Consider the following 56448-nt stretch of genomic DNA (forward strand, 5'->3'; position numbering starts at 1 on the left):
GGGGTCGCCGTCCCGGGAACCCCCAGCCCTTCTGCGGGGGTCGCCGTCCCGGGAACCCCCAGCCCTTCTGCGGGGGTCGCCGTCCCGGGAACCCCCAGCCCTTCTGCGGGGGTCGCCGTCCCGGGAACCCCAGCCCCTCGACGCCGGTCACCGTTCTCCGAGAACCTCCAGCCCTTCGATGCCGGGAGTCTTGGAGGCCGTCACCAGCGCAGCAGCACGGTCCCTGCGCTGACCCCGCTGGCCACCCCCACCAGCGCGACCAGATCGCCCCGCTGCACCCGGCCCGACTCGACCGCCTGGTGCAACTGCACGGGGATCGTGGAGGCGACGAGATTGCCGTGCTCGGCGATGGTCACCACCACCTTCCCCAGCGGGATCCCGGCCGCCTCGCAGAAGGTGTGCAAGGACGACAGGGACGCCTGATGCACGCAGATCGCCGCCATGTCGTCCCAGTCGAGCCCGCGCTCGGCCAGCGGCGCCCGCAGCACGGACCGGTCGAGCTTGTGCACCCCGACGGCCAGCCCCACGGGATCCACGGTGAACACGCCCACCTGATAACCGGCCGAGATGGAACGCGTGACCGGCAGGACGGCGGCGTCCCAGTGCGCCGAACTGGCGCAGAACCGGTGCCCCAGCACTCCGGGCACCGCACTGGCCTCCAGCAGCATGGCCGTCCCCGAGTCGGAGACGGTGTAGGAGGGCCCGGCGGCGACGAAGTCCGCGTCCGACTCGACCTGCCAGCGGATGGCCGGAGTGGCGACCTCCCCGCACACGATGAGGACCGTACGGTAGCGGCCGGCCGTGATGAGCGTGTCGGCCAACTCGACCGCGTTCAGAACGCTGTTGCATGCATTGCGTACATCGAATACCGGGCAGGTCGCCCCCAGCTCGGCGGCCACCATGTGCGCGGTGGCGGGCTCGACGGCGTCGACGGTCACGCCCGCATAGATGATCAGGTCTATGACGGGCGGGACATGCCCGGTCTGCTCGAGCAGGGTACGGGCGGCGGCCGCGGCCATCCCGGCGGCCGTCTGACCGGGAGCGGCCACGTGCCGCCGCTCCACGCCACTGGCTTGCTCGATGACGCCGCGAGGGATGCGCGTACCCGGATTACGGGCGGCCAGTAGCTTTTCCAGCTCCGGCGTGGTCAGGCTCTCCTCAGGCAGGTGCACCGCCACCCCGGCCACGTGGGCGTACCGCCTCGGGTACGGCTCGGACTGCGCGGCCACGCCCATCCCCCCTCAAGATCAGGTGCTGCTCAGGATAGGTACGCAGTCCCGCGGGCGCCCGTCACGACCCTCGAAACTTGATCAACTCCTTAACGGCGGGTTCCGCGTCACGAGTGCCCATTTTTGGGGCGACCGGCCACGCTAAGTGACAAGACCGCTACGAGGAAGGGGCCCGGTGTGAGCGACGAGGAGATCTTGACCGTGGTGCGCGACCGCTGCGTCAGCATCCTGAAGGTCCACCCGAGCCGGGTCACGCCGGACGCGCGACTCCGCGAGGACCTGGAGGCCGACAGCCTGGACCTCGCCGAACTCCACGTCGCCATGGAGGACACGTGGGGTCCGATGCCCCGCGAAACCCTCGTCGGCGTACGCACGATCGCCGACGTACTCACCCGAGCCCGCCTCTTGGCCGTGGCACGTACGTGAAGCACGCTCCCACTCCCTCGCCTGCCGACCATGACACGTGTGTGAGGGGCGCTCTCGCTGCCTCGCCTGCGGACCGCGACACGTGCGTGAGAGGCGCTCTCGCTGCCTCGCCTCCGGGCTGGGCTCGTGTGAAGGGTGCTCACGCAAGCCCGCCTCTTGGCCGTGGCGCGTGCGTGAAGGATACTCCCGCCGCCTCGCCCTCCTGGGTGGGCGTGTGTGAAAGGCGTTCGCGCGGCCTCGCCCTCTGGCTGGGTGGGTGCTCGCACTTGCCCGCCGTCCGCCTGGGGCGTGCGGGCTCGCGCTGGGGGTGCCCTTTCGTTGAGGCGCGGGCGCGGGCGTGATGAGCGTCGGTGCCTCAGAGGCGACAACGCGACTTTGATCTTCTCGTCGGCTACGAAGGAAGCAACATGTACAAGCACGCTCTGACCGCGACCGCCATCGGCGCCGCCCTGCTCTCAGGCCCGGCCGCCACCGCCGACACCCTGCCGAAAGCCTGCGTGAAAATCCCGGTAACGGCCATCGCCCAGTCCTTCATGGATTTCGTCACTACGGGCGAACTGGCCATTCCCATGGAAAAGATTGCGAAGGGAGACCAGATTTCCCCTTCTGACTTCTTCCGCGGCAAGCTGCTGAAAGACGTGACCGTCCTCGAAAGAACGTCGTGTTAATCCGCCCGCCGCCCGCCGCCCGCCGCCCGCCGCTGTACCGGCTGAAGCGTCCTTGCGCCGGTCGCCCTCTGTGCCAAGCGCGGGCGCTCAGGGCTGCACGCGAGGAGAGCGGTTCGCGTCGCCATAGGGTCGCGGCCCTCGCCCTGCAGCCACGACGGGCCAGAGTTGCCCCTCGCATCGGCCTTACGTGAGCGGGTGAGCGGTTGCTTGCCGCAGGTCAGGCGACGGCACCGGCAACCCGAATCGGGCAGCCCCATCCGGGCTGAGTCCAGCATCTCAGGCGCCGGCGTCGAGTTCGTGCGGATGGCGCATGGCGTGACCGCGTTCAGCCGCTGCATAGGCGACCGTGGCGGAGCGGCCGCGGATCGCGTTGAATTACTCAGGGTTATCGCGTGCTTGTTGGATCAAAAGGTGCTGCCAGCGTTCGGCTGTCTGGAGTATGTCCTCGCCGGTACGTCGAAGAAATTCGCCCACGAATTCACAGCGCGCTCCGGCGGGTGTCGTGGCGCCCAGGATGCGTGCCCCGTCGCGGGCGGTCTCGGCCAGCAAGAAGTTTCGCTGGGCGCTCGCCAGAAACGACCGGTACCAAAGAGCGTTGTCGACGCTGTACAACTCGCGACGGCTCCGCGGGTCGCGGTCGCGCCTGATCAGCTCCTGTTCCTCCAGGTAGGCGACGGCGGTGGAGATCGAGGCCGGGCTGACCTGGAGGCGCTGGGCGAGATCCTTGGCCGTGAGTGCGCCGGTGTCGGTGATGTAGAGGCAGGCCAGGACCCTCGATGCCATCCGCTGCACACCCGTCTGCACCAGTGTCTCGATGAGGCGCTCCGCGAAGTCGCGCATCTCTTCGGGGTTGCGGCCGTACGCCGTGTTGGCGGCCAGGGGCGCTGATCGCGGGGTCTGCCGGCGGCGGCGGGCACGTCGTTCGGTCGCCTGGTGCGCCTGCTCGGCCCGGTACGCTCCGGGGCCGCCGTTGCGGCTGACCTCCCGGCTGACGGTGGAGGTCGGCCTGGACAGGCGCCGGGCGATCTCGGCGTAGCCGAGCCCGTTCGCCAGGCCTGCGGCGATGTCCCGGCGGTCCTGTTGGGTCAACCTGCCTCCCGGCATCGGCGCTCGCCTCCTGGCGCTCCTGTCCCTGTGATCTGGCGCTCCAGTATTGCCTTCGATCGCACTCCATTGCAATAGAGGCCAGCTTGAGAGTTGCATTCAGCTTCAGGTCCATTGCAATCATTGACGCCGTCTAGCTGTAGAAACTGCCGATCCTCGGTACGTAGATGATTGACAAGAATTTAAACGCAACGTAGCCTTTGGCTTCGAGTGAACGCGTACTATCGCGAATGGCGGGATGATGAAAGCCCATCTTCATGCGGGTGCTGGGCCGGGGAAGCCTTTGCCGACGTCGCGACAGGTCGCGAGCGGGGGGCCGCTGACGCCGCTGACGGTCGAGCACGGCAGCCGGTCGAACACCCCAGCGCCGTTGCTCACAGCAGATCTCCGTCGAAGCGGCTCCCGGCGAGCCGTGGCCCCACAGGACGTAGCAGCACCGTCAGGCCGCAGCAGCGGCCCGGCACGCGGAACTGGAAGGAAACCGACATGACGCTCACGGCGCCCACCGGCGTCACAGCGAGAGCGCTGGCGCCGGATCTGGCACGCGGCTTCATGCTGCTGCTGATCGCCCTGTCACACGCGCCGGCATTCGTCGGCGACTGGGACGCGGGGCCCGCCGCGTTAAATACCGCGGCGAAGTTCGTCAAGTCGCTGCTCGCCGACAACCAGGCCCGCGACATGTTCGTGTTCCTGTTCGGCTACGGGCTCGGGCAGTTAGCCCACAGCCGGCAGGCCAGGGGCGGCGACTGGGCCTCGATCCGGAGCCTGCTGCGACGCCGGGCCCTCTGGCTGATCGTCATCGGCTTCCTGAACACGGTGGTGCTCGTGCCCATCGACATCATCGCGGTGTACGGGCTGACCCTGCTGGTGCTCGCTCCCCTTGTGCGAGCGCGGGATTCGGTGCTGTGGTGGACGGGCCTGCTGACGCTCGTCCCCGCGACCCTCCTGCTGGCCTGGCAGAGCGTGGCGGCCCAGGCGAGGCCGGTGAACATGGCGGAGTTCATGGAGCCCACGTTCGCCGCGCACCTCGTCGCGGCCATTCCGTCCTGGCCGGTGGAGACCGCGATCTCCACCATCATGGTGGTGCCGGGCATGATGCTGGGCATCTGGGCCGCCAGGCGCCGGTTCCTCGACGAGCCCGAGCGGCACCTGCCGCTGCTGCGCCGCGTCACCGTGGTCCTCATCGGCGTGGCAGTGGCAGGCAGGCTGCCCGCGGCGCTGCTCGCGGCCGGCGTGTGGACGCCCACCTCGACCCCCGTCAGCTGGGCGGTCGCCGTCGCGCACGACCTGACCGGGTACGCGGGCGGCATCGGCATGGCCGCCGCCGTCGGACTCGTCGCGGTCAAGGTCCGGCGTGGCCGGATCGCCACGGCCCTGGCGGCGCTGGGGCAGCGGTCGTTGACGTTCTACCTGTTCCAAGCCGTGGTCTGGGTGGTGCTCTTCTACCCGTTCACGCTGGGCCTGCGCGACGGCGTGAGCTTCGCCGCCACCTTCGGGATCGCCGTCGGGGTCTGGCTGCTGTCGATCGTGCTGGCCGAGTGGTTGCGCGCCGTCGGCCACCGGGGCCCGGCGGAGGTGTTCCTCCGGCGGATGTCGTACGGCCGCCCCAAGCGGTGAGGCGGCCAGGCTGTGCGTGAAGGTGACCAAGGCGAGGTCCGACCAGGGCCCTGCGACCCTGGAACAGCGGGTACTCCCAGCTGGAGCAGCAGAGTGTCCACGGAGAGGAAAGCATGAAATGTCGAATAAGGCCCTGACGCTTGCGGACGACCTCACCCTCAACCGCATGGGCTACGGCGCCATGCAGCTGGCCGGCCCCGGCGTCTTCGGTCCGCCCCAAGACCGCGACCAGGCCATCGCCGTGCTTCGCGAAGCCCTCGAACTGGGGATCAACCACATCGACACCAGCGACTTCTACGGCCCCGCGGTCGTCAACGAGCTCATCAAGGAGGCCCTGCACCCGTACCCGGCGGACCTGCGCATCGTCACCAAGGTCGGCGCGCGCCGCGGCCCCAACGGGGAGTGGATGCCCGCTCAGGACCCCGCGGACCTCAAGGTCGCGGTGCACGAGAACCTCCGGCACCTCGGCCTGGACGTCCTCGACGTCGTCAACCTGCGCGTGGTCACGCACGAAGGCGCCACCGACGAGTCGCTCGCGGAGCAGTTCGGGGCCCTGGCGGAGCTGCGCGAGGAGGGGCTGATCCGCCACCTCGGCCTCAGCGCCGTCTCCACGGCCCAGCTCACCGAGGCGCAGTCCATCGCGCCCGTCGTCACCGTGCAGAACCTCTACAACGTGGCCAACCGGCAGGACGACGCCCTCGTCGAGCGGTGCGCCGCCGAGAACATCGCCTACGCGCCGTTCTTCCCCCTGGGCGGCTTCACCCCGCTCCAGTCGCAGACGCTCCGGAACGTGGCCGCCCGCCTGGGCCTCTCACCCCAGCAGGTCGCCCTGGCCTGGCTGCTGCAGCGCTCGGCCACCATCGTCCTCATCCCGGGGACCTCGTCCCCGGCCCATCTCCGCGAGAACGTCGCCGCCGCCGACCTGGCCCTGCCCGCGGAGGCGGTCGCGGAGCTGGACGCCATCGGCGCGGGGCTAAAGGACGAGTTTCAGTGAGGGCCGCTGGTCGGGCAGGCCGATCAGCTCGCGTACGCGGGTGATGGGCCAGGCCAGCTCCCGGGCGAGGGTGGCGGCGGTCAGGCCGCTCTCGCGGGTCGCCAGGTCGAAGGCGTGGGCGAGCAGGACCGGCTGCTCCCCGGGGTAGCCGGAGACGGGCTCGTTGGTGAAGCCCGGCTGGTCGCGCAGGGCGGCCAGGCGCTGGTAGGCGCGGCCGGCGGCGGAGTCGGAGATCAGCCCGGTCTCGCGGCACCGGTAGAGCAGCGAGTCGACCGACACCCCCCACGTCCGCCGCAGCTCGGCGAGCTTGCGTAGGTCGGCCCGCTGCGGCAGCTGCGGCAGGATGCTGTCGCGCGGCGTGAGGAACTCGGCCGCGAACGCGTCAGCCTCGCGCTCCTGATGGCTGTCACCGGCCGCCGTGTCGCCGTGCAGGACGAGGTGGCCCAGCTCGTGGGCGGCGGTGAAGCGGTGGCGGTAGATGTCGTCGAACCGGTTGGGGGTCAGCACCACGATCGGCCGTGGCAGGCTGGAGGTGGAGAACGCGTCGACGGTGACCGCGTCGGGGTCGTGGCCGGGGAAGGCGACGACGATGCCGTGGGACTCCATGTGGCGTACGAGGTGGCTGACCGGGCCGGTGCCCAGCCCCCAGTGGGCCCGCAGCGCGCGGGCCGCGCCCGCCGGGTCGCGCGGCAGCGCCGAGTGCATCTCCCCGCCCGCGAACCCGGGCAGGTCGACGGCCGGCAGCTGGATCCGCTTCTCCAGCGCGTACGTCAGCTCCCACACCTGCTCGACGAAGGCCACGGCCTTGGCCCGCTGGTAGGCGCGGGTGGAGCGCAGGCTGCGGAAGTGGGCCATGGAGCCGTCGAGCTTGCCGTGCGGCCGCCCGGGCAGGAAGAACGCCATCGGCACGGCCAGCGCCTCGGCCAGCAACGGGACCAGATCGGGGCGCGGGCGGGTGACCCCCGCCTCGTACTGCCCGACCGCGGCGGGGGAGACGCCGAGGAGCTCGGCCACCTCCTTCTTGGTGAGCGCGGCCAGGTGGCGGGCCTGGGTGAGGCGGGTGGCGTCGAACGCGTCGGCGACGGCTTGGGGGGTCGGCGGGCCGGTCTTGACCTCACTCACCGCCGGCGGCTTCTGCCCTGGTGATCGGCACGACTTCGCTGACGGGCGCCGTGAGCCGCCCGGCCCCGGTGCGGGGGTTGAGCGCCGGGGTGGGCAGGGCGCCCTGGTCGAACGCGGCCGGCTGCGCCCCGGACTGCCCGGCCGTCGTCGCGTCCTGGGCCAGGGGGATCGGCTCGCACACGTGCCAGCGCAGGTTGCCGGTGCGGTCGAGCAGCTCGGCCTCACCCCACCAGGCGTCGAGCAGCCCCGCGTGCGCGTTGCACGCGTACGCGATGAGCACCAGGCTCGTGTCGTCGGGCAGGTCGGACAGCGCCTCGGCCACCGGCACCGCCTGGGGCGCGAGGTCGTGCAGCGAGAGCTGCCGCATCCGCGGCTCGGGCCCGAACCGGTTGAACAGCGCCTGCACCAGCGCCGACGGGCGGCCCTCGCCGATGCGCGCGCTCATCACGCCGATCGAGCGGTCCTTGGCATAGCGGAACGGGAACAGCAGCTTGCCGTCGAGCACCACCAGCTCGTGGGGGGACCCGGCGGGCTTGATGATCCGCACGTCGCCCATGTCCTCGAACGCCTTGGCCAGCGCCTCGAACTTGCGCGACATGAGCGTGAACCCGAACGGGTGCGTGTGCTCGGTCTGCGCGGCCGTCTGGGCGTCGCGGGCGTTGTCGAGCGCGACCGACAGCGCCTCGGCGATCGCCTGTCTGATCGCCGGCACCCGCTGCCCGAACGTGTCACGGGCCCACTGCGACTCCAGCATGCGCCGACCTCCGAACGCTTCGCCCGGCGGCGACCGGGGACCGGAGCCGCTTCAGTTTCCAACATCATAGACCCGCCACGACTTCACGAAGCCACTCCGCCGACACGCGCGTGTCGCGGGTCTCGCCTAGGCAAGCCGGGCGCGGTAGACGGCCCTGGCGCGCTCGTACAGCTCCAGGTGGTCGTCCAGCTGGGCGGGGGTCTCGAACGTGCCGTACCGCCGCAGCAGGACCTCCAGCCGGTCCAGCCACGCCAGGCACCAGCGAACGTCCGCCTCCCTGGCCACGTGCCCGCCCGCGACGTCCACGTACACCGGGCTGGTGTGCGCGTACGCCCCCGACCGGTGCACGGTGCGCGGGTGGGGCCCGCCCGAGGCGACCGCGACCACGTACGTCGGCTCGCCCGCCGTCATCGACGCGACCAGCCGCCCCGGCGGCCCCTGCGCCAGGACGCCGTCGGCGGTGCGGATCTCCAGCGACTCGACCTCGGGCCCGATCGAGGAGACCACGATCTCCACCCGCTGCCCGGGTGCCAGCTCCAGCGTGTCGCCCGGCCCGTGCCCGTTCACGGTCAGCTCCAGCCACGGCCCGGTGGTGGCGAACGTGCGGCCGAGCAGGATCGCCTCGGCGTAGGACTCGGCGGTGAGCGGGCCCGCGACGTTCGCGTACACCCGCTCCCACCCCGGCGGGCTGGACGCGGTGCTGCGGCGGCAGAAGGACAGCACGGCGTCGGTGCCCGCGGTGACCGTGAGCCTGTTGCCCGCGCCGATCAGGCGGCGGTAGACGGTGGCGGTGGCGGCGAGCGAGGAGTGGTTGAGCACGTCGAGGGTGTCGATCAGGCCGAGCGCGGCGTCCGCGACGATCTCCCTGGCCGCGCAGTTGCGGCCGGTGTTGAGGATCACATCCGGCGGGTCGTCGTCGGAGAACGCCGTGTGGAACGGGTGCCCGTACCCCGTCACCCCGCCGAGCGCCCGCAACTCCTCCAGCGCGACCGAGTTCGGCGGCCAGTCGACCGTGCCCTCGAACCCCGTGTGGTAGCGCCCCGGCGGCTCCCGCAGGCCGAACGCGGTCAGGTGGCCGACGACGTCGTTGCGGTACTCGACGCCGAGCCTGGCCAGGTGCCTGTCGTCGGACCAGGGCAGGTCCTTGCCCACCCAGTGCTCCAGCGCCTCGACGTCGTAGACGCGCCCGCTCGCGACGTTGCCCGCCACGAGGTTGAGCACGTGCAGGTCCTCGCCGTGCTGCGCCGCCGCGGCCAGCTCGGGCGCGGCGGGCTCCTCGCCCATCCAGTTGAGGTGTACGTGCAGGTCGCCGCCGTACCAGCCGCGGGCCGCCGCGTCGTACAGGCGTTCGGGGGCCAGCTCGACCAGCGTCTCCGCACCCGCCTCGGGGGTGATCACGACCTCGGACGTGGTGTACTCCATGCCCCTGGCCACCGCCACCGTGACCGGCTCGGCGGGCACGGCGATCACGAGGTCGTCGCCGTGGAAGAACGGCCTGCGGTGGACGTCCACCTTGGGCGGGGCGCCCTCGGGGTACCAGCCCTGCCCGTCGGCGCCCGTCACGCTCCACCGGCACGGGAACCCCGCCCGCACCCTGATCGTGGCCGCCTCCGCCCGCCTGCGCAGCGGCGACAGGTCCACGGGCTCACCGCCCACGCTGACGTCCCGCTCCAGGCCGGCCACCCGGGCGCCATGAGGAGGCACCTCGTACGGCATGCCGTCCACGACGACCGTGACCGGCTCGTCCACGCTGGAGTCGAGGAGCAGCGACGTACGGAAGGGCCGGTCGTCCAGCACCACCCGGGTGACGGCCTCAAGCGCGAACCCCTCGGGGGTCAGGCGCAGCGCGGCCAGGTTGTCCAGCACGTCGCCCGCCAGCGCGTCCCGCACCGCCCGCTCCGGATCCACCTCGTCGAGATGGTCCTCGGCCTCCTCCGGGGGATGGCGCCCGGCGAGCTGGCGCAGCCCGGCGCCCCAGTAGTTGTAGCGGCGGTCGAGGAAGACGGTGGCCCAGGCCTGGACGACGTACGGGATGGGCGGCTCGCCCCAGCAGGGGCCGTGCGCGTCCCGCAGCTCACGGTAGTCGGCGAGCGCGCGGGCCACGGAGGCGGGCAGCAGCGGATCGTCACACATCGGGCACTCCCTGAAGCAGGACGCCTCGTCATCGTGACACGAATCGCCGTCTGAGGGCAGGGGGACGCCATGACGAACATCATCGATCGCGAAGCCGTGCGGGACCTGGTCGCCAACCGGCGGGCCCAGCTCGTGGAGGTGCTGCCGGAGAAGGAGTACGCGTGGGCGCACCTGCCCGGGGCCGTGCACGTGCCGCTCGCCGCCATGCGCACGTCCGCCGGCGAGCTGGATCCGGGGCGGCCGGTCGTCGTCTACTGCCACGACTGGCTCTGTGACCTGAGCCCGCGGGCCGCCCACCGGCTCGAACACCTCGGGTTCGAGCATGTGTACGACTACCGGCAGGGCAAGATGGACTGGCTCTCCGCGGACCTGCCCTACGAGGGCACGGCCACGCTGGTGTCGCGGTACCTTCGCCGCGACCCCGTGAGGGCCGCCCTCGGCGACCCTCTGGACGAGATCACCGAGCGCATCATCGCCGATCCGGCCGGGCTGGCGGTCGTGGTGGACGACGACGACGTGGTCCAGGGCGTCATCGGCTCGCGCGAGCTCAAGGGCGCCGATCTGAACGGCGTCGCCGAGCGGGCCATGCGGGTCGGCGTGACCGCCGTACGGCCGAGCGAGGAGCTCGAACCGCTGGTCCGGCGCATGGACCGGGCCAAGGTGGACCACGTCGTCGTCACCCGGGTGGACGGGACGCTGGTGGGCCTGTTCGGGCTGGGCGACGTGCGCCCGCCCGAGACCGGACCCGATCTCGGCTGAGCCCTGTCAGGCCCGCCGACCCAGCCGGAACATCGGCTGCCCCGGCGCGCCCGGCTGCGCGTCGAGCGCCTTGTCGTCGAGGATCTCGACCACGTCCTCGGCGACGAAGACGCGGACGTTCTCCTTCTCGACGACCTGGTCACTCGCTTCCGGTGTGCTCGTCAGCGAGAGCTCCAGCGTTCCCGCCTCGTCGGGCTTCGGGGAGATGCGCAGGCCCGCGTCGGCGGGCACGTCCTCTCCGACCATCAGATCGCGGATCGCCTCGACGGCGTTGTCAGTCAAGGTCAGCACGGCTAGCTCCTTCGCAGTCGCCAACCCTCCGCCTCCCCAGCGACCTCCACCCCAAACCCGGCATGTCACGACACGCCCCGGGTAGCGGGCTGGCATGGGCAAGACCGAGAAAGCCGTCGTGGACGTGCTGCTCGACCGATACGGCCGGACGTTCGCCCGCGAGGCCGGCATCAAACTCGCCGACCAGCCCAAGCCCCTCTACCAGCTGCTCGTCCTGGCCACGCTGCTCAGCGCGCGCATCTCGGCCGAGGTCGCCGTCGCGGGCGCCAGAGAGCTGTTCGAGGCCGGGTACGGCACGCCGAAGGCCATGCGGGAGGCGAGCTGGCAGGACCGGGTGGACGCGCTGGACCGCGGCCACTACGTCCGCTACGACGAACGCACCTCGACGATGCTGGGCAAGGGCGCCGAACTTCTCCTCGACCGCTGGAAGGGCGATCTGCGCCGCCTGCGCGCGGAGGCCGGCGGCGACGACCGCAGGATCGCGGCGCTGCTGACGGAGTTCCCGGGCATCGGCCCGACGGGGGCCGACATCTTCCTGCGCGAGGTCCAGGCCGTGTGGCCCCAGGTCGCGCCGCACCTGGACCAGCGGGTGCTGGAGGGTGCGGGCAAGCTCGGGCTGCCCCGCCAGGCGCGCCCGCTGGCCGCGCTGGCCCACTCCGGCGACGAGCTGGCCCGCCTGTCGGCGGCGCTCGTCCGCGCCTCCCGCAGCAGGAAGACGGTGGACGAGGTGATCTCCGCCGCGCGCTGACCGTGGCTGCCATGGACGAACGCGATCACTCTGTTAGGTTCGGCTCATGGGTGAGTTTGTGAGCGTCGAGGTGGCCGACCAGATCGCCACGATCCGTCTTGACCGTCCGAAGATGAACGCCCTCAACATGCAGGTCCAGCGGGAGATCGTCGAGGCGGCCCGCGAGGTGGACGCCGACCCGCAGGTACAGGCCGTGATCGTCTACGGCGGCGAGAAGGTCTTCGCCGCGGGCGTGGACATCAAGGAAATGGCCGACATGTCCTACGCCGACATGGCCGCCCACTCCCGTACGCTCCAGGCCTGCTTCACCGAGGTCGCGCGGATCGGCAAGCCGGTCATCGCCGCCGTCACCGGCTACGCGCTGGGCGGCGGCTGCGAGCTCGCCCTCTGCGCCGACTTCAGGGTCGCGGGGGAGTCGGCCAAGCTGGGCCAGCCGGAGATCCTGCTCGGCCTCATCCCCGGCGCGGGGGGCACCCAGCGCCTGCCCCGCCTGATCGGCCCGGCGCGGGCGAAGGACCTGATCTTCACGGGCCGCCACGTGCCCGCCGCCGAGGCCCTCGACCTGGGCCTGGTGGACCGGGTGGTGCCCGACGAGCAGGTCTACACGGCCGCCCTGGAGTGGGCCGCCACGTTCGTCGGCGGCCCCTCGGTCGCGCTCCGCGCCGCCAAGCAAGCGGTCGATCAGGGCCTGGAGGCCGACCTCGACACGGGGCTCGAGATCGAGCGCCTGCAGTTCTCCGGACTGTTCGCCACGGACGACGCCAAGATCGGCATGCGGGCCTTCTCGGAGAAGGCCAAGCCCAAGTTCACCGGCCGCTGAAAAGGGAAAGTCGACCCATTCGAACGGCTCGTCCTATCGGGCGCGGGTTTGCCAGTATGGTGGCGTTTCATGATGCGCGTCCTGGTCCCTGCGCGGCTCCGGAAGGCCGTGCGTACGTGGTTCGACTCCCGCTACATCTCCATTTCCGACCACCGTCAGGACATCAGGGACGCGCTCTGGGAGGTCCAGACGGTCCGGCGGGAGATGGCCACCCTCCAGAGCGAGGTGGAGCGGCTCAGGAACGCCCGCCCGACCGGCGGCTCCGGGATCAGCAGGGCCGACAAGGCGAAGCTCGACGACACCCACCGGCTCGCCCAGGAGACGGCGAAGGCGCTGGACGGCGTGCTCCAGAACGAGGTCCTGGTCTGGCAGGCCATCGACGACCTCCGCTCCGGACGCGCTTCCGGGCAACAGGGGGAGCAGCCGTGCGCGTGACCTGGACCGGCACGAGCCTGACCTTCCGCCTCGACGCGGAGGACGAGATCACGGGCAAGGCCTCCGACGAGCACCCCATCAAGCTGGCCATCAACTCCTGCTCCATCGGCGGCGTCCCCGGCGACGCCCACCCGGACCTCTTCGCCGTCGCCGCCTGGACGGTCGTGGCGCCGTGGACGAGGAAGCGCATCTCCTTCGACCGCGCCATCTCGGCCGACCTCGCCGACGCCCTGCACGCCGGGTGGGGCGTCGAGGCCGGTCCGGTGGGGGCCGAGCCCCGCCGTCCGGGGACCCGGCTCGCGATCTCGTACAGCGGCGGCGCGGACTCCGTGGCGGCGGCCACCGTCTACCCGCAGGCGCCGTTCGTGCATTTCCGCCGGGTGCCGCACCCGCGCGTCCCCAACCGCTGGTCCCACTACCGGTCGGACGTCCTGGCCAAGCTCGCCGCCAAGACCGGCCGCGAGCTGAGCACGGTCACCTCCGACCTGGAGTTCACCCTGGCCGAGCCGCGTCCCGGCTACCCGGAGCACCACGCGGTCGCGGCCGGCGCGCTGCTGCTCGCCGACCAGCTGGACCTCGGCGGGCTGGGCTTCGGCTACGAGCTCGGCTCGCGCTGGCTCGGCGGGGGCCGTTACCTGTGGCGTTACACGCCCGACAACCCCATGTGGTCGCCGCACGGCAGGTGGGGCCGGCTGTTCGCGGCCGCCGGCGTGCACATCGTGCTCCCCGTCGGCGGGGTGAGCGAGGCGACCACGATGCGCCTGGCGCTGGGGTCCGACCTCAAGGACTGCGTGCGCTGGTGCCTGCGCGGCACCGACGGCCCGTGCCGTACCTGCGGGAAGTGCCTCTACAAGGAGCTCATCCAGGCGGCCGTCGAGCGCCGCCCCCTCGACACCCCCATCACCGCCGACCGCCCCGTCGCGCAGAAGTACCTCAAGAAGCCGCCGTACGGGGGGCAGGAGATGATCGAGTACGGGTTCGCCCGCGTCCCCGGAATCGAGAACACGCTCTTCGCCAAGGCGCTCGACTACTTCGACGTCTCGGAGGAGTCGACGGCCTGGCTGGACCGCTGCTACCCGCGGGCCCTGGCCGAGATCCCGGACCGGTGGCGCGAGGAGGCCACGGCCTTCGTCGAGAAGCACGTGGGGCTCATGACGGAGGACGAGGTCCGGCGGGTGGAGACATGGGGCGCCTGATGAGGAGTGGGAACGCGTGAAGGTTTATCTGTCCGTCGACATGGAGGGCATCACGGGGCTGACCGACCCCGAGGAGATGCACGCCGGCAAACGTGGGTACGAGCGCGGCTGCGAGCTGATGACGGCCGACGCGAACGCCGCCATCGAGGGGGCCTTCGACGCCGGGGCGGCCGGCGTCCTGGTCAACGACGCCCACGGCTCCACCAAGAACCTCCGGATCGACCTGCTCGACCCGCGCGCCAGCCTCATCCGCGGCCCGGGCAAGGCGCAGCGGATGGCCCAGGGGCTCGACGGCTCGTTCCAGGCGGCGTGCTTCGTCGGCTACCACGCCCGCGCGGGCGTGCCGCACGGCGTGCTCAACCACACCTGGATGGGCAAGGAGATCCAGAACGTCTACCTGAACGGCGAGCTGTGCGGCGAGACCAGGCTCGTGGCCGCGTGCGCCGGGTTCCACGGGGTGCCGGTCGTGCTGGTGGCCGGGGACGAGGCCGTCGGGGAAGAGGCGCGCGAGCTGCTCGGCGACGTCGAGACGGTCGCGGTGAAGAAGGGGATCGACAAGTTCTCCGCCGAGTTGCTGCCGCCGAGCGTCGCCCAGGCCAGGATCCGTGAGGCGACGGCTCGTGCGCTCAACCGGTTGAGCGACTTCACGCCTTATACGGTGGCTGCGCCGTACACGCTCGGGGTGGAGTGGAACTCCACCGCCATCGCGGCGGCCGTGGCGCTGATCCCGGGTGTGAAGTCGGTGGGGCCGCGGCACATCGAGTTCACGACGGACGACTTCGCCCAGGTCATGGCCCTGTTCGGCATCTTCGCCACCATCGGCGGCCAGATCGCCTGCGGCAGCGGCCCGTACGGCTGACCCCGGGCGTATGGTGCGGAGCGGTTCTGTGGAGTGCGGAGGGGAGACGGCGGCGTGGAGGGTGCGGCGCTGACCCGGCGGGGGTTGCTCGTCGGGATCGGGGCGGTGGGCGGCGCGGGCGCCATGTACGCCGCCATGGGCGCCCTCGGACTGGCGCCGTCCGAGCAGGACAAACAGTTCGCGGCTCCCAGGCCGGGCGACTTCAGCCTGAGCGGCAAGGGGGCGGCGAAGGTCGTGATCCTCGGCGCCGGGGTGGCGGGGCTGACGGCCGCGTACGAGCTGGGCAAGGCCGGGTACGACTGCACGCTCCTCGAGGCCAGGGAGAAGCCGGGCGGGCGGAACCTCACGTTGCGCGGCGGCGACCGGCTGGCCGAGCTGAACGGGCCCGCCCAGGACGTGAAGTTCGGCGAGGGCGTCTACTTCAACGCGGGCCCCGGCCGGATCGCCCCCTGGATGGTGACCCTCGACTACTGCCGTGAGCTGGGCATCCCCATCGAGACCTTCGTCAACAACAATGCCGCCGCCTACGTGCACACCAACAGCCGGACGATGCGGGCGCGCACGGCCCGAGCCGACATGTACGGCTATATCGCGGAATTGCTGGCTAAAGCGACAAATGTCGGCGCGCTGGACAAAACCGTCAGCAAGGTCGATCAGGAGACGCTGCTCGACTTTCTCCGGAGATTCGGCGACCTGGGCCCGAAGCACGAATACGAAGGGTCCATGCGCCGCGGTTTCACGAAATATCCGGCAATAGACGTCGGCACTCCTCTCGACGCCCCGGGCACCCTCCACCAGGTCCTCGCCGCCGGCACCGGCCGGGCCATCACCAACGACTTCGGCTACGAACAGGCCACCCCCATGTTCCAGCCCGTCGGCGGCATGGACGCCATCGTCACCAAGCTGACGGAGGCGGTCGGCCGCGACCGGATCAGGACCGGCGCGAAGGTCACCAAGATCACCAGCCTGGCGGACGGCGTCGAGGTCGCCTGGGAGGGCGGCGGCATCAAGGCCGACTACTGCATCGCCGCCCTGCCGCCCCACATCCTCGCCAGGATCCCGCACAACCTCGGCGCCCAGGTCACCACCGCGCTCAGCGCCCCGGTCCCGGTCGCCGCCGGCAAGATCGGCTTAGAGTACGGCCGGCGCTGGTGGGAGCTGGAGGACCGCATCTACGGCGGCGTGACCGAGACCGACCTGGACATCACCCACATCTGGTACCCGTCCCACGGCTACCACTCCGAGCGCGGCCTCCTCGTCGGCTACTACAACACCGAGCGGAACGCCGAGCTGTACGCGGCCCTCACCCCGGAGGACAGAAGGCGCAGAGCGCTCACCCAGGGCAAGAAGATCCACGGCGACAAATACCGCCAGAACCTCCTGTCCGGCGTCTCCATCGCCTGGGACCGCCAGCCGCACATCCAGGGAGGCTGGGTGCGCTGGCCCGACTTTGATTCGTCCTTCACTTTTCTGCAACGCCCCGCCGGAAGGGTTTACTTCGCGGGCGACTGGCTCACCCATCTGATCGCATGGCAGGCGGGGGCCATGGAGTCCGCCCGCAGCGTCGTCACCCAGCTGCACCAGCGAGTGCTGCAGTCCGCCTGACGCCGCACGCCACCCCCGCGGCCACCGTAGGCTCCTGGGAGAAGCGATCTGCGGAGATAAAATCGAGGAGATGGGGATGGCGTTGCACTGGGTGCCCGCCAACGACCGGACCGACCTGCTGGCCGACCCGGTCGCGCTCGCCGTGCCGGAGTTGGAGGGCGTCGAAGTGGCCGAGATCGATCCTGAGCTGGCCGACACGGCGGCGTTCTGCGAGCGGTATGGCGTGACGCTCGACGAGTCGGCCAACTGCGTGGTCGTCGCGGCCAAGCGCGGCGGCGAGACGCGCTACGTGGCCTGCATGGTGCTCGCGACGATGCGCGTGGACGTCAACGGAGTCGTCCGCCGCCACCTCGACGCCCGGAAGGCGAGCTTCGCGCCGATGGCCGACGCGGTCGAGCTGACCGGGATGGAGTACGGCGGCATCACCCCGCTGGGCCTGCCCGCCGACTGGCCCATCCTGGTGGACACGCACGTCGCCGAGCATCCCAGAGTGGTGATCGGGAGCGGCGTGCGCAGGTCGAAACTGGCCGTGTCCGGTGCCGCGCTGGCCGGGCTGAAGAGCGCCGAGGTTCTGCCGCTGGCCGGTTGAGGGGAAACTGAAGCCGATTCGAGACCGTTGGATGGGAAACCGATGGCCCCTTTCTGGACGTTGTACGAGTGGGAATGTGGCCTCATGGTTCATCTCGTGGGCGGGGATTAAGCCGGTATGGTGCTTCATGCCATGAACGATGACCGACTAGGCCCTTACCGGCTGCTCAGGCGGCTCGGTGAAGGCGGGATGGGCGTTGTCCACCTCGCTGTCGACCCCCAGGGGCGGCAGGTGGCGGTCAAGGTCCTGCGCGGAGAGGTCGCCGGCGACGAGGTCGCCAGGCGGCGGCTTTCGCGCGAGGTCGAGACGATGCGGCGCGTGCGGAGCAAATACATCGCCGAGGTGCTCGACGCCGATGTCACCGGTCATCGCCCGTACATCGTCACCCAGTACGTCCCGGGCCGTCCCCTCGACGAGATCGTCAAGGACGACGGGCCCCTCGACCTGCCCTCGCTGGTCAAGCTCGCGCACGGGGTGGCCGCCGCGCTGGCCTCCGTGCACTCGGTGGGCGTGATCCACCGCGACCTCAAGCCCGGAAACGTGCTGATCCTCGACGGCGAGCCCGTCCTGATCGACTTCGGCATCGCCCAGGCGGTCGACGCGACCCGGCTGACGCAGACCGGCATGTTCATCGGCACGCCCGGCTACCTCGCGCCCGAGATCATCGAGGGCCAGGAGGCGGGGCCGGAGGTCGACGTGCACGCGTGGGCGGGCACGCTGCTGTTCGCCTCCACCGGCCTGCCGCCCTTCGGCAAGGGCACGCTGGAGATGATCTTCTACAACATCACCGCGGGCAAGGCCGACGTGAGCGCCGCCCCGGCGACGTTGCAGCCGCTGCTGAAGGCCGCGTTCCAGCGCAACCCGAACAAGCGCCCCAAGGCGGCCGACCTGGCCGAGCAGACCGCCCGGATGCTCCCGAAGACGCCGAGCACCGTGCCCGACGAGATCTCGACCGTTCCGCGGCCGACCGAGCCCCCGCGCGTGCAGGACAAGCCGTCGTACGACATCTCCACGCCGCCGGTGACGCCCAAGAGCCTGCTGGAGTCCCAGGAGCAGGCCGCCGCGCCGCCCCAGGACCAGCAGTACGTCTCGCTCCTGCCCAACCAGCCGGACCCGTGGCCGACCCGCAGGGTGACGCCGGAGGAGCTGCGGCGCATCCAGCGCGAGAGCGGCCTGACCCCGCCGCCCTGGCAGCCGCAGCAGCCCGTCAACAACCACGGCCTCGTGGCCCCGCCGGGTGAGGGCGACGTGCCCACCCGACGGGTTCGCCCCGACTCGGCCGACTACGGGCGGATCCACACGCCGGTCCCGAACGCCCAGGCGCCTCATGCCCAGGTGCCGAGCGCGGGTCCCGACGTGCCCGACTACGCCCGGCCCGGGCCGAGCCCGCTCCAGCCGCCCCCGTACATCCCGCCGCAGTACCCGCAGCCGGACCCGAGCACCAAGCGGGAGCCGTACATCCCGTCGGTCGCGCCCGGCAAGATGCTGCAGCGGTCGAGGGCCTACGGCGTGGCCGGCGCGATGCTGCTCGTCGTGATGATCGTGGCGGCCGTGATCGCGCCCGTGCTGGTCGCGGTCGTGGCGATCCCGGCCGCGATCCTGCTGCGCGCGGCCGACCTGGCCCAGCCCCAGCTGACCTCCCGCAGGGCCGCGGGGGCCGCGGCGCTCGACGTGGTCAGGGTGTTCGCCTTCCCGCAGGCGCTGGCCAAGTCGGTGGGCATCACGCTGGCACTCATGCTGTACGCGCTCATCCTGGGCCTGCCGGTGACGCTGCTGCTCACCGTGGTGGCCAGGATGGACCCGTCCAACGCCCTGGCCTGGGGCGCCGCGGTCGCGTTGTGGACCGTCTGCGCGGGCCCGGGAGTGGAGGGTCCTGGCAAACAAATGCGCAGAACGCTCTCATCGCTCGTACCCTCGAGGACAGCGGCGATGGTGATGGCGGGGGCTCTCGCGGCGGCCGCCGCGCTCTCGCTGATCCTCGCCGCCGGCACGTTCGGGGACAAGCCAAGGGGGGCCGTATGGACTCCGCTGAACGTCAATCCAGTGGTCAGACAGCTAGACGGGCTAAGGGGGAATCCCGGGGGATGACGCGGGGAAGGTGGCGATGAGCACCCAAGCACCAGAACGCCTGGGCCCGTACCGGCTGGTCAGGAAGATCGGCGAAGGTGGCATGGGGGTCGTCCACCTCGGTCTCGACGGCGAGGGCCGCGAAGTCGCCATCAAGGTCCTCCACCCGCACGTGGCCGCCGACCTCAAGGCGCGCGACCGGCTGACCCGCGAGGTCGAGACCATGCGCCGGGTGCGCAGCCCGCACGTCGCCGAGGTGATCGACGCCGAGCTCGTGGGCGGCCAGCCGTACGTCGTGACCCGCTTCGCCCCCGGCCGCACGCTGGAGGACACCGTCCTGGCCGACGGCCCGCTGGAGGCGCGCGAGGTCATCAGGCTCACTCAGGGCCTCTGCCAGGCGCTGGTGGCCATCCACACCGCCGACGTGATCCACCGCGACTTCAAGCCGTCCAACGTCATGCTGGTCAACGGCGAGCCGCTGGTCATCGACTTCGGCATCGCCCACCTGGTGAACGCGACCAGGCTGACCCAGACGGGCATGTTCGTCGGCACGCCGGGCTATCTGGCGCCCGAGATCATCCGTGACTCCGAGATCACCCAGGCGGCCGACGTGCACGCGCTGGCCTCGACGGTGTTCTTCGCCGCGACGGGGGCGCCGCCGTTCGGCACGGGAACGTTCGAGGCGGTCTGCTTCAACATCATGGAAGGGCGGGCGCAGATCGACAAGGCGCCCGCGTGGCTGCGCGGCTGGCTCGGCAGGGCGCTGCAGGTCGACCCCGCGTCCCGGCCCAGCGCGCACGAGCTGCTGCGGATGGCCAGGGCGCTCGACCCGGCCGTGACCACCTTCAACGAGACGTCCTTCGACGGGCCGACCGGCACCAAGCGCATGGGCGGCGGCACGCGGACCATGGACACGTTCTCCGACCTGCTGCCGCCGGTCGAGTACGGCAAGACCGCGCCGCCCCCGGCCAGGGAGGAGCGTCCGCCCACGCGCAGGGAGGAGCGTCCGCCCACGCGCAGGGAGGAACGGCCGTACCGGGAGGAGCGGCCGCCGCCGTACGTGCCCGCGCCGGTCGCGGCCAGGCCGCCGATGGCCCGCACCGACCAGCGGGTCGCGGGCTACCCGGCGCCGCCGCCCACCTCGCCGTCGCAGGTCAGGCCGTATACCCCGCCGTCTCAGTACACCCCGCCGTCCGAGCGGAAGAGGTACCTGTTCGGCAGCCAGGTCGTGGGCCTGCTCATGCTGGTCACGCTGGTGGCGCTGACCGTCATGATGCCGGTCATGGTCGGCGCGATCGCCGTCGCGCTCGCGCTGGTGCTGCGGCTGGGCGAATACCTCTTCGGCGACCTGGTCAAGCGGCGCCAGATGCGCGGCAGCAGCTCGGCCGACCCGCTGCTGGCGGTCGTCGGCACGCCGTGGGCGCTGGTCAAGTCCGCGCTCGTGACGGCGGTGCACGTGCCGCTGGCGCTGCTGTTCGGCCTGTGCGTCTGGGGCCTGCTCCACTGGGCGGGCGGGATGAGCGTCAACGAGGCGGCCTCGTTCGCGGCGGGCGCCTTCGCGGCCGGCCTGTTCGTGCTGCCGGGCGGCGGCGCGCCGCGCCAGGCCGTCACCCGCACGCTCACCGGCGTGCTGCGCAGCCCCGGTGCGGCGCTGGTCGCGGTCGTGCTGGTGGGCACGGCGGCGCTGTTCGCGGTGATGTTCGCGCTGGGGCAGGACGCGTCGTGGTACCCGTGGCGGGCGCCGAAGACGGTCATCGACGAGCTGGCGGACAACGCCCAGCAGAGCACGATCGGTCTGATCACCGGGCTGATCGACAGCCTGCTCAGCGACCTCGGGCTGGGGTTCCTGACTCCCTGGTCCTGAGTGTCCCCATCGGCTCTCGGGGGGAGAGATGAGGTATGAGCGAGCACCTCGGCCCATATGAGCTTCTTTCCAAGCTCGGGGCGGGCGGGTTCGGCGAGGTGCATCTCGCCCTCGACGCCGAGGGACGTACGGTCGCGGTCAAGGTGCTCCATCCCCATGTCATCGCCGACGGCGGGGCGCTGGCCCGGCTGGCGCGCGAGGTGGAGACCATGCGGCGGGTCGGCGGGTCGCACGTGGCGGAGGTGCTCGACGCCTCGCTGGAGGGCGCCCGGCCCTACCTCGTGACCCGCTACGTCCAGGGCCGCCCGCTCAGTGCCACGCCCGTGCCCGTGGCCGACCTGCGCAGGCTGGCCTCCGGGCTGGCCGACGCGCTGCTCGCCATGCACGAGTCCGGCGTGGTGCACCGCGATCTCAAACCGGCCAACGTGATGATGGCCGAGGGCGAGCCCGTCGTCATCGACTTCGGCATCGCCAGCGCGCTCGACTCGCTGTCGGTCACGGCCTCCGGCGCCGTGGTGGGCACGCCCGGCTACCTGGCCCCCGAGGTGCTGGAGGGCAAGAGCGCGGGCATGGAGGCCGACGTGTTCTCCTTCGGGGCGACGCTGGCGTACGCGGCGACGGGGCGGCAGCCGTACGGGCAGGGGCCCGCCTCCGCGGTGGCCTACCGGGTCGTGCACCATTCGCCCGATCTGGAGGGCGTCCCCGAGTGGCTGGCGCCGCTGTTACGCGAGTGCCTGTCCACCGACCCCGCCGCGCGGCCGACGGCCGCGCAGCTCTGCGCCAGGCTGGGGGTCGAGCCGGTCTCCCACGTACGCCACGTCCAGCCCCGGGCGATGAGCCTCGCCGACGACCTGGCCACGAGGGAGTGGCGGCCGGGCAAGGGACGGCCGCGCAGATCGGTGGAGGAGTCCAGGGCCAGGCACCGGGAGAAGGTGCGCAGGCGCTGGCTGATCGGCTCGGGACTGTTCGTGTCGCTGCTGGCCGCCGCCGCCCGCGGGCCGCTGCCCGAGGTGGCGCTGTTCCTGCTGGCGGCGTACGCGCTGGCCGTGGTGGCCGACGCCGGGGTGGCGCTGTTCTCGAAAAGCCTGTTCCGGCGCAGCCGCATGATCACGGATCTGGTCAGCGTGGCGGGGGCCGTGGGACTGTGTTTCGGGCTGGCGACGGTGTTCAGCACGTTCACGCTGGCGCTGTTCGCGGGTACGGCACTGGTGGTGGGGGTCGTGTTCCTGCTGTCAGCCTAGACCGAACAAAGTTCTGTATAGTGGGTGGCTGCGGGTTTGCAGTTAAGCTACTCATGGGTAACATAACTGGCGAAAGCTTGGGCAGACCCTCTGTCAGTGGCCCGGTGGGCACCTGGCAGTCTGGACAGCATTGCATTCGGCGCCCGCCGCAACGAGGCGGTGGCGCACGCGAACACGGGAGGTCGGCCACCGGCCATGAACATCGTCGTCTGCGTGAAGCAGGTCCCCGACACTGCGACCGAGCGCAAGCTGCGGTCCGATGACAAGACGCTCGACCGCGACGCCGTCGACGGCGTGGTCAACGAGCTTGACGAGTACGCGGTCGAGGAGGCGCTGCGGCTCAAGGAGGCCCACGGTGGTGAGGTGACCGTGCTCACCATGGGCCCCGGCAAGGCCACCGAGACCATCCGCAAGGCGCTGGCCATGGGCGCCGACAAGGCCGTCCACCTCAGCGACGACGCGCTGCACGGCTCCGACGCGCTGTCCACCTCGTACGCGATGGCGCAGGTGCTCAAGAAGATCGGGTTCGATCTGGTCATCCTGGGCTCCGAGTCCACCGACGCGCGCACCGGCGTGCTGGCCGCGATGCTGGCCGAGCGCCTCGGCACCCCGCAGCTCACGCTGGCCAACAAGGTCGACGTCGAAGGCTCCTCGATCGCCGTCCAGCGCATCACCGACTACGGCTTCGACAAGGTCGAGGCCACGCTGCCGGCCGTCGTCTCCGTGGTCGAGAAGATCAACGAGCCGCGCTACCCGTCGTTCAAGGGCATCATGGCCGCCAAGAAGAAGCCGGTCGAGACGCTGGCCATCGGCGACGCCTCCATCGACGCCGCCCAGGTGGGCCTGGCCGCCGCGTGGTCCTCGGTCGTCGACTTCGCCGCCGCCCCGCCGCGCGCGGCCGGCACGATCGTCAAGGACGAGGGCGACGGTGGCGCGAAGGCCGCCGACTACCTCGCGTCCAAGAAGTTCATCTGAGAACGGGAGTTTTGCTGATATGTCGGAGATTCTCGTTCTCGTCGAGCAGGTCGAAGGCGAGGTCAAGAAGGTCACGCTGGAGCTGCTGACCCTGGCCCGCTCGCTCGGCACCCCCTCCGCCGTCTGGGCGGGCCCCGGCCTCACGGCCGAGGCCAAGGCCAGGCTCGCCGAATACGGCGCTGACAAGATCTACGTCGCCGCGTCGAGCGACATCGTCGACTACGTGGTCGCGCCCAAGGCCGAGCTGCTCGCCCAGCTCGTCGCCGCCACGTCCCCGGCCGCCGTGCTCGTGGCCGCCACGTCCGAGGGCAAGGAGGTCGCCGGGCGCCTGGCCGTCAAGACCGACTCCGGCGTCATCACCGACGCCGTGGGCCTGGGCGAGGGCTTCGTGGCCGACCAGTCCATCTTCGGCGGCGGCGTCAACGTGCAGTCCAAGGTGAGCAAGGGCACGCCGATCGTCGCCGTACGCCCCAACTCGACCGCCCCCGAGGCCGCCCCCGCCGCCGGCGCCGAGGAGGAGGTGTCGGTCACCCTGTCCGACGCCGCCAAGGCGGCCCGCATCGTCGAGCGGGTCAAGCAGGAGAAGGGCGCCCGGCCGGAGCTGACGGAGGCCGCGATCGTGGTCTCGGGCGGGCGCGGCGTCGGCTCCGCCGACAACTTCTCGATCATCGAGGGCCTGGCCGACTCGCTCGGCGCCGCCGTCGGCGCCTCCCGCGCCGCCACGGACGCCGGCTGGTACCCGCACCAGTTCCAGGTGGGACAGACGGGCAAGACGGTCTCGCCGCAGCTGTACATCGCGGCGGGCATCTCGGGCGCCATCCAGCACCGGGCCGGCATGCAGACGGCCAAGACGATCGTCGCGATCAACAAGGACCCGGAGGCCCCGATCTTCGAACTGGCCGACTACGGCGTGGTGGGCGACCTCCACCAGGTCGTGCCGCAGCTCACCGAAGAGATCAACAAGCGCAGGTAGCCGCAAGGGGAAGCACGGTCTTCGCGCTATAGCGCTCAGGCTGTGACTTTGGGGCCCCCAAGCCCTTGGCTTCAAGGCGCGGTCCTCGCGGTGGGGGCGCTTCGCATGGGGCTCGGGCTGTGACATTGGGGGCCCCAATGTCACAGCCTCGCCGATTCGTCAGCCCATCCATGACGTTTGGATCGCTGCCGCAGCCATCGCACACCAGGTTTCTTCGTCACGGCGGCTTCTGGACGGCGCTCGGCGCGCCTGCAATGCCCTTCGGGCTGCTCGCCTTCCTCTGGGCGCTGCCTGGGCGGGGCGGCAGCCCGCGACGCCGTCGAACCCTGATCGGGGACGTCACGCATCCTCCGGCAGCGGTTCGCCGGTCTCCAGCAGCGACTTCAGGCTCGCCACCACGTTCGGCCAGCCGTGGCTGACCATCTCGGCCAGGCTCGATCCGGGCTCGAAGCCGTCGTGCATGACGGTGAGCTTCACGACCTGCGCGGCGGCCTCCTCAATGGTGAAGGTGACCTTCGAGCGGGCCTCGCCGGACAGCCGGTCGAGCAACTCCTCGTCCCAGCCGAAGCGCTTGGCGAGCTCCGGGGTGATGGCGTGCCAGGTGTAGGAGAGCCGACTGTAGGGTTCGGCCTCCAGCACGACCTGCTCCGGGTCGCTGATCACCACGCCGTGGTTGTCCCAGGTCATCGGCGAGCCGGCGGACCAGTCCGTAGTGAACTCCGTGGCCCAGTATCGGCGGGTGAAGGCGGGCTCGGTCAGCGCCTGCCAGAGCTTCTGCGGGGTGGTGCGGATGTAGGTGGTGTAGACGAAGGTCGGCGCGTCCATCTGGGTCTCCTCCAAGGCGAGTTTCAGGTCCGCCAGGGCTTGGACCCTGGCCTGGTCATAGCGGCTGATCCACCGGTGGGCGATCTCGTGCACGGGCGCGGCGTTGAGGTAGTGCAGCTTCTCCCGGCCCCGCCGCACGGTGGCGACGAGCCCGGCCTCCTCCAACACCGCGAGGTGCTTGCTGACGGACTGCCTGGCCATGTCGAGTCCGGCGCACAGCTCGCGCAGCGTCTGCCCGTTGCGGGCGTTGAGCGAGTCGAGCAGTGCGCGCCGGCTCGGATCGGCCAGCGCCTTGAACACCACGTCCATGTCCGCCCTCGTACCTGGATTGCCGCTTGTCGATATGCAGCCTTTCAGATGCCTTTAATTTAGGCAGCCAAATGGCTGCCTGTCAAGACGCGCGACTATGCGGGAGCTGATCATCCTCGGGACGGCGGTCATGTGGGACGGAATGCTCTAGATCATCGAATGTCGCCACCTTCGAGAGGTCGACAGTCCAGGCCGATGCCGGGAGGCGTCTCGCACGGAGAAGTCGGTTCCGCCATTCTCGTAACTTTAAGTGCTTGACATGTGACAATGGGTTTCATGCCGTCCCCCCGACATGACGCCCTCGTTCAGATGTTCACCGACCGTCCCCAGCTGGCGGTGGAGGTCTTGCGTGACCTTCTGGGAGTCGAGTTGCCCGCCACCCAGCTGGTCCGGCTGGAGAAGTCCGCATGTCCGCGCCCGACGTGCGGCGCCTCCTGGAGGAGATCATCATGACGTCCACCACCTGGCCCGTCTACAGCCCCTTCGCCCGCGAGCACTACGGCCGCGGCCAGGAAGAAGGCAAAGCGGAGGGCAAAGCGGAAGGCATGGCAGAAGGCAAGGCGGAGGAGGCGGTCAGGATGCTTCTGCTGGTGCTGGGCGCCCGTGGCTTCGATATTCCGGATGACATGCGCACCCGGATCTCCACCTGCGCTGATCTGGCCCAGTTGGAGTCATGGGCCACTAATGCGGTGACCGCCCAGTCCCTCGAGGACCTGTTCGACGAGACCGGTGCACAGCGCCGCTAGTCCGGCAAGGGCGCGGTGGTTCGCGGTCTCATTCCGCTCCGCCCTTGCGCTCGTCGAGGAGGGCTTCAGCGCTCGGAAGCCCTCCGTGTGATCACGACGGTCGCAACGTTCGTGAGCGGCCAGGTATCGGCCGAGGCGGGCCGGATCCCGTCCCTGGGCCTCGATCCCGCACGTCATCCCGTGCTGGTTCGGGCGATCGCCGCAGGTTTCGGCACGTCTGACGATCATCAAGATCGCTTCGATTCCGCGCTCGAAGCCCTGCCGGCCGGGCTCGGTCCGCGGCGCGATCAATGAACAAGCGTGTGAACCAGCACGTCGAAGTGCAGGACATGGGGGTCCGAGTCCAGCAGCGTCGCGCGGGCGGGCGGGGTGACGCGTTCGCGGGTGTGGTCCGCGCCCGCGAACGCCTTGACCGTGTCCAGGGAGTCGAACAGCGTGACGGTCGTCAGCTCCATGGCCTCCTCGTCGTGGCGGGCCAGGAGGTACGCGCCGCGGAAACCGGGCAGGCCGCGCAGGTCGTGCATCACCTCTGACTCGAACACCTGCTGATATCTGCTGGTCGCCGCAGTGCCGGTGGTCCTGGCGCGCCATACTCGGGCGATCATGATCGGCTCGTTCTCCTTCACCGTACGGGGATCGGATGTCACCGAGTCTCGTCCCCGTCGTACAGCCGCCGCTTGAAGATCCTTGCTCGAATGAGGTCGCATTGTCAGCGCGGCGGGACCGCCAGCAGGCGGCGCACGGCCACCGGTGTCAGCCCGCACTCCCCACGGATCGTGCGCGTCAGATGGGCGTGATCGGCGAAGCCCAGGTCGGCGGCGAGAGAGGCCAGATCATCGTGCCCCGCCTCGATGGCCTCGAGCGCGCGCATGGCGCGGATGCGATTGCGGTACGCCGTCAGGGTCACTCCGGTCTCCTGGCGGAAGGCGCGGCTCAGGTGATAGGGCGACCAGCCGACGCGCCGAGCCAGATCGCGCAGGGAGGCGCTCAGATCGTCGGCGATGAGCGTGCGCACCGACTCCACCAAGGCCCGCCGTCGCGCCAGTGTGGCGGCCCGGCCGCGGGCCCGGACCGGGTGGGCGCGGTTCCGGGCCTCGAACAGGTCGCCCATCAGGCCGATCACCATCTCGGCGAGCTCCGGGGAATCCGCGCCCTTCCCGGCCCGTGACACCAGCAGCCGATGTGCGAGGGCCAGCCTGCCGTTGACCGGCAACGCCACGGCGCGCGGCGGCTCGTCACCCGCCAGTTCGCGCATCAGGCCGGGTGAGCAGGTCACGGCCGTGCAGACGTCCTCGATCCCGGGGCGGTGGGCGATGCTCAGCTCCTGGCCCACGCCGCCGAGGTAGGCCAGCGCAGGATCGGCCAGCAGGACCTGATCGTCCACACGGGCCCGGAAGGCGCCGCTTCGTACCAGCACCACTCGGTACGCCGCCGTCACCTCGGGCGGCGACCATGCCTCGCTCTCGGCCCGGATCCTGACCCGCTCCAGTGAGAACCCGTCTCCGGCCGCGAGGTTCGTCACCGTCCGCATGCCACAACGCTACTCGCGGCTCAGCGTGTGTACGCCGAACGGCTTGGTCCCGGGATCGGCGCCATTCAGCACCGGCATATCGCAAGACAGGCATGCCGGTGGGGTACGGCGCGCCCCTGTGCACATCGCCGTACCCCACCGCCTCACGATCAGTTCCCGGCCATCTCCTTGACGCTCTCTTCGTCGGAGTCGGCGGTCACGAGTTTGCAGGGCGCGACCGGACTGCCCGGCTTGGCCAGATAGGCGCCGAGCGCCCAGTCCATCCCTGGGTAGTTACCCGGTCGAAATTCCAGGACCAGCGTCTCTTCCGGCCGCATGAAACGCGGGGAGATCAGGAAGGTGTTCCGGTTGATCGGCGCGGCGGCGTCGCGGGAGCGCCAGTTGTCCGGCTTGTCGAACTCCTTGCGCTCCTGTTCGGTCATGTTCTTGGTGCTCGGTGGATCGTAGGCCAGGTCCGCGCCGACGAAACGGCCAGGCGCGCATCGCTTGTCCGCTTCGGTGAACGTCACGTCAGCCGTGATTCCCTCGGCCTTGAGCTTGGCCTCCAGCCCTTCAGGATCCCGGAACTCATTGACCGTCACCTCAACGGTGCCGTCGGACTTCTTCACCACCGCATACGCCGCACTCTCCGACCCGGAGACCAGCGGTACGACCACCGCCGCGGCTGCGGCGATGCCCGCGAGCGCCGCTCCCGCCAGCAGGCGACGACGCAGGGGTGACGGGCCGTGTCGCGGCGCCTCCCCGGTGATCGCCGGGGACTGGTGGGCCTGCCCGGGTTCGGCGACCCGCCTGCCGGGCAACCAGGATGCGCGCCGGGGCGCAGGCGGCGTCGCCACGATCTCCTCAAGGAGGTCGTGGGCACCCTGGCTCATGGAAGGCTCGCTGAATTCAGCGGCCGGATCGATGGCGGACACCATGCGGTCGATCTTGTTCATCGTGTTTCTCCTCTCAGTGGGGTCATCACGGGGGCCTCGTCCGTCGTGCCGAGGAGCCGGGCCAGTCGTTTGCGGGCCTTGTGCAGCCGGAGCCGGGCGGCGGTGCTGCTGCAGCCCAGTACCGTGGCGATCTGCGGGCCGGTCAGCCCTTCCCAACCGGCCAGCGCGAGCACCTCCCGGTCGGCTGGACTCAGAGCGGCGAAGGCGGCGCGCAAGGCGTCGGTCCGCGGATCGGCGGGCCTCGTCTCCTGGCCGACGGCGAGTTCGTCGCGGAGCCGGGCGGCCAGAGCGCTACGGCGCGACTCCCCGCGGCGGTGGTTGGCCAGGACGCGGCGTGCCACGCCGTACAGCCACAGCACGGCGGCGTCGCCGTCCGGAACGTCGTCCAGCCGCCGCCACGCGGCGAGAAAGGTCTCCGCGATCACATCGGCGACGTCGTCGACCGAATCGGTACGGCGTAGCGCATAGCGATGTATCGCCGGATAGCAGGCGAGGTAGAGCGCCTCGAAACGATCTCGCGTGTCGGGGGGCACGCGTGGATCTTCCACAGGTATCTCCTAACCGAAGAGTGCCGGAACACCTCACTAGATGTCCGGCAGCCCCCGCAAGTGTTTCCCGTCCTGCTCAGGCTCACGGCGGAGGCGCCACCGATGTCGCTCGTGCCCGCCTTGAGGGTGGCGCGCCGGTTTCAGCGGAGGTCGGACCTTCCACCCGCCCCCCCATGAGCCGTGACGATGGAGCGGACGATCGCCAGCCCGAGTCCCGCGCCCCCGTCGCCCGGGCGCGGGAGGCGTCCGCGCGGTAGAAGCGGTCGAAGACGCGGGATCCGCGGGGTGGGCGCGGGTGAAGGCTCAGGCGATGAGCACCGCGCTGCGCGTGCCGGTGGGGACGTAGTCACGCCGCTCCAGGGTGTCGGCCTGCCAGGCCAGGTCGACCGGGCCGTCTGCCTCGTTGGCGCGGTTGAGCAGCAGGGCCTCGGGGCCGAGGAAAGCGGCGGCCTCCTCCAGGAACGCGCCGCCTTCCTCGCGCATCGTGCGCACCGCGGTTCGGATCTCACCGATCTCCCCGCGGACGCGCACAACTCGCGCCTCGTACCGGGTGATCTCCGCCGTGGTGTGGGGGATCTCCGTGCCGTTCCAATCGGTCTGCTTGAGCAGGGCCATCGGTGTCCTCTTCCCAGGTCGGCCGGATAGTGGCCGGTGGGTGTCGGCAACCCACCGTAGGGGGCGAAAAGGACCTGTCGTCGTGAGACAGCCGCCGGCACGCCCGGCCCGCCGCGCCGCCGTCCCCGCCGGATACCGGGCGCGTCCAGGCGGCGAGTTCCTCGCGCAGCCCTACGGCCAGCGCCGACCGCCGCTCCTGGGCGCGGAAGTGGTTGGCGAGGGTGCGTTGGGCGACGCCCTACAGCCAGAGCCTGGCCTCAGTCACCGGGCGGGATGTCATCCAGGCGGCGCCAGGCCGTCGTGAAGGTCTCGGCGATCACATCGGCGCAGTCGTCCGGAGAGTCGGCACGCCGCGTGACGTACGCGGCGACGGCGGGACAGTGCGCCAGGTAGAGCGCCTCGAAGCGCTGCTCCGGCGGTGGTAACCCGCGGTCGCCCCCTCTCGGTTACTTGGTCACATCTCAGCAGATGTCCGGCTCTGCGGGCGCGTTTCAGGAGAGGCCCGGAGAAACGTCATGAACCCCATAGCCGCCCGGCGGTAATACCTAGCGTCGATCTTCAATCATCGGAGAGGTGTGCATGAGCTTAGGCAGTGGCTTGGTCGCCGCCGTCCTGGCCGGGTCGGTGGGATTCGCGACCGTGCAGGCGCCCGCCGATCCCGGCGGGCAGGACTCCGGGCAGGCGGTCGCGCAGCAGGGGAGCGGCCGGTCGGGCACGGTGACCCTGCTCACCGGCGACCGGGTTGTCGTCACCCCCGCCGGTCACCGGGTGGAGCCGGGGCCGGGCAGGCGGGTCCGCTACTCCACCCGGTACCGTGACGGACACCTGCACGTCTATCCGTCCGACGCGTTCGCGCTGGTGGCGCAGGGGGTGCTGGACGAGCGGCTGTTCGACGTGACGCAGCTGCTGGAGTGGGGGTACGGCGACGATCGGCGGGGCGACATCCCGTTGATCGCGCAGGGGGACGTGCCCGCCCCGCGGAGCGCGAGGCAGGCCGGGCACCTGTCCCAGTTGGGCATGTCGGCCATGCAGGTGCCGAAGGAGAGCGCGGCCGAGGCGTGGAAGGGCCTGGTCGGTGGCGCCCGGATGTTGAGCGGCGGGAAGACGAAGCTGTGGCTGGACGGCAAGCGCTCGTTCAGCCTGGACCGGAGCGTCAAGCAGATCGGCGCTCCGCAGGCGTGGCAGCAGGGCCTGACGGGCAAGGGCGTCACGGTGGCTGTGCTGGACTCCGGCTACGACCCCGACCACCCCGATCTGAAGGGTGTGGTCACGCAGGCGCGGGACTTCACCGGCGGCACCGACGTGCGTGACAACGTGGGCCACGGCACGCATGTGGCGTCGATCGTCGCGGGCGCGGGAGAGAAGCTGCGCGGCGTGGCCCCGGACGCGAAGATCGCCCTCGGCAAGGTGGGGGATCGGATGATGTTCGAGTCCCACATCCTGGCCGGCATGGAGTGGGCCGCCGTAGAGGTCAAGGCCAAGGTCGTCAACATGAGCCTCGGCGGCCCGGACACGCCCGACGCGGACCCGCTGGAGCAGGCGGTCGACACGCTGTCGGAGCGGACCGGCGCGCTGTTCGTGATCTCCGCAGGGAACGACGGGCTCGCCGGGACGGTGGGCAGTCCCGGCAGCGCCGACGCCGCTCTAACCGTGGGCGCGGTGGATCGGGACGACATGAAGGCGTCCTTCTCCAGCGCCGGGCCCCGCAAGGGCGATCACGCGATCAAGCCGGACGTGACCGCGCCAGGTGTGGAGATCATGGCCGCCGCCGCGGCGGGCACCGCGGACGGGCCGTACGTGGCGCACAGTGGCACGTCGATGGCGGCGCCGCACGTGGCGGGCGCGGCGGCGATCCTGGCGCAGCGGCACCCCGACTGGAACGGGGCACGGCTGAAGGCGGCGCTCATCGGCAGCGCCGCCCCGAACGGGAGCGCCACGCCGTACCAGGAGGGGGCGGGCAGGGTGGACCTGGTCCGTGCCCTGGCCCAGTCGGTGGCGGCGACGACCGGCAACGTCTGGGCGGCGTTCCCCTGGAACGGCACGGGGGAGCGAGTGGCCACCAAGACCCTCACCTACACCAACTCCGGCGACACCCCGGTCACCCTGGACCTCACCACCTCCAACGACGTGCTGCGCCTGGAGCAGCAGCGGCTCGAGGTGCCCGCCAAGGGGGAGGCCTCGGTCAAGCTGATGATCCACGCCGAGGACAAGGCCCCCGGCGACTACCCGGGCACCGTCACCGCCAGGTCCGGCGATATCGTGGTGCGCACCCTCGCGGGCGCGTACGTGGAGCCCGAGTCGTACGACCTGACCGTCAAGGCCGTCGGCAAGGAGGGCCAGCCGCTCTTCGTGAGCTCCGGCGAGGTCTACGACCTCAAGACCGGACGCCGGGAGCCGCTGTTCTTCCAGCGTGGCGTGGCGAAGGTCCGCCTGCCGAAGGGCGACTGGAACCTCTACGCCGACGTGGGCGACGACGAGGTGACCATGACCGCGCACCAGGCCGTGCCGTTGACCGACGCCGACCGCGAGGTGACGCTCGACGTGCGGGAAGGCAGGCAGGTGAGGTTCGCGGTGGACGAGCCGACCGCTCGGCAGGCCGATCTGCTGGAGATGAACCTGATCAACGGGTCCTGGATGTTCGGGTTCATGGCCGGCGGCGGGATGACCTACTACGTGCTCCCTGTCAGAACGCCGGGTCTGACGTACCTGGCCAGGACCGTCTGGCACAAGAAAGACACCCGGCCGAGCCCGTACCGCTACGACCTGGTCCATTACCACGAGAATGGCATCCCGGACGATCCCACCTACACGGCGCGGACGAGCGAGCTGGTGAAGGTGGAGGCGAGCTACCGGGCTCCCGGCACGGCCGCCCAGGCCCGGGCATACGTGGGCGTCCGGCTTCCGGGGCAACCCTGGAACCTCGTCTTCCCCTACGCCAGCCCCGCCATGGACCTGCCCAGGACGATGACGCACTACCGGACGCCCGGGTTCGCCTGGACGACGGAGGTGTGGACGGGCACGCACGTCGTGGCCGGCACAACCGGGGTCCTCAAGCGCGGCACCGTCAAGGAGACCTGGAACGCCGCCGTGACCGGTCCCGCGTTCGGCACACCGGCCGGCGATCGCGACGGTGACCGGCTGCGTTTCAGCGCCGACCGGCTCTTCACCGACGCAGCCTCCCTCACCGGCGCCGACAGCGCCACCACCGGCACGCTCACCCTGGCCCGCGGCGGTGCGGTGCTCGCCAGGGCGGACCTGGCCGGGTGCGCCTACCTCCAGCCCGCCCGATGCCTGCTGGACGCCCGTCAGCTCCCAGCCGAGGCGGCCGACTACACGCTGACCGCGTCCGCCCAGCGGCAGGGCACGCTGTCCACAGGCATCGAGTCGGTGTGGACGTTCCGCTCGGAGCGGACCGCCGAGGCGCGAGCGCTGCCCCTGATGGCGGTCCGCTACGTCCCCGCCGGGCTGGACGACCACAATCGCGCCAAGCCCCGGTCGCTGACCCGAATTCCCATCCGTGTCGAGCGCAACCCCGGCGCGGAAGAGGCGCGGGTCAGGACGATCAAGCTGGAGGCGTCGTTCGACGACGGCGGAAGCTGGCGTCCAGTGCCGGTGGTCCCGTCCGGCTCCGGCTGGGCCGCGCTGCTGGCCAACCCCGCTACCAGCGGGTACGTATCCCTGCGCGCCACTGTCGCCGACACCCGAGGCGGCCGTGTGACACAGACCGTGACGCGCGCGTACGCGGTGGGCTGACGCCAGGGTCCCTGCCCGGCACCCGTTCGGGCAGGGACACCTGCCAGGTCTTCCAGCCCGTGCCGTGCTGCCTGGAGCCGTTGTTGAGCGCGTTCTTGCACCAGTAGACGAGCCGCGCCCCGCCGGTCCTGTTGCCGTTGTTCCAGCACTTGCCCCACACGGTGGTGCTGCCGGTGCCGAGGGCGTTGCACGACACCCGCGCGCCGCGGGCCGTGTGCGGCGTGCGTGGTTGCGCCAGGACACCCGCGTGTCCGCCGGCGAAGCGGCCCTCTACCCCCAGCACTGCACCGGCCCGGCCGGGCGGCGCCGCCTGCTGCACGGCGTCAAGGGGGCACGGCTGAGCAGAAATCGCAGGGCCTCGGTGTGAACTCTTCGGCGGAGCAGCGGTAAGAACAGGCGAATCTGCCCGCACCCGCGCGAAGGAGCTGAACCGTTCATGGCCGAACCGGTGACAGCCGAGGTCGCCGACACCGACCTGATCCGCCGCTCCCTGCGGGAGCCGCAGGCATTCGCCGCACTGTTCGACCGGCATGCTCCCGCCCTGCACCGTTACGCGGCCCGCAGGCTCGGTCCGGAAGCGGCCGAGGACGTGGTGTCCGAGACGTTCCTGGCGGCGTTCGAGCACCGGCACCGCTACCGGTCCTGCCAGGCCGACGCCCGGCCCTGGTTGTACGGCATCGCCTCGAACGTGATCGGCAAGAGGCGCAGGCGCGAGGCGGCCCGTTACCGGGCGTACGTGCGTGGTGGCGTACACCCGGCGGAGATCGGCGGCGGGCTGGTGGAGGACGGCGTGAACACGCTCGCGGTGAACAAGCCGCTGGTGGCGGCCCTGGCCGGGTTAGGCGCCGGCGACCGGGACACGCTGCTGCTGGTGGCGTGGGCGGGGCTGACGTACGAGGAGGTGGCCGAGGCGCTGGACGTCCCGGTCGGGACTGTCCGCTCCCGGCTCAACCGGGCGCGCAAGAAGATCCGGCAGGCTCTGGAAGGGACAGACCATGAATGAGATGGAGGAGCTCGGCCGCCTGTGGGCCGACACGCCCGAGCCGGGCGCGCACGACCTGGCGGCCTCCCGGGCTGCCCTGATGTCCACGATCGCCCGCCCCGGCGGACGGGGAGTGCTCGCCCGTCCGCGTGGCCGTGGGGTGCTCGCCCGTCCCCGCGCCTTCCTGCGTACCAGGCGAGTCGCCCTGGTCGGCGCCATGGCGGCGGCGCTCACCGTCGGCATCCTCGCCGCCCAGGTGGGCCTGGGCGGCTCCGATCCGGGCAACCCGCTCGCCGCGCCTCCCGCCGATGCTCAGACGCTGCTCAAGCTGGCCGCGCGGGCCGCCGCCGAGCAGCCGGACACGGTGCCGGCCCGCGGCCAGTACGTGCACACCAGGAGGCTGATCCAGCGCAGCCTGTTCGCGGCGGACGAGGCCGGCACGCCGCAGTACACCAAGGTGCTGGTCAACGAGGAACGCTGGGAGGCCGCCGACGTCGGCAAGCCCTGGCTGAGCCGCGAGCAGGCCGTGTCGGCCACGGGACCGGCGCCCCGCAACCGCTGGGACCACGGCGTCGAGGACACCGTGTACGAGCCCGCGACCTGCCCCGGCCGACCGGCCTACGCCCGGCTGCGCAGCTGGCCCACGGACCCCGCGCAGGTGCGCGCGAAGATCGTGGCCGACACGGGCCCGGATCCGCTGCGCATGTGGTCCTCCCTCCAGGGCCTGGTCGCCGAGTCGGTGGTTCGCCCCAGCCTGAGCGCCGCGCTCTACCAGGTGGCCGCGGGGCTGGACGGCATCGTGCTCATTCCCGGCACCGTGGACGTCGCCGGCCGGCCCGGCCTGGCCGTCGGGATGGACCAGGGCGACGGCACTCGCTCGGACCTGATCTTCGACAAGCGCACCTATCGCTACCTGGGCGAGCGCACGGTGAACACCAGGGACAGAAAGGCGAAACTGCCCTTCGGCGAGGTCATCAAGAGGAAGGGCACGGCGAACGGCACCGCGGTGCTCGCCGTCGATGTCGTCCCCAGTCTGCCCGAGGTGTCGCCGAACGCGTCCCGCATGCAGATCCCCTGCTGAGACTTCCCCCGATCCGGCCTTTCGGCCGGAAGTTCTGTTTCGCATGCCGCTGTTGCGCATGCGCCCGTTTCGCATGCGTGGTTTCGCATGCCCAAGTGAAGGAGCAAACCATGTTGATCGCAACGAAGGCCGTCGCAGCCACCCTGCTCATCGGTATGTTCAGCGGTCTCCCCTCGCCGGAGACGCAGGCCGCCTACGAGAAGAAGGCCGCCATGGAGGAGACCAGGGTGGCCTGCATGCAGGAGAAGGGGCTCACCTACCGGGCCGAGCCGATCGTCAAGCGCAAGTGGCAGCCGGGAGAGCGCGAGCGGCTGGCCGGCGACCATGAGGCGCTGCGCGCGTATCGGGCCAAGTACGGGTTCGGCGTCTGGTCCAAGCTGGTCTATCCGGGTGACCCGGCGGTCAACCCGGTGTCCGGGGAGAGCGTGAACAACAAGAACCTGATGGCGATGCCGGCGGACGAGCTCAAGAAATGGCGCGCGGCCGACGACGCCTGCTTCGCCGAGGCGGCCGAGAAGCACCTGGGCCTCACCGTCACCTCGCAGCGGGGCGACTACCTCACCCAGCTCAACGCGGCACTGGACAAGTCCGTGGCCGCTCTCGACAAGGACGAGCGGCTCGCGCAGCTCGGTAAGCGGTTCGGCGCGTGCCTGGGCATCAGCGACACCAGGCCTTCGGCCCTGGCCGAACGCGGTCGGTCGGCGTTCGCGAAGCAGGCCACGCAGGTCGCCAAGAAACTGCGCAAGAGCCCGCTGCCGGAGGTGCCCGAGGGCCGCACCCTGGCCCTGATGCCGCCGCTGAAGCCGGAGCAGGCCAAGCCGTACCTGGAGAAGGAGATCAAGGCGGCGCTGAAGGACCTGGAATGCGGCAAGTCCTTCTACGCCGCCTACTCGTCCAGGGCGAAGGCGGCCAAGGAGCAGGTGTACCAGAGGTTCGCCGTGGACTTCGCGCTCTGACCGGGGCGGGCGCGGGGGCCTGGTCGCTCGGGGCGAGCGAGCGACGTTCGAGGTGATGGAGGGGCGCCGTTCACAGCTCGGCGAACGGTCCCCTTCATCGGAGCCGGCCCTTGCCGATCACCACGAGGCGGTCCGCCGTCAGCGCCATCTCGCTCATCAGGTGGCTGGACACCAGCACCGTGCGCCCTTCCGCGGCCAGCCCGCGGATCCACAGGACGCCTTCTGGGTCCAGCCCGTTGACCGGCTCGTCGAGCATCAGCACCGGCGGATCCCCGAGCAGCGCCGCGGCGATGCCCAGCCGCTGCCCCATGCCCAGCGAGAACTCGCCAGCCTTCCTGCCCGCCACCGCCGTGAGCCCGACCAGGTCCAGCACCTCGGCGACGCGGGTGTCGGGGATGGCGTTCGTCTGGGCGAGGTAGAGCAGGTGTTTGTACGCGCTTCCCCTCGGGTGCACGGCCTGCGCCTTCAGCATCGAGCCGACCTCGCGCAGCGGGTGGCGGAGCTCGTGGTGGGCACGGCCGTTGATCGTGGCGGTGCCGGAGGTGGGCAGGTCGAGGCCGAGGAAGCCGGTGACCTGCCCCGGGCGCACGGTGAAGGTGAGATCGTCCACGGCGAGCACGTCGCCGTGGCGTTTGGTCAGTCCGTCGAGCTGGATCATGGGTCCAGCGTGGGGGCGGCGGTTGGGGGAGTTCTGAGGAGTCTGTGAGTTGTCTGTGAGCCGGGGCGCCCCCACGTGGGCGGTGGGGGCGCCGCCGGCCGCCGATCCACAGAGAACTCTTAGGACACCAATGTCAGGCCGCGACCTCGACGGTCTCCCGCTCGGTGAGCGGGACGGCCGAGGTGATCGCGGCGGGCTCGCTTCGGGGGAGGAGGCGGGAGGCGGCCGCGATGAGCACGCCCAGGACTACCCCGATGCCGAGCGCGGTACGCAGCGTCGTGGCGTCCGAGATGAAGCCGATCACGACGGGCCCGAGCAGCAGGCCGGCGTACCCCATGGCGCCCGCCTGGGCGATCGCCGGTCCTGGGGAGTCGGTCGCGGTGCCCGCCAGCGAGAGGGTCAGCGGCGAGATCGTCGCCACGCCGAGCCCGACGAAGAACATCGCGAACACCGCCACCAGAGCGGCCGGCGCCATCAGCACCACCGCGAAGAACCCGGCCGTCGCCACCCCGGAGACGGTCAGCATGCCCCGCACGCCGAACCTGGTCCGCAGCCGGTCACCGGTGAGCCTGGCGATCAGCATGCCCAGCTCGAACACCGGGTAGCCGAGGGCGGCCAGCGCCTCGGGGGCGCCCAGCTCGTTCCGCATGTAGAGGCCGTTCCAGTCGGCGACCGTGCCCTCGACCATGAACGCGAAGAACATGATCGCGCCCAGCAGGTAGACGATCGGCGGCATGCGCCGGCGGGCCGCCGTCGCGGTCTCGGCCGCCGGGGGCTCGGGCAGGTACGTACGGCCGATCATGACCATGACGGGCAACGAGATCAGGCCGATCAGCGCGACGTTGGCGGTGAACGGCAGTCCCACGGCGATCGCCACGCTGCCCAGCGCGCCCGCCGAGATGGCGCCCACGCACCAGCCTGCGTGCATGCCGTTCATCAGCGGCCGTCCGTACGCCTGCTCGACCGTGGAGCCCTGGGCGTTCATGGCCACGTCCACGGTGCCGAACGCCATGCCGAAGAGCGCCACGGCCACCATGAGCAACGGGAGGTTCGGGGCGAACGCCACGGCCACGAGTCCCAGCGCGGTGAGCGGCCCGCCGATCCGCAGCACCGCCCGGCTGCCCGCACGGGCCATGATCCGGCGCATGGACTGCATCGTCACCAGCGCGCCCAAGCCCCACACGAGGAGTACGGCGCCGACCGTCGACTCGGACAGGCCGAGCTTGTCGGTCAGCGCCGGGATGCGCACCGTCATGGTGCCGACCATCAGTCCGCCCAGCACAAACGTCAGAACCGCCCCGTAACGAGCACTCCTCAGGGAACGGGTCATCGTTTAACACCTCACAAGAATTCGCACTATTTCGCCATATTTAGGTCTCGGGGTCCGCCCGTCCCGCGGCATCCGGGCGCCGCGCCGGGTGGCCGGGCGAGCTCGTGCCGGGGTGGGGGAGGGGTTTGGAGGGGTTCGGCTGGACGGTTGTGGCCCCAGGGGTTTCCGCCTGCCCGCTCGTACTGAGTGCTGAGCACTGTCACGGGTCGAGCGCCCAGGTCGAGCGGTCGGGTCGGCGACGGGTGTACGGGCGAGCGGCGGCCCCGTGTCCGGGACGCGGTCCGGGCATCCGCTCGATCGTGGCCTGCGCCTTGGGGCAGGCCACGCGCCAGTCGGGGCGGCGCCGTACCGGCTGTCGTCCGAGGACATCGACGGGCCCGCGTCCCCACGGTGGGGAGGAGGGCGGGTCATGGGCTCAGGAAGGGGGTTTGAGCAGCGCTTTCATCCGGGTCTCGAGCGCTTGGAGATCGTCCTCCGTGTTCAGCTCCGGGTCGTGGCTGGCCACGTCCCAGAGCCCTTCACACGCCAGCCGTACGATCTGCGACGTCCGCGGATCCGGCTCCTCGCCCAACCCCTCGCGATGCCAGCGGGCCATCGCCTCGCGTAGCGGCGCGAGCAGGAAGAGGTTGCCCGAGGCGCCCGTGACCACGGCCCATCGTCGCAGCCGCCCGGAGCGGACGGCGGCCAGCGTGGCGTGCAGGTAGCGCTCGGTGTAGGTCTCCCCGGTCTGTGCGACCATGAGCTGGTCGAAGTCCTCGATCAGACGCTCCACCATGCCCTTGATCAGGGCTTCTTTGGTGCCGTAGTGATAGAGGAGGCCGCCCTTGCTGACGCCTGCCCGGTCCGCCACGGCGGCCAGGGTGAGTGCGGACGAGCCCTGATCGCAGAGCAGGTCCTCTGCCGCGTCCAAAAGCTCGTCCCTTCGCATGGGCTCTACTGTACCGTCCGGACGGTACAGTAGCAAACGAGATACCCTGATCGGGTGACCAGACCGTCGGCCTATCTTGATCATGCGGCTACCACACCCATGCTGCCCGAGGCGATCGAGGCCATGACGGAGCAGCTCAAATGCGTCGGCAACGCCTCCTCGCTGCATGCGGCGGGCCGCCGGACGCGCAGGGTGGTCGAGGAGGCGCGCGAGACGATCGCCGACGCGCTCGGCGCCCGGCCCAGCGAGGTCGTGTTCACCTCGGGCGGCACCGAGGCCGACAACCTCGCGATCAAGGGCCTCTACTGGTCGCGCCGTCCGAGGCGGCGCGTGCTGATCAGCTCGGTGGAGCACCACGCCGCGCTCGATCCTGCCCACTGGCTGGCCGACAGCCAGGGCGCCGAGGTCGAGCTGCTCGGCGTGGACGCGTACGGCCGGGTCCACCCCGAGACGCTGCGCGAGGCCATCGAGCGCGACCCCGACGACGTGGCCATGATCAGCGTCATGTGGGCCAACAACGAGGTCGGCACGGTCCAGCCCGTCCGCGTGCTGGCGGCCATCGCCCATGACCACGGCATCCCGTTCCACACCGACGCGGTCCAGGCGGTGGGGCAGTTGCCCGTGTCGTTCTCGGCCTCGGGGGTCGACGCGCTCACGCTGACCGGCCACAAGGTCGGCGGCCCGATGGGGGCCGGTGCGCTGCTGCTGGCCAGAGGGCTGACGCCGGTCTCCGTCCAGCACGGCGGAGGCCAGGAGCGCGACGTGCGCTCGGGCACGCTCGACGCGCCCGCCATCGCCGGGCTGGCCGCCGCCGTCAGCGCCGCCGTCAAGGAGCAGGAGGCCCTGGCCCGCCGCCTGACGTCGCTGCGCGACGAGCTCATCCAGCGCGTACGCCAGGCCGTCCCCGACGTGGTGCTCAACGGCGACCCCGCCGACCGGTTGCCCGGCAACGCCCACTTCTCCTTCCCCGGCTGCGAGGGAGACGCGCTGCTCATGCTGCTCGACGCCAAGGGCGTGGAGTGCTCGACGGGCTCGGCGTGTTCGGCGGGCGTGGCACAGCCGTCCCATGTGCTGCTGGCCATGGGGGCGGAGTCGGCGGCGGCGCGGGGCTCGCTCAGGTTCACGCTGGGCCACACCTCGACCCGCGACGACGTCGACCGCCTGATCGAGGTGCTCCCCGCCGCCGTCGAACGCGCCCGCCGAGCCGGCCTCAGCTGAGACCCGGGCAGCCGGGGGCTCAGGTCAGGAAGGACACCACGGCGGACCAGGACGGATCGGTGGCCACGTCCACCCGGGGCTCGCCCTCCTCCCAGCTCACGATCAGCTCTTTCGCGTGGATCGCCGCGTCGCCGGTCGGGTCGGCGTACACGTGGATGATCCGATGCCCCTCGGCGCTCATGTGCGCCGCCAGCACCGCGTCGTCGCGCAGCTTGAGCAGCCGCGCGGCCAGCCGCTCCTCGAAGTCGCGCAGCGCCGTCAGCGAGTCGCCGACCGGCAGGCCGTTCTCGTCGCGGTGGGTGTACGGCAGCGTGATCGCGATGTGCTGGTCGAACAGCGGATGGTCCACCGGCCGCAGCGGGTGGCGGGCCGTGGCGACCAGCGGCGCGCCGCTGCCCGTCTGCCCTTCGAGCAGCACCCACTCCTCCTCGGTGTAGCCCGAGGCCACGTCGGCGACCACGGCGGGCAGGTGGACGGCGGCCACGGAGTCGATCGGCTGGAACGTGGCCGGCGTGATCTCCCCGACCCACCTGGCCACGTCGTCCTCGCCGAGCAGCCAGTCGAGGGCCAGCAGGGTGGCCTCCATCCTGGTGTCCTCGTCCAGCTCGCCGAAGATCGGATGGTACGCGGACACGTCCACCCGCGGCTGGTCCCTCGGCACCCGCAGCCCCAGCATCAGCTTGTCGAGCGCGAACTCGAAGCCGCCGACGTCCAGCGTCAGCTCCATGGCCTGCGGATTGGCCTGCCGCGACGGGTGGTACTCCCACAGCATGTCGGACGGCGGCGCCGCCTTGGCCCAGCGGTGCGCGAGCGAGCGCAGCTCGGGGTCGCCGGCCGCGGTCACCACCAGGGCGTGCGCGGCCTCCTTGCCCGGAGCCACTTCCCAGACCAGGCCCGGGTGGATCGCGGCGACCGCCGGGGCCAGCCGCTCCTCAAGCCCTTCGACGTCGCCGTTCGCGACCAGGGAGTCGAGCCCCGGCCTGGACTCCTGCCACCACGCCCAGAACTCGGCGATCCCGTCGCCGGTCTCTTCCTCTGCGCCCTTGCGCCCGAACAGTCGCATGGCCTGAATACTCGCAGACCCCGCCCATGGTCGCGCACTCCCGCGCGGACAGTACGCTGGAACGGTCATGGGACTGCGTGTGCTTGCCGCCATGTCGGGCGGCGTCGACTCCGCCGTGGCCGCCGCTCGGATCGCCGAGGCCGGTCACGACGTCACTGGTGTGCACCTCGCTCTGTCGGCCAACCCCCAATCCCACCGCACGGGCGCGCGGGGCTGCTGCACGATCGAGGACTCGCGCGACGCGCGACGCGCCGCCGACGTGATCGGCATCCCCTTCTACATCTGGGACATGGCCGAGCGCTTCCAACGCGACGTGGTCGAGGACTTCGTGTCCGAGTACGCCGCGGGCCGCACGCCCAACCCGTGCCTGCGGTGCAACGAGAAGATCAAGTTCTCGGCGGTGCTCGACCGGGCGCTGGCGCTGGGCTTCGACGCGGTCGCCACCGGCCACCACGCCAAGCTGGTCGACGGCGTGCTGTCCAGGAGCCCCGACCAGGGCAAGGATCAGTCGTACGTGCTCGGGGTGCTCACCCGCGAGCAGCTCAGCCACGCGATCTTCCCGCTGGGCGACTCGACCAAGGCCCAGGTGCGCGAGGAGGCCGCCAGGCGCGGCCTGACCGTCGCCGACAAGCCCGACAGCCACGACATCTGCTTCATCGCCGACGGCGACACCCGCGGCTTCCTGGCCGAGCGCCTCGGCTCGGCCGAGGGCCCCATCGTCGACCAGAGCGGTGAGGTCGTCGGCAGCCACCAGGGCGCCCACGGCTTCACGATCGGGCAGCGCAAGGGCCTGCACATCGACCGCCCGGCGGCCGACGGCCGGCCCCGCTACGTGCTGTCGATCGAGCCGGTGTCCAACACGGTCACGGTCGGCCCCCGTGCCGCGCTCGAGGTCACCTCGATCACGTGCGGCAGCCCGGTGTGGAACGGCCCGTCCACGGTCGAGGACCTGACCGTGCAGCTGCGGGCACACGGAGAGGTGTACGCGTGCCGTTTCGAGGAGGCCGCCGGCGGTCTCCGCGTCGACCTCGACCGCCCGGCCACCGGGGTCGCGGCGGGCCAGGCGGCCGTGCTCTACTCCGGCGACACCGTGATCGGCTCGGCGACGATCGTCTTCGCTAGCTGAGCGTGGCCGACTCGCCGACCGCCAGGCGGCGGATGTCGGCGCTCTGGTGCTCCGACTCCATCTTCAGCCAGTTGTCCACCAGGCCGAGGCCGATGTCGTTGTACAGGCCGTCATGGGTGGAGAACGCCCTCGCCGGGCGGATCTCGCGGAGATATCCGATCATGTCGCCGAGCTTCAGCCAGGGCCCGCCGGTCGGGACCAGCAGGGTGGGCACGTCCACTCCCGGGACCGTCAAGGCGTCACCCGGGTAGAAGATCTCGTCGTCGACGAGGAACCCGACATTCTGGACGACGGGCACGTCGGGATGGTTCTTGGCGTGCCACTCGCCGAAGGCCCGCACGCGGAAACCGGCCGCCTCGAACGCGTCGCCGTGCCGTACCACCTGGACCTTCTGCGGAATGTCCGTCAGATCCGCGGCGACGCCCTCGCAGGTGTAGATCTCCAGGGCGGCCGGCGCGGCCTTCAACTTGTCGACGTCCACGTGGTCGAAGTGCTCGTGGGTGATCAGGACCGCGTCGGCCCCGTCGAGCACCGGTCCCTTGCTGAACGTCCCGGGGTCGATGACCAGGACCCTGCCGTTCTTCTCCACGCGTACACAGGCGTGGTCGTATTTCGTCAGCTCCATTCCGCAGAGCCTACGCTTGTGCCCATGTCTACGTGGGAAGCCACCGGAGTCGGCTCGCATCCGGGCGAGGATCATCTCGAGGCGATCAGGGTCGTGTTCGGTGAGGTGCCCGGACTGCCGTACCTGCCCGAGCTGCCGGCCAGGGGCGTCGGCGCCGACATGATCGGCAGGACGGCCGGGCTGCTCGTCGAGCTGCCCGTCGAGGTGCAGCCCTCCGGGTGGCGGCTGAGCGATCGGCCGGGGCGCGACCATCAGCGGGCCGTCGATCATCTGCGGCGGGATCTCGACGGGCTGGAGGAGGTCGGCCACGACTACTCCGGGCCGCTCAAGCTGCAGGTCTGCGGACCGTGGACGCTGGCCGGGTCGATCGAGCTCAAACACGGCGACAAGATGCTCTCCGACGCGGGGGCCGTACGCGATCTGACCGAATCGCTGGCGCAGGGGGTCGCCGACCACTGCGCCGACGTGCGGCGGCGGCTGCCCGGGGTGACGGAGATCGTGCTGCAGCTCGACGAGCCGGGGCTGCCCGGGGTGCTGGCGGGGACCGTGCCGACGGCGTCGGGGTTCGGGCGGCTGGCGGCCGTCGAGGAGTGGCGGGTGGAGGAGTCCATGCGCTCCTTCGACGCCCCGATCGTGCACTGCTGCGCGCCGTCCGTGCCCTTCGACGTGCTGCGCAGGGCCGGGGTGCGCGGGGTGTCGGTGGACGCCGCGCTGCTGCGGCGCAGGGACGAGGACTCCGTCGGGGAGGCCGTCGAGGCGGGTCTGCGGATCTTGCTGGGGGTCGTGCCCGGCCGCGACACCCGGCTGCCCGGCGCCGGGGTGGTCGCCAAACCGGCGCTGGAGCTGTGGCGGCGGCTCGGGTTCGCGCCCGACCGGCTGGCCGAGCAGGTCGTGCTGACCCCGGCGTGCGGGCTGGCCGGGGCGTCACCCGCGTACGCCCGCGCGGCCCTGGCGGCCTGCCGGAAGGCGGCCCAGGTGCTCAGGGAGGACCCGGAGGCCGGGTCGCAACGGGCTGAGCGCTGAACGTCAGTGCTCAGCGGTAGCGTTTGCACAGGTTGACGTACGGGTTCGGATTCGGGTTCGGGTTCGGGAGGGGAGCAGACGGTGAGTGAGCCAGGCGCCGAGGTGGCGGGCGTGCCCGTGGCCGCGCTCAAGCGGCATGCCGAGCTGAGCGAGCTGGTCGACGACGCCCGCTGGCGCTACTACGTGCTCGACCAGCCGACGGTCAGCGACGCCCAGTTCGACGGGTGGTTCAAGGAGCTGCTCGCGCTGGAGGAGTCGCATCCGTCGCTCCAGACCCCCGACTCGCCGACGCAGAAGGTCGGCGCCCCCGTGTCGGGCGACTTCGCCAAGGTCCAGCACCTCAACCGGATGGAGAGCCTCGACAACGCCTTCAACGAAGCCGACATGGCCGCCTGGATGCAGCGGGCCGAGCGGCTGGCCGAGGGCGATCCGGGGCCCTACCTCTGCGAGCTCAAGATCGACGGGCTGGCGATCGCGCTGGTCTACCGCGACGGCAAGCTGGAGCGCGGGGCGACCCGCGGCGACGGGCGCACCGGCGACGACGTGACGGCCAACGTCCGCACGATCAAGGGCGTCCCTCACCGGCTCACGGGCGACGACGTCCCCAGCCTGGTCGAGGTGCGCGGCGAGGTCTACATCCCGGTCGAGGACTTCAAGCAGCTCAACGAGCAGCTCGTCGAGCAGGGCAAGCCGCCGTTCGCCAACCCGCGCAACTCCGCGGCCGGCACGCTGCGGCAGAAGGACCCGCGCGTCACGGCCCAGCGGCCGCTGCGGATGCTCGTGCACGGCATCGGCATCTGGGAGGGCTCGGCCGTGCCGCGGGCACAGTCGGACGTGTACGACCGGCTGCGGGAGTTCGGGCTGCCGGTCAGCGATCTCTACCAGGTGGTGCCGGGGCTCACCGAGGTCAACGAGTTCATCGAGCATTACCGCGTGCACCGGCACGATCCCCCGTACGAGATCGACGGGGTGGTCGTGAAGGTCGACGACTTCCGCACGCAGCGGGAGCTGGGCTCCACGTCGCGGGCGCCGCGGTGGGCGATGGCGTACAAATACCCGCCGGAGGAGGTCAACACCAAGCTGCTCGACATCGAGGTCGGCGTCGGCCGGACGGGGCGGGTCACGCCGTACGCGGTGATGGAGCCGGTGACGGTGTCGGGCTCGACCGTCGAGCGGGCCACGCTCCACAACGCCGCCATCGTGGTCAAGAAGGGCGTGCTCATCGGCGACACCGTGGTGCTGCGCAAGGCGGGCGACGTCATCCCCGAGATCGTCGGGCCGGTGACGGCGCTGCGCGACGGGTCGGAGCGCGAGTTCGTCATGCCGACCCACTGCCCGGAGTGCGGCACCGAGCTGGCGTACGAGAAGGAGGGCGACGCCGACCTGCGCTGCCCCAACACCCACGGCTGCCCCGCCCAGATCCGCGAGCGCATCTTCTTCGCGGGCGGGCGGCGCGCGCTCGACATCGACGGGCTCGGCTACGTCGCGGCCACCGCGCTCACCCAGCCGCTGCCGCCCCAGGAGCCCGTGGTGCGCACCGAGGCCGACCTGTTCGACCTGACGCTGGAGCAGCTGCTGCCCATCAAGTCGATCGTCCGCGACCAGAACACCGGTCTGGCCAAGATCGACCCCAAGACCGGGGAGGAGAAGGTCGTCACCTTCTTCTCCAACATCGACGGCGGGGCCAGCCAGAACGCGCTGCAGCTCATCGAGGAGCTGAAGCAGGCCAAGCAGGCGCCGCTCGCCAACGTGCTGGTCGCCCTGTCGATCCGGCACATCGGCCCGCCGACCGCCCGCGCGCTGGCCGACGAGATGCGCTCGATCGAGCGCATCATGAACGCCTCGGAGGAGGAGCTGGCCGCCGTCGAGGGCATCGGGCCCCGGGTGGCGGCCACGATCCGGGAGTGGTTCTCGGTCGACTGGCACCGGGAGATCATCGACCGGTGGCGGGCCGCGGGGGTGCGGATGGAGGACGAGCCCGCGCCGGAGAAGGGGCCGCAGACGCTCGAGGGGCTGACGTTCGTGGTGACGGGGACGCTGGAGGGCTACACCCGCGACTCGGCGGCCGACGCGATCACCAGCCGGGGCGGGAAGGTGTCGGGGTCGGTGTCGAAGAAGACGTCGTTCCTGGTGGTGGGGGAGAACGCGGGGTCGAAGTACGACAAGGCGGTGAGCCTCGGGGTGCCGATCCTGGACGGGGCCGGGTTCGAGATCCTGCTGAAGGACGGCCCGGAAGCGGCCGCGGCCGCGGCGGTGCCCACGGAGGCTTGACACCATCCGGCGGCCGGGCGCTGGTGTGCGGCGCCCGGCCGCTGTGGGGCGCGGCGCTGGGTGGGCGGTGCGGGCTGGTGCTTGGTGGTGGCGCGCGGGGATGGCACGGCAGCGCGCGGGAGTGGGTGGAGCGGCAGGGCGGCGCTGCGTCGCGGGGTGCGGCATTGCGGTGGCCTAGCGCGTCGCATCTTGGCGTGCCGCACCACGAGGTCTTGGGCGCCGCGTCGGCGGGGTGTGGTGCGGTGGAGTTCGGCGCTGATGTGTGGAGCCCGGCCGCTTTGGTGTGCGCTGCCTGGCCGGGCGTGGGATGCGCGTCGGGTGGAGTGGGGCGGGCTGGGCGGCGTGGGGGTGGGGCCGTCGTCGGTGGCGGGGCCGGAGGTCGGTTGTGCGGCGAGGGTAGGCGGCTTGCTACCGAGGGTGGTTTTTGGGTATATGTCGGAAAGGAGAAGTGACGGAACGTACGCGCTTGGTTTCGCGAAGTGGGGTGAAGGTCGTACCCTCCCATAGTGACCTAATGGGGGTTCTGTTACCGATGACTGACCCAACCGACACCCGCGACACCGGACCACGCGTCGGCTCGCCGCTCTGGGCGTTCCTCGCGGGCGTAACCGTGATCGGCTTCACCGCGCTCGTGGTGGCCATGCTGAGGCTGGACGCCGTCGGGCTGGTGGAGCTCGCCCGCACGCCGCTGTTCTGGGCGCTGTCGGTGCTGGTGATCCTGGGCGAGCTGAGGCCCGTGATGGTGTCGTCCGCCGCCTCTGTGGGTGGCACGTACCCCTCCACCATGTTCACCTTCGCCGTGCTCCTGCACTTCGGGCTGCCCGTCGCGGTGCTCATGCAGGCCGTCGCCGTCGCCATGAACGGGGTGGTGACGCGTAAGGCGTGGCATCGGGTCATGTTCAACATCGCGCAGTCGACGCTCGCGCTCACGGCGGCGGCCGTGGTGATGGGGGTGTTCGGGATCGCGCCGAGCCCGGCCGTGCCGTGGGTGCCGGACGGGTCGGACCTGCCGGCGATCGCGCTGGCCGGGGTCGCGTACTTCGCCACCAGGGCGGCTCTCGTGTGCGGCGCGGTCGCGTTGCACGAGCGGCGCTCGATCATGCGGGTGTTCAGGGTCACGGTCGTCCCGCAGAGCCTCGTGTACGTCGGGCTGCTCGGCCTGGCACCCCTGGTCGTCGTGGCCATGGAGCACTCGCCCGGCATGGTGCCCCTTTTCGTCGCCCCGCTGGCCGCCGTCTACTTCACCGCCACGCTCTCGATGCGCCGTGACCATCAGGCCCTGCACGACGAGCTGACCGGCCTGCCCAACCGCAAGATGCTCATCGTCAGCACGGAGGAGGCGCTGGCCGAGGCCCGGCACGACGAGCGGGTGGGCCTGTTCCTCCTCGACCTCGACCGGTTCAAGGAGGTCAACGACACGATGGGGCATCCGGTGGGCGACCGGCTGCTGCAGACGGTGGCGCACCGGCTCACCCATTCCGTACGCCCCGGCGACGTCGTGGCACGGCTGGGCGGTGACGAGTTCGCCGTGCTGCTGCCCTCGATCAGGGACGCCCACGCGGCCAGGGAGGTCGCGGCCCGGCTGCGGGCGGCGCTGACCGAGCCGGTCCGGCTGGAGGGCATGACCTTCGACGTGGACGGTTCCGTCGGGATCGCGCTCTATCCGGACCACGCCCCCGATTTCGAGCTGCTGCTGCAACGGGCCGACGTGGCCATGTACCTGGCGAAGGAGGCGCGGACCGGGGTCGAGCTCTACCAGCCCGACAAGGACCGCAACTCTCCCGAACGCCTCAATCTCCTCGGCGACCTGCGCCGTGCCATCGACAGCCGCGAGCTGCGGCTGCACTTCCAGCCCAAGGTCAGCCTCGGCACCGGCGCCGTCCAGGGCGTCGAGGCGCTGCTGCGGTGGCGTCATCCGGTGCACGGGATGATCCCGCCGTCGGAGTTCGTGCCGCTGGCGGAGCAGTCGTACCTGATGCGGCCCCTCACGGCGTACGTCATCGAGGCGGCGCTGGAACAGGCGGCCCGCTGGTGGCACACGGGGCTGCAAGTGCAGATCTCCGTCAACATCTCGGCCCGCGACCTGCTCGACTCGGCCCTGCCGGAGCAGCTGGAGGTCGGCCTGGCCGCCTCCGGGCTCCCGCCGGGGGCCATCCAGCTGGAGGTGACCGAGCGCATCCTGACGGGTGACCAGGCCTACACCCACGAGACCATCAAGGCGCTGGCCGCGCTGGGCGTGCCGCTGGCGCTCGACGACTTCGGCACGGGTTACTCGTCGCTGATCCGGCTCCAGCGCCTGGCGGTGTCCGAGGTCAAGATCGACGCCTCGTTCGTACGCCGGATCGCCGAGTCGGAGGACGACTACCGGATCGTCCGCTCGATCGTGGACCTGGTCCGCTCGCTCGGCCTGCGCTCGGTCGCGGAGGGTGTGGAGTCGGACGAGGTCGCGATGCGGCTGGACGAGATGGGGTGCGACATGGGGCAGGGGTGGCTGTTCGGGCGGCCCATGGCCGCCGCCGACGCCACGGTCTGGCTCAGGGAGCACACCGGCGCGGGGCCCGGGATCGAGTACGGCTACCAGCCCGAGGTCAGCCGATCGGCCTGATCCGGCGGGCGCTTCCACAGGACTGGCGGGCGCTTCCGCAGGACGCGCCGGAGCAGGTAGGCGGGCAGGAGCAGGGTGGCGAGCGAGAGGGCCGACAGCAGCAGCACGCCGGGCCAGTCGTAGGAGCCAGGACGGAACACCTTGACGTCGTGCCCCGCGTCCAGGGCGGGCACGCGGTCGCCCTCGGACAGGTCGAGGGGCTCGTACCCGTAGATCCAGGCGTCCTGCCGGATCCGTACGGGGGACTCGAAGACGCCCTCCCAGCGGCAGGGGCCGCGGCCAGAGCAGTCCAGGCCCGTCGCCGTGAAGGTGCCCATCGTGCCCTCGCCGTGCGCGGCGCGGTACTCCAGCCGGGCGGCGGACACGGTGGCGACCGCCAGCAGCACTCCGGCGACGAGCACCAGAGGCATCGTCAGCACGATGAGCACCACCAGGCATCCCGCGCCGCAGCCGTTCCGCTCCACAGCCGACCCCCTGTCCCCAAGCGGATAACGAGCGGGAGCAGGGTGAGGTTCGTTTCGGGGCGGTTAATCGGTTCGGGGCTGCCACGTCAAGCCCCCTAGGATGGCATTGTCCAAAGACTCCATCCACGAAACGGGTTACACGACTCATGTCCGCCATAACCCGCGACGAGGTCGCACACCTGGCCCGGTTGTCCAGGCTGGCGCTCACCGACGACGAACTCGACCACTACGCCACCCAGCTCGATGCCATCATCGAAGCGGTTGCGAAGGTCGCCGAGGTCGCCGCCGAGGACGTGCCGCCATCGTCGCACGCGCTTCCGCTGACCAATGTCTTCCGTGCCGACGAGGTACGACAGTGCCTGACGCCCGAGCAGGCGCTCTCCGGCGCGCCCGCCGTCGAGGACGACCGCTTCCGGGTGCCGCGCATCCTCGGGGAGGAGGCATGAGTCTGATCCGCAAGACCGCCGCCGAGCTGGGATCGATGATCGCCGGCGGCGAGGTGTCGGCCGTCGAGGTGGCCGAGGCGCACCTCGACCGCATGGCCGAGGTCGAGCCCAAGGTCCAGGCGTTCCTCCACATCGATCGCGAGACGACGCTGGAGCAGGCGCGGGCCGTCGACGCCAGGCTGAGGGCGGGCGAGAAGCTCGGCCCGCTGGCCGGCGTGCCGATCGCGCACAAGGACATCTTCACCACGCGCGACATGCCGACCACGGCCGCGTCCAAGATCCTCGAGGGCTGGCGCCCGCCGTACGACGCGACCGTCACCGCGCGGCTGCGCGAGGCGGGGCTGGTCTTCCTGGGCAAGACCAACCTCGACGAGTTCGCCATGGGCTCCTCCACGGAAAACTCGGCGTACCAGGTCACCCACAACCCGTGGGACCTGACGAAGGTGCCGGGCGGCTCGTCGGGCGGCTCCAGCGCCGCCGTGGCCGCGTACGAGGCGCCGCTGTCCACGGGCACCGACACGGGCGGCTCCATCCGGCAGCCGGCCTCGGTGACCGGCATCGTGGGCATGAAGCCCACTTATGGTGGCTCGTCCCGTTACGGGCTCATCGCGTTCGCCAGCTCGCTCGACACGCCGGGCCCGTTCGCCCGCAACGTGCTCGACGCGGCGCTGCTGCACGAGGCGTTCTCCGGGCACGACCCGATGGACTCCACCTCGATCGACGCGGCCGTGCCGAGCGTGGTCGAGGCCGCGAAGAACCCCGACATCGCCGGCATGCGGATCGGCGTCGTCAAGGAGTTCGCCGGCGAGGGCTACCAGGCCGGCGTGCTGGCCCGCTACCACGAGGCCGTGCAGCTCCTGGAGTCGCTCGGGGCCAAGGTCGTCGAGGTCTCCTGCCCGTCGTTCACGACCGCGCTGCCCGCCTACTACCTGATCGCGCCGTCGGAGTGCTCGTCCAACCTGGCGCGCTTCGACGCCATGCGCTACGGCCTGCGCGTCGGCGACGACGGCACCCGCAGCGCCGAGGAGGTCATGGCGCTGACCAGGGCCGCCGGGTTCGGCGCCGAGGTCAAGCGGCGCATCATGCTCGGCACGTACGCGCTGTCGAGCGGCTACTACGACGCCTACTACGGCCAGGCGCAGAAGGTGCGCACGGTCATCTCCCGCGAGTTCGAGGCCGCCTACCAGCAGGTCGACGTGCTGGTGTCGCCGACCACGCCGACCACGGCTTTCGGGATCGGCGAGCGCGCCGACGACCCGATCGCGATGTACCTCGCCGACCTGTGCACCATCCCGTCCAACCTGGCGGGCAACGCGGCCATGTCGGTGCCGGTCGGCCTGGCCGACGAGGACAACCTGCCGGTCGGCCTGCAGATCATGGCGCCGGTCCTGGCCGACGACCGCTGCTACCGCGTCGGTGCGGCCGTAGAGAAGGCCCTGGAGAGCCGCTGGGGCGGCCCGCTGCTGAAGGAGGCCCCGTCGCTATGACCATGGTCTATGACGAAGCGCTCGACCGGTTCGAGCCGGTGCTGGGCCTGGAGACGCACGTCGAGCTGGGCACCAGGTCGAAGATGTTCTGCGGCTGCAAGACCGCCTTCGGCGCCCCGCCCAACACGCAGGTCTGCCCGACCTGCCTGGCGCTGCCCGGGTCGCTGCCGGTGGCCAACGCCGCGGCCATCGAGTCGACCATCCGCATCGGCCTGGCGCTGAACTGCTCGATCGCCGAGTGGTGCCGCTTCGCCCGGAAGAACTACTTCTATCCGGACATGCCGAAGAACTACCAGATCTCGCAGTACGACGAGCCGCTCTGTTTCGACGGCTACCTTGACGTCGAGGTCGAGGGGCAGATCGTGCGGATCGGGATCGAGCGGGTGCACCTGGAGGAGGACACCGGCAAGTCCACCCACGTGGGCGGCGCGACCGGGCGCATCCACGGGGCCGACTACTCGATCGTCGACTACAACCGCGCCGGCATCCCGCTGGTCGAGATCGTGACCAAGCCCATCCCGGGCACCGACCGGCTCGCGCCCGAGGTGGCCAAGGCGTACGTCACCGAGCTGCGCGAGATCATGCGCTCCCTCGGCGTCTCCGACGTGCGCATGGAGGAGGGCTCGCTGCGGTGCGACGTCAACGTGTCGCTCATGCCGCGCGGCTCCTCCGAGTGGGGCACCCGTACGGAGACCAAGAACGTCAACTCGCTGCGCAGCGTCGAGCGGTCCGTGCGGAGCGAGATCGAGCGTCAGGCGGCCGTCCTGGCCGACGGCGGGAAGATCATTCAGGAGACCCGGCACTTCCACGAGGACACCGGCACCACCACGTCCGGCAGGTCCAAGGAGGAGGCGCAGGACTACCGCTACTTCCCCGAGCCCGACCTGGTGCCGATCGCGCCCGACACCGCCTGGGTGGCGGAGCTGAAGGCGGCCCTGCCCGAGCTGCCGTCGGTCAGGCGCAAGCGGCTGCAGGCCGAGTGGGGGCTGTCCGACCTCGACATGCAGGCCATGCACAACGCCGATGCGTTCGACCTGGTCGAGGCCACGGTCGCGGCGGGCGCCCCGGCGGCGGACGCGCGCAAGTGGTGGATGGGCGAGCTGGCCAGGCGCGCCAACGAGACCGGCGCCGCGCTGGCCGACCTGCCCATCACCCCGGCGCAGATCGCCAGGGTGACCGAGCTGGTGGCCTCCGGCGCGCTCAACGACAAGCTGGCGCGCGAGGTGCTCGAAGGCGTGCTGGCCGGTGAGGGCACGCCGGACGAGGTCGTCGAGAAGCGCGGCCTGCAGATCGTCAGCGACGAGGGCGAGCTGCTGGCCATCATCGACCAGGTGCTGGCCGCCAACGCCGACGCGGCCGAGAAGGTCAGGTCCGGCAAGATCGCCGCGGCCGGCGCCCTGGTGGGCGGCGTCATGAAGGCGAGCAGGGGCAAGGCCGACGCGGCCCGCGCCCGCCAGCTGATCCTGGAGAAGCTGGGCGTCTCCGAATAGCGCCGGCAGAACGATGAGGGCCTCGCCGTTCCGACGGCGGGGCCCTCGGCCTTGGCGCGGGGTCCTAGGCCCAATTGCCGGGGCCGGCTAGGACCGGCGCTGGAGGCGCCGGGCGGCGGGGCTTCGTAGCGTTCGAGGCATGAAGAGAAAAGCGTTGACGGCGGGCCTGGTGGCGATGGTGTCGCTGGTGGCCTTCGAGTACATGGCGGTCGCGATCGCCATGCCGGTCGTGGCCAAGGAGCTCGGCGGGCTGGAGCTCTACGGTCTGGCGTTCAGCGGGGCGATGGCGGCCAGCGTGGTGGGCACCGTGCTCGGCGGCCGGTGGGCGGACGTACGCGGCCCCCTGGCGCCCCTGTGGACCGGGGTGGCGGGGTTTGTCGGCGGTCTGACGGTGGCGGGGCTGGCGCCGAGCATGGAGGTGCTGATCGCGGGCCGGTTCCTGCAGGGGTTCGGCGGCGCGCTGGTCAGCGTGGCGCTCTATGTCGTGGTGGCCCGGGTCTATCCCGAGGAGCTGCATCCGCGGATCTTCTCCCTCTTCGCGACCGCGTGGGTGGTGCCCTCGATGGCGGGGCCGGCGATCGTGGGGGTGGTGACCGAGACGCTCGGGTGGCGCTGGGTGTTCCTGCTGGTGCCGATGCTGACCGTGGCGGGGGGCCTGGTGCTGCTGCGCGGGCTGGCGGGTCAGCCTTTGGCCGGTGGGCAGAGCGAGTCCGAGCCGGGCCTGCTGGGGAAGATCGGCTGGGCGGTCGTGACGGCCGTGGGCGCCGGGCTCATGCAGTACGGCAGCGACGGGCGGCTCGTGCTGCTGGTCGCGGGCCTGGCGGTGCTGCTCGTGGCGCTGCCCAGGCTGCTTCCCGCCGGTACGCTGCGCGCCGCCCGCGGGCTGCCGTCCGTGGTCGGGCTGCGCGGCCTGGCCTCCGGCGCGTTCTTCGCGGCCGAGGTGATCGTGCCGCTCATGCTGATCCAGGCGCGCGGCCTGTCGACGCTGGCGGCCGGCCTCGTGCTCATGGGAGGCTCTCTGACCTGGTCGTTCGCCTCGTGGCTGCAGGGCCGCGAGATCTTCAGCCAGGTGACGAACCTGCGGCTGGGCTCGGCCATGCTGGCGCTGGGCATCCTGCTCATGGGCACGGTGACGTTCACCGCGGTGCCGGTGGCGCTGGCCTACCCGGCGTGGATCATCACCGGCTTCGGGATCGGCCTGCTCTACCCGACGCTGTCGGTGCTGACGCTGGAGCTGTCGGCGCCCGGCGAGCAGGGCAGGAACAGCTCGGCGCTGCAGGTGGGCGAGTCGGTGTTCTCGGTGGTGGCGGTGGCCGTCACCAGTGCGCTGTTCACGGCGGCCCACTCGGGCTACTGGACGGTGTACGCGGCCACGCTGGTCATGGCGCTGGCCGGGCTGGCGATCGCGCCCCGGTCTTTCGGGCGCCGGGCCGCGAGCGGTTCCGCCGATCCGGTGGCACCGGCGGAACCAGCTCGTGAGCCCGTCAATCGACCGGCGTGACCGTACGCCGCCGGGCCGAGAGCGTCCTGAACACCGGCGCGAGCAGCGCCAGGGCGGCCAGGACCAGCAGCACCACGGCGACCGGGCTGCGCACGAGGACCGTCACGTCGCCCGCCCCGATCGCCAGGGCCCGGCGGAGCTGGATCTCCGCCATCGGGCCCAGGATCATGCCGATCACCGCGGGGGCGACCGGCAGGCCGAAGCGGCGCATGGCGTAGCCCAGGAGACCCAGGACGTACAGGACCACGAGGTCCACGACGGTGCCGTTCAGGGCGTAGACGCCGAGGGCGGCGAACAGGACGATCCCGGCGTACAGGTACGGGCGGGGGATCCGCAGGACGCGGGCCCACAGGGGAGCGAGGGGCAGGTTCAGCACCAGCAGCATCGTGTTGCCGATGAACAGCGACGCGATCATGCCCCACACCAGCGCCGGGTTGTGGTCGAACAGCTGCGGCCCGGGCTGGAGCCCGTACTGCTGGAAGGCGGCCAGCAGGATCGCGGCCGTCGCCGACGTGGGCAGGCCCAGCGTGAGCAGCGGGACCAGGGTGCCCGCCGCGGAGGCGTTGTTGGCGGCCTCGGGCCCGGCCACACCCTCGATGGCCCCCTTGCCGAACTCCTCGCGGGCCTGTCCGCGCGCCAGCCGCTTCTCGGCCGCGTACGACAGGAAGGTGGGGATCTCTGCCCCGCCGCCGGGCAGCGCGCCGAACGGGAAGCCCAGCGCCGTGCCGCGCAGCCACGGGAACCAGGAGCGCCGCCAGTCCGCGCGCCCCATCCACGCCCGTCCGACGGGCACCACCTCGGGCATGTCGTGACGCAGCCGCGAGGCCACGTAGAGGGCCTCGCCGAGCGCGAAGAGCCCGACCGCGACGATCACGACGTCGATGCCGTCGAGCAGCTGCGGGATGCCCATGGTGAGCCGGGCCTGGCCGGTCTGCTGGTCGATGCCGATGAGCCCGATCACCAGCCCGAGGCCCAGGGAGGCCAGGCCGCGCACGACCGAGCGGGACAGCACCGACGACACGGCGGTGAAGGCCAGGATCGCCAGCGCGAAGTAGTCCTCGGGGCCGAACGAGATCGCGAAGCTCACCACGGCGGGCGCGGCCACGACCAGCAGCGCCGTGGCGATCGTCCCGGCCACGAACGAGCCGATGGCCGCCGTGGCCAGCGCCTGCGCCGCCCGGCCGCGCCGGGCCATCTTGTTGCCCTCCAGCGCCGTGATCATCGACGAGGACTCGCCGGGCGTGTTGAGCAGGATGGAGGTGGTCGAACCGCCGTACATGCCGCCGTAGTAGATGCCCGCGAACATGATGAACGCGCTGGCCGGCGGCACCGTGAACGTGATCGGCAGGAGCAGCGCCACGGTCATCGCGGGCCCGATGCCGGGCAGCACGCCGACCAGGGTGCCGAGCGTGACGCCGACGAGCGCGTACAGGAGGTTGACGGGGGTGAGCGCGGCGGCGAAG

Annotated in this window: 50 protein-coding genes and 2 pseudogenes (1 of these 52 cut by a window edge); 32 read left to right on the forward strand and 20 right to left on the reverse strand. The window is 71.1% G+C overall.

Translation table 11 applies throughout. The annotated features are described in order from the left end of the window. Window positions 1-200: 200 nt before the first annotated feature. Window positions 201-1229 carry a 3-oxoacyl-ACP synthase III family protein gene (locus ACWDX9_RS03630; RefSeq protein WP_449948578.1) on the reverse strand — a complete coding sequence of 343 codons (1029 nt, stop codon included), beginning with the start codon at window positions 1227-1229 and terminating at the stop codon, window positions 201-203. Window positions 1230-1406: 177 nt separating this feature from the next. Between ACWDX9_RS03630 and ACWDX9_RS03635 the strand changes: the two genes are divergently transcribed. Together ACWDX9_RS03635 and ACWDX9_RS03640 are read left to right on the forward strand one after the other, a co-directional pair. After that, entirely contained in the window at window positions 1407-1655 is a 249-nt protein-coding gene (locus ACWDX9_RS03635) for an acyl carrier protein (protein ID WP_449948581.1), read from the forward strand. Between the two features lie 407 nt (window positions 1656-2062). Further along, entirely contained in the window at window positions 2063-2323 is a 261-nt protein-coding gene (locus ACWDX9_RS03640) for a hypothetical protein (RefSeq protein ID WP_449948584.1), read from the forward strand. A 375-nt stretch (window positions 2324-2698) separates the two neighbouring features. Here ACWDX9_RS03640 and ACWDX9_RS03645 read toward each other — a convergent pair whose 3' ends face one another. Then, window positions 2699-3427, reverse strand: a complete 729-nt coding sequence (locus ACWDX9_RS03645; RefSeq protein ID WP_449948588.1) for a helix-turn-helix domain-containing protein — start codon at window positions 3425-3427, stop codon at window positions 2699-2701. 486 nt (window positions 3428-3913) lie between these two features. Here ACWDX9_RS03645 and ACWDX9_RS03650 point away from each other — a divergent pair, with 486 nt between their 5' ends. Together ACWDX9_RS03650 and ACWDX9_RS03655 are read left to right on the forward strand one after the other, a co-directional pair. Further along, window positions 3914-5044: a DUF418 domain-containing protein gene (locus ACWDX9_RS03650; RefSeq protein WP_449948591.1), complete on the forward strand. Its 1131-nt coding sequence runs from the start codon at window positions 3914-3916 to the stop codon at window positions 5042-5044. A 118-nt stretch (window positions 5045-5162) separates the two neighbouring features. Continuing rightward, a complete protein-coding gene (locus ACWDX9_RS03655; protein ID WP_449948594.1) occupies window positions 5163-6038 on the forward strand; it encodes an oxidoreductase in 876 nt (291 codons plus the stop codon). Here the strand turns inward: ACWDX9_RS03655 and ACWDX9_RS03660 are convergent. The 3 genes from ACWDX9_RS03660 to ACWDX9_RS03670 form a co-directional block, all read right to left on the reverse strand. After that, entirely contained in the window at window positions 6018-7160 is a 1143-nt protein-coding gene (locus tag ACWDX9_RS03660; protein ID WP_449948597.1) for a helix-turn-helix domain-containing protein, read from the reverse strand. The genes ACWDX9_RS03655 and ACWDX9_RS03660 overlap by 21 nt on opposite strands. Next, window positions 7153-7914, reverse strand: coding sequence for a hypothetical protein (locus ACWDX9_RS03665; RefSeq protein WP_449948600.1), 762 nt, complete (start codon window positions 7912-7914; stop codon window positions 7153-7155). The genes ACWDX9_RS03660 and ACWDX9_RS03665 overlap by 8 nt, the downstream gene beginning before the upstream one ends. A gap of 126 nt (window positions 7915-8040) precedes the next feature. Further along, window positions 8041-10047: a CehA/McbA family metallohydrolase gene (locus ACWDX9_RS03670; protein WP_449948603.1), complete on the reverse strand. Its 2007-nt coding sequence runs from the start codon at window positions 10045-10047 to the stop codon at window positions 8041-8043. 69 nt (window positions 10048-10116) lie between these two features. Between ACWDX9_RS03670 and ACWDX9_RS03675 the strand changes: the two genes are divergently transcribed. Next, on the forward strand, window positions 10117-10806 hold the full coding sequence (locus tag ACWDX9_RS03675; RefSeq protein WP_449948606.1) for a rhodanese-like domain-containing protein: 690 nt from the start codon (window positions 10117-10119) through the stop codon (window positions 10804-10806). A 6-nt stretch (window positions 10807-10812) separates the two neighbouring features. On the opposite strand, the gene ACWDX9_RS03680 is transcribed toward ACWDX9_RS03675, so the two are convergent. Continuing rightward, entirely contained in the window at window positions 10813-11097 is a 285-nt protein-coding gene (locus ACWDX9_RS03680; RefSeq protein WP_350729526.1) for a Fe-S cluster assembly protein HesB, read from the reverse strand. Between the two features lie 94 nt (window positions 11098-11191). Here ACWDX9_RS03680 and ACWDX9_RS03685 point away from each other — a divergent pair, with 94 nt between their 5' ends. From ACWDX9_RS03685 to ACWDX9_RS03740, 12 genes are all read left to right on the forward strand, one after another. Next, complete coding sequence (locus ACWDX9_RS03685; RefSeq protein ID WP_449948608.1) at window positions 11192-11845, forward strand: endonuclease; 654 nt, start codon at window positions 11192-11194, stop codon at window positions 11843-11845. A 46-nt stretch (window positions 11846-11891) separates the two neighbouring features. After that, window positions 11892-12665, forward strand: a complete 774-nt coding sequence (locus ACWDX9_RS03690) for an enoyl-CoA hydratase/isomerase family protein (protein WP_350729529.1) — start codon at window positions 11892-11894, stop codon at window positions 12663-12665. A gap of 69 nt (window positions 12666-12734) precedes the next feature. Continuing rightward, the gene (locus tag ACWDX9_RS03695; protein WP_449948611.1) at window positions 12735-13100 is read left to right on the forward strand and encodes a hypothetical protein; all 366 of its coding nucleotides are present in this window, start codon (window positions 12735-12737) and stop codon (window positions 13098-13100) included. Further along, window positions 13091-14296, forward strand: a complete 1206-nt coding sequence (locus ACWDX9_RS03700) for a DUF6395 domain-containing protein (protein WP_449948613.1) — start codon at window positions 13091-13093, stop codon at window positions 14294-14296. Before ACWDX9_RS03695 ends, ACWDX9_RS03700 begins: the two co-directional genes overlap by 10 nt. Window positions 14297-14312: 16 nt before the next feature. Then, the gene (locus ACWDX9_RS03705) at window positions 14313-15155 is read left to right on the forward strand and encodes a M55 family metallopeptidase (protein WP_449948616.1); all 843 of its coding nucleotides are present in this window, start codon (window positions 14313-14315) and stop codon (window positions 15153-15155) included. Between the two features lie 54 nt (window positions 15156-15209). Continuing rightward, a complete protein-coding gene (locus ACWDX9_RS03710) occupies window positions 15210-16760 on the forward strand; it encodes a flavin monoamine oxidase family protein (RefSeq protein ID WP_449948619.1) in 1551 nt (516 codons plus the stop codon). A gap of 70 nt (window positions 16761-16830) precedes the next feature. Next, the gene (locus ACWDX9_RS03715; RefSeq protein WP_350729537.1) at window positions 16831-17349 is read left to right on the forward strand and encodes a YbaK/EbsC family protein; all 519 of its coding nucleotides are present in this window, start codon (window positions 16831-16833) and stop codon (window positions 17347-17349) included. A gap of 132 nt (window positions 17350-17481) precedes the next feature. Further along, the gene (locus tag ACWDX9_RS03720) at window positions 17482-19437 is read left to right on the forward strand and encodes a protein kinase domain-containing protein (protein WP_449948622.1); all 1956 of its coding nucleotides are present in this window, start codon (window positions 17482-17484) and stop codon (window positions 19435-19437) included. Window positions 19438-19453: 16 nt separating this feature from the next. Beyond that, the gene (locus tag ACWDX9_RS03725; RefSeq protein ID WP_449948625.1) at window positions 19454-21280 is read left to right on the forward strand and encodes a serine/threonine-protein kinase; all 1827 of its coding nucleotides are present in this window, start codon (window positions 19454-19456) and stop codon (window positions 21278-21280) included. 35 nt (window positions 21281-21315) lie between these two features. Next, window positions 21316-22521: a serine/threonine-protein kinase gene (locus ACWDX9_RS03730; protein WP_449948627.1), complete on the forward strand. Its 1206-nt coding sequence runs from the start codon at window positions 21316-21318 to the stop codon at window positions 22519-22521. A 195-nt stretch (window positions 22522-22716) separates the two neighbouring features. Then, window positions 22717-23496 (forward strand): electron transfer flavoprotein subunit beta/FixA family protein, encoded by a 780-nt coding sequence (locus ACWDX9_RS03735; protein ID WP_350729545.1) that lies wholly within the window; start codon window positions 22717-22719, stop codon window positions 23494-23496. A gap of 19 nt (window positions 23497-23515) precedes the next feature. Next, the gene (locus ACWDX9_RS03740; RefSeq protein WP_449948630.1) at window positions 23516-24469 is read left to right on the forward strand and encodes an electron transfer flavoprotein subunit alpha/FixB family protein; all 954 of its coding nucleotides are present in this window, start codon (window positions 23516-23518) and stop codon (window positions 24467-24469) included. Between the two features lie 339 nt (window positions 24470-24808). Here ACWDX9_RS03740 and ACWDX9_RS03745 read toward each other — a convergent pair whose 3' ends face one another. Then, a complete protein-coding gene (locus ACWDX9_RS03745; RefSeq protein WP_449948632.1) occupies window positions 24809-25603 on the reverse strand; it encodes an ArsR/SmtB family transcription factor in 795 nt (264 codons plus the stop codon). A gap of 407 nt (window positions 25604-26010) precedes the next feature. Between ACWDX9_RS03745 and ACWDX9_RS03750 the strand changes: the two genes are divergently transcribed. Next, window positions 26011-26349, forward strand: coding sequence for a hypothetical protein (locus tag ACWDX9_RS03750; protein WP_449948633.1), 339 nt, complete (start codon window positions 26011-26013; stop codon window positions 26347-26349). A 15-nt stretch (window positions 26350-26364) separates the two neighbouring features. Beyond that, window positions 26365-26643, forward strand: coding sequence for a TetR/AcrR family transcriptional regulator C-terminal domain-containing protein (locus ACWDX9_RS03755; RefSeq protein ID WP_449948636.1), 279 nt, complete (start codon window positions 26365-26367; stop codon window positions 26641-26643). Here ACWDX9_RS03755 and ACWDX9_RS03760 read toward each other — a convergent pair. The 6 genes and pseudogenes from ACWDX9_RS03760 to ACWDX9_RS03785 all read right to left on the reverse strand — a co-directional run bounded on the left by ACWDX9_RS03760 (window position 26637) and on the right by ACWDX9_RS03785 (window position 29978). Next, entirely contained in the window at window positions 26637-26996 is a 360-nt protein-coding gene (locus ACWDX9_RS03760; RefSeq protein ID WP_449948639.1) for a hypothetical protein, read from the reverse strand. The genes ACWDX9_RS03755 and ACWDX9_RS03760 overlap by 7 nt on opposite strands. 62 nt (window positions 26997-27058) lie before the next feature. Then, window positions 27059-27880 carry a helix-turn-helix domain-containing protein gene (locus tag ACWDX9_RS03765; RefSeq protein WP_449948642.1) on the reverse strand — a complete coding sequence of 274 codons (822 nt, stop codon included), beginning with the start codon at window positions 27878-27880 and terminating at the stop codon, window positions 27059-27061. Window positions 27881-28029: 149 nt separating this feature from the next. Next, window positions 28030-28815 (reverse strand): hypothetical protein, encoded by a 786-nt coding sequence (locus ACWDX9_RS03770; protein WP_449948645.1) that lies wholly within the window; start codon window positions 28813-28815, stop codon window positions 28030-28032. Next, complete coding sequence (locus tag ACWDX9_RS03775) at window positions 28812-29363, reverse strand: RNA polymerase sigma factor (RefSeq protein WP_449948648.1); 552 nt, start codon at window positions 29361-29363, stop codon at window positions 28812-28814. Before ACWDX9_RS03775 ends, ACWDX9_RS03770 begins: the two co-directional genes overlap by 4 nt. A 140-nt stretch (window positions 29364-29503) precedes the next feature. Beyond that, a pseudogene (locus ACWDX9_RS03780) lies at window positions 29504-29637 on the reverse strand (ATP-binding protein); the annotation flags it as partial. A 29-nt stretch (window positions 29638-29666) separates the two neighbouring features. Then, a complete protein-coding gene (locus ACWDX9_RS03785) occupies window positions 29667-29978 on the reverse strand; it encodes a hypothetical protein (protein ID WP_449948650.1) in 312 nt (103 codons plus the stop codon). 579 nt (window positions 29979-30557) lie between these two features. Here ACWDX9_RS03785 and ACWDX9_RS03790 point away from each other — a divergent pair. The 4 genes from ACWDX9_RS03790 (at window position 30558) to ACWDX9_RS03805 (ending at window position 36750) form a co-directional block, all read left to right on the forward strand. Further along, window positions 30558-33731, forward strand: coding sequence for a S8 family serine peptidase (locus ACWDX9_RS03790; protein WP_449948653.1), 3174 nt, complete (start codon window positions 30558-30560; stop codon window positions 33729-33731). Between the two features lie 436 nt (window positions 33732-34167). Next, window positions 34168-34734, forward strand: coding sequence for an RNA polymerase sigma factor (locus ACWDX9_RS03795; RefSeq protein ID WP_449948657.1), 567 nt, complete (start codon window positions 34168-34170; stop codon window positions 34732-34734). Then, window positions 34727-35794: a CU044_5270 family protein gene (locus tag ACWDX9_RS03800; protein WP_449948661.1), complete on the forward strand. Its 1068-nt coding sequence runs from the start codon at window positions 34727-34729 to the stop codon at window positions 35792-35794. Before ACWDX9_RS03795 ends, ACWDX9_RS03800 begins: the two co-directional genes overlap by 8 nt. Before the next feature lie 110 nt (window positions 35795-35904). Continuing rightward, the gene (locus ACWDX9_RS03805; protein ID WP_449948664.1) at window positions 35905-36750 is read left to right on the forward strand and encodes a hypothetical protein; all 846 of its coding nucleotides are present in this window, start codon (window positions 35905-35907) and stop codon (window positions 36748-36750) included. 100 nt (window positions 36751-36850) lie between these two features. On the opposite strand, the pseudogene ACWDX9_RS03810 reads toward ACWDX9_RS03805, so the two are convergent. The 3 genes and pseudogenes from ACWDX9_RS03810 to ACWDX9_RS03820 form a co-directional block, all read right to left on the reverse strand. Beyond that, window positions 36851-37408 (reverse strand): annotated as a pseudogene (locus ACWDX9_RS03810) (ATP-binding cassette domain-containing protein); the annotation flags it as partial. A gap of 133 nt (window positions 37409-37541) precedes the next feature. Then, window positions 37542-38738: an MFS transporter gene (locus ACWDX9_RS03815; RefSeq protein WP_449948666.1), complete on the reverse strand. Its 1197-nt coding sequence runs from the start codon at window positions 38736-38738 to the stop codon at window positions 37542-37544. A 415-nt stretch (window positions 38739-39153) separates the two neighbouring features. Continuing rightward, window positions 39154-39666, reverse strand: coding sequence for a TetR/AcrR family transcriptional regulator (locus tag ACWDX9_RS03820; protein WP_449948669.1), 513 nt, complete (start codon window positions 39664-39666; stop codon window positions 39154-39156). A gap of 54 nt (window positions 39667-39720) precedes the next feature. Between ACWDX9_RS03820 and ACWDX9_RS03825 the strand changes: the two genes are divergently transcribed. Next, complete coding sequence (locus tag ACWDX9_RS03825; RefSeq protein ID WP_449948672.1) at window positions 39721-40884, forward strand: cysteine desulfurase family protein; 1164 nt, start codon at window positions 39721-39723, stop codon at window positions 40882-40884. 19 nt (window positions 40885-40903) lie between these two features. On the opposite strand, the gene ACWDX9_RS03830 is transcribed toward ACWDX9_RS03825, so the two are convergent. Beyond that, window positions 40904-41947, reverse strand: coding sequence for a DUF695 domain-containing protein (locus ACWDX9_RS03830; protein WP_449948674.1), 1044 nt, complete (start codon window positions 41945-41947; stop codon window positions 40904-40906). 67 nt (window positions 41948-42014) lie between these two features. Between ACWDX9_RS03830 and mnmA the strand changes: the two genes are divergently transcribed. After that, a complete protein-coding gene (gene mnmA, locus ACWDX9_RS03835) occupies window positions 42015-43073 on the forward strand; it encodes a tRNA 2-thiouridine(34) synthase MnmA (protein ID WP_449948677.1) in 1059 nt (352 codons plus the stop codon). Here the strand turns inward: mnmA and ACWDX9_RS03840 are convergent. Continuing rightward, a complete protein-coding gene (locus ACWDX9_RS03840) occupies window positions 43066-43698 on the reverse strand; it encodes an MBL fold metallo-hydrolase (RefSeq protein ID WP_449948680.1) in 633 nt (210 codons plus the stop codon). The two genes, mnmA and ACWDX9_RS03840, sit on opposite strands and share 8 nt — an antisense overlap. 24 nt (window positions 43699-43722) lie before the next feature. Between ACWDX9_RS03840 and ACWDX9_RS03845 the strand changes: the two genes are divergently transcribed. The 3 genes from ACWDX9_RS03845 (at window position 43723) to ACWDX9_RS03855 (ending at window position 49597) form a co-directional block, all read left to right on the forward strand. After that, the gene (locus ACWDX9_RS03845; protein ID WP_449948682.1) at window positions 43723-44721 is read left to right on the forward strand and encodes a methionine synthase; all 999 of its coding nucleotides are present in this window, start codon (window positions 43723-43725) and stop codon (window positions 44719-44721) included. 81 nt (window positions 44722-44802) lie between these two features. Then, on the forward strand, window positions 44803-46992 hold the full coding sequence (ligA, locus tag ACWDX9_RS03850; RefSeq protein ID WP_449948685.1) for an NAD-dependent DNA ligase LigA: 2190 nt from the start codon (window positions 44803-44805) through the stop codon (window positions 46990-46992). Between the two features lie 532 nt (window positions 46993-47524). Then, window positions 47525-49597 (forward strand): putative bifunctional diguanylate cyclase/phosphodiesterase, encoded by a 2073-nt coding sequence (locus tag ACWDX9_RS03855; protein ID WP_364264461.1) that lies wholly within the window; start codon window positions 47525-47527, stop codon window positions 49595-49597. Here the strand turns inward: ACWDX9_RS03855 and ACWDX9_RS03860 are convergent. Next, complete coding sequence (locus ACWDX9_RS03860; RefSeq protein ID WP_449948689.1) at window positions 49567-50061, reverse strand: hypothetical protein; 495 nt, start codon at window positions 50059-50061, stop codon at window positions 49567-49569. The two genes, ACWDX9_RS03855 and ACWDX9_RS03860, sit on opposite strands and share 31 nt — an antisense overlap. Window positions 50062-50207: 146 nt before the next feature. On the opposite strand from ACWDX9_RS03860, the gene gatC reads away from it, so the two are divergent. The 4 genes from gatC (at window position 50208) to ACWDX9_RS03880 (ending at window position 54985) form a co-directional block, all read left to right on the forward strand. After that, complete coding sequence (gene gatC, locus ACWDX9_RS03865; protein ID WP_185068184.1) at window positions 50208-50507, forward strand: Asp-tRNA(Asn)/Glu-tRNA(Gln) amidotransferase subunit GatC; 300 nt, start codon at window positions 50208-50210, stop codon at window positions 50505-50507. Next, window positions 50504-51994, forward strand: a complete 1491-nt coding sequence (gene gatA, locus ACWDX9_RS03870) for an Asp-tRNA(Asn)/Glu-tRNA(Gln) amidotransferase subunit GatA (protein WP_449948692.1) — start codon at window positions 50504-50506, stop codon at window positions 51992-51994. The genes gatC and gatA overlap by 4 nt, the downstream gene beginning before the upstream one ends. Before the next feature lie 2 nt (window positions 51995-51996). Then, window positions 51997-53484: an Asp-tRNA(Asn)/Glu-tRNA(Gln) amidotransferase subunit GatB gene (gene gatB, locus ACWDX9_RS03875; protein WP_350729807.1), complete on the forward strand. Its 1488-nt coding sequence runs from the start codon at window positions 51997-51999 to the stop codon at window positions 53482-53484. A gap of 139 nt (window positions 53485-53623) precedes the next feature. After that, the gene (locus ACWDX9_RS03880) at window positions 53624-54985 is read left to right on the forward strand and encodes an MFS transporter (protein WP_449948695.1); all 1362 of its coding nucleotides are present in this window, start codon (window positions 53624-53626) and stop codon (window positions 54983-54985) included. Here ACWDX9_RS03880 and ACWDX9_RS03885 read toward each other — a convergent pair. After that, window positions 54969-56448, reverse strand: the 3' portion of a protein-coding gene (locus ACWDX9_RS03885) for a tripartite tricarboxylate transporter permease (RefSeq protein ID WP_449948698.1). The gene runs 29 nt beyond the window's last position; 1480 of the gene's 1509 nt are visible here — the last part of the coding sequence; the start codon falls outside the window, past its right edge; the stop codon is at window positions 54969-54971. The two genes, ACWDX9_RS03880 and ACWDX9_RS03885, sit on opposite strands and share 17 nt — an antisense overlap.

The organism is Nonomuraea sp. NPDC003201, assembly GCF_053590415.1.

Bases quoted from the DNA above. Each gene is read 5' to 3' on its own strand.
- mnmA (WP_449948677.1), top strand. From the start codon at position 42,015: ATGGGACTGCGTGTGCTTGCCGCCATGTCGGGCGGCGTCGACTCCGCC.
- ACWDX9_RS03815 (WP_449948666.1), bottom strand. From the start codon at position 38,738: ATGACCCGTTCCCTGAGGAGTGCTCGTTACGGGGCGGTTCTGACGTTT.
- ACWDX9_RS03765 (WP_449948642.1), bottom strand. From the start codon at position 27,880: ATGCGGACGGTGACGAACCTCGCGGCCGGAGACGGGTTCTCACTGGAG.
- ACWDX9_RS03770 (WP_449948645.1), bottom strand. From the start codon at position 28,815: ATGAACAAGATCGACCGCATGGTGTCCGCCATCGATCCGGCCGCTGAA.
- ACWDX9_RS03715 (WP_350729537.1), top strand. From the start codon at position 16,831: ATGGGGATGGCGTTGCACTGGGTGCCCGCCAACGACCGGACCGACCTG.
- ACWDX9_RS03690 (WP_350729529.1), top strand. From the start codon at position 11,892: ATGGGTGAGTTTGTGAGCGTCGAGGTGGCCGACCAGATCGCCACGATC.
- gatC (WP_185068184.1), top strand. From the start codon at position 50,208: ATGTCCGCCATAACCCGCGACGAGGTCGCACACCTGGCCCGGTTGTCC.
- ACWDX9_RS03725 (WP_449948625.1), top strand. From the start codon at position 19,454: ATGAGCACCCAAGCACCAGAACGCCTGGGCCCGTACCGGCTGGTCAGG.
- ACWDX9_RS03745 (WP_449948632.1), bottom strand. From the start codon at position 25,603: ATGGACGTGGTGTTCAAGGCGCTGGCCGATCCGAGCCGGCGCGCACTG.
- ACWDX9_RS03790 (WP_449948653.1), top strand. From the start codon at position 30,558: ATGAGCTTAGGCAGTGGCTTGGTCGCCGCCGTCCTGGCCGGGTCGGTG.
- gatB (WP_350729807.1), top strand. From the start codon at position 51,997: ATGGTCTATGACGAAGCGCTCGACCGGTTCGAGCCGGTGCTGGGCCTG.
- gatA (WP_449948692.1), top strand. From the start codon at position 50,504: ATGAGTCTGATCCGCAAGACCGCCGCCGAGCTGGGATCGATGATCGCC.
- ACWDX9_RS03820 (WP_449948669.1), bottom strand. From the start codon at position 39,666: ATGCGAAGGGACGAGCTTTTGGACGCGGCAGAGGACCTGCTCTGCGAT.
- ACWDX9_RS03855 (WP_364264461.1), top strand. From the start codon at position 47,525: ATGACTGACCCAACCGACACCCGCGACACCGGACCACGCGTCGGCTCG.
- ACWDX9_RS03665 (WP_449948600.1), bottom strand. From the start codon at position 7,914: ATGCTGGAGTCGCAGTGGGCCCGTGACACGTTCGGGCAGCGGGTGCCG.
- ACWDX9_RS03845 (WP_449948682.1), top strand. From the start codon at position 43,723: ATGTCTACGTGGGAAGCCACCGGAGTCGGCTCGCATCCGGGCGAGGAT.
- ACWDX9_RS03830 (WP_449948674.1), bottom strand. From the start codon at position 41,947: ATGCGACTGTTCGGGCGCAAGGGCGCAGAGGAAGAGACCGGCGACGGG.
- ACWDX9_RS03675 (WP_449948606.1), top strand. From the start codon at position 10,117: ATGACGAACATCATCGATCGCGAAGCCGTGCGGGACCTGGTCGCCAAC.
- ACWDX9_RS03695 (WP_449948611.1), top strand. From the start codon at position 12,735: ATGATGCGCGTCCTGGTCCCTGCGCGGCTCCGGAAGGCCGTGCGTACG.
- ACWDX9_RS03730 (WP_449948627.1), top strand. From the start codon at position 21,316: ATGAGCGAGCACCTCGGCCCATATGAGCTTCTTTCCAAGCTCGGGGCG.
- ACWDX9_RS03750 (WP_449948633.1), top strand. From the start codon at position 26,011: ATGTCCGCGCCCGACGTGCGGCGCCTCCTGGAGGAGATCATCATGACG.
- ACWDX9_RS03645 (WP_449948588.1), bottom strand. From the start codon at position 3,427: ATGCCGGGAGGCAGGTTGACCCAACAGGACCGCCGGGACATCGCCGCA.
- ACWDX9_RS03650 (WP_449948591.1), top strand. From the start codon at position 3,914: ATGACGCTCACGGCGCCCACCGGCGTCACAGCGAGAGCGCTGGCGCCG.
- ACWDX9_RS03840 (WP_449948680.1), bottom strand. From the start codon at position 43,698: ATGGAGCTGACGAAATACGACCACGCCTGTGTACGCGTGGAGAAGAAC.
- ACWDX9_RS03740 (WP_449948630.1), top strand. From the start codon at position 23,516: ATGTCGGAGATTCTCGTTCTCGTCGAGCAGGTCGAAGGCGAGGTCAAG.
- ACWDX9_RS03880 (WP_449948695.1), top strand. From the start codon at position 53,624: ATGAAGAGAAAAGCGTTGACGGCGGGCCTGGTGGCGATGGTGTCGCTG.
- ACWDX9_RS03785 (WP_449948650.1), bottom strand. From the start codon at position 29,978: ATGGCCCTGCTCAAGCAGACCGATTGGAACGGCACGGAGATCCCCCAC.
- ACWDX9_RS03735 (WP_350729545.1), top strand. From the start codon at position 22,717: ATGAACATCGTCGTCTGCGTGAAGCAGGTCCCCGACACTGCGACCGAG.
- ACWDX9_RS03685 (WP_449948608.1), top strand. From the start codon at position 11,192: ATGGGCAAGACCGAGAAAGCCGTCGTGGACGTGCTGCTCGACCGATAC.
- ACWDX9_RS03800 (WP_449948661.1), top strand. From the start codon at position 34,727: ATGAATGAGATGGAGGAGCTCGGCCGCCTGTGGGCCGACACGCCCGAG.
- ACWDX9_RS03670 (WP_449948603.1), bottom strand. From the start codon at position 10,047: ATGTGTGACGATCCGCTGCTGCCCGCCTCCGTGGCCCGCGCGCTCGCC.
- ACWDX9_RS03640 (WP_449948584.1), top strand. From the start codon at position 2,063: ATGTACAAGCACGCTCTGACCGCGACCGCCATCGGCGCCGCCCTGCTC.
- ACWDX9_RS03720 (WP_449948622.1), top strand. From the start codon at position 17,482: ATGAACGATGACCGACTAGGCCCTTACCGGCTGCTCAGGCGGCTCGGT.
- ACWDX9_RS03805 (WP_449948664.1), top strand. From the start codon at position 35,905: ATGTTGATCGCAACGAAGGCCGTCGCAGCCACCCTGCTCATCGGTATG.
- ACWDX9_RS03795 (WP_449948657.1), top strand. From the start codon at position 34,168: ATGGCCGAACCGGTGACAGCCGAGGTCGCCGACACCGACCTGATCCGC.
- ACWDX9_RS03655 (WP_449948594.1), top strand. From the start codon at position 5,163: ATGTCGAATAAGGCCCTGACGCTTGCGGACGACCTCACCCTCAACCGC.